This is a genomic window from Halosegnis sp. (assembly GCF_042216475.1).
In the GTDB taxonomy this organism is placed as follows: Archaea; Halobacteriota; Halobacteria; order Halobacteriales; family Haloarculaceae; genus Halosegnis.
In genome coordinates this window covers 52596-106507 of the sequence record NZ_JBDGTV010000007.1, presented here as the reverse complement: position 1 = coordinate 106507, position 53912 = coordinate 52596, and the positions used below count along the sequence as shown (strand labels likewise).

Sequence of the window (53912 nt, the reverse complement as noted above, 5' to 3'; positions counted from 1 at the left end):
GCCGGAACCTCTTGGCGACGGTCGGCGCGGGCGCGGTTGCGCTCGCCGGCTGTTCAACCGGGCTCGCGGACGACGAGTACGATGTGGGGATGACTGCGAACCAGTTCCAGCCCAGCGAAGTGACTGTTTCGGCCGGCGACCGACTCGTGTGGGGCAATCCAAGTTCTCGCGGCCACAGCGTCACCGGCTACCAAGCGTCGATTCCAGACGGGGCGGCCTACTTTGCGTCCGGCGGGTTCGACTCCGAGCAGGCTGCCCGCGACGGCTATCCAAACCGTGGAAACCTCGTACCTGGTGACACGTACGCACACACCTTCGAGGTGCCCGGAGAGTACCGCTATTTCTGCATCCCTCACGAGCGGGTGGGGATGGTCGGCACTGTCGTCGTGGAGTGAGGGCGCAGCCGCTGACGCCCGACGATTCGAAGAAGGCGAGCGGCGCTACTCGTCGTCGAGTTCGACGTCCTCCTCGTCGACGTTGACGGCGGCAGCCTCTTCCTCGGCGACTTCCTCGGGGCGTGCCTCGAGGGTGAGCTTCTGTATCTCCACACGCCGCAGCGGGTAGATGGTCTTGGCCTCGTTGTAGATGGCCGACGAGAGCCGCCCCTCGACGACACTGTCAACGACATCCGCGAATGTGTGCTCGCGGGCCGTCTCGCGCACAAGCCGGGACATCGCCTTGCGGATGGCTCGTTCCTGGCTGTGGTCAGCCTTCTTGGTCGTGAACGCGACCGGCTGAATCTGGATTCGGTAGTCGTCGCTTGTCAGTATCGTCTCGAAAGCCTCCACCTTCGAGGAGCCACGGCGGACGAGCGAGCGGAGATAATCGCGGGTAAGCTCGTGCTCGATGAACTCCGTATAAGCTGCGTCCGAGCCGATATCGGTAATCCGGAAGGTGAGCTTCGTGTTATTCTCGCTTGCCGTATCCTCCAGTTCACCGAGCGTCGTCTCGATGGTTCGGTCGTAGAGCTGTTCTGGTTCGTCCGCAGGGGTCTCACCGAGTTCGGCCCGGTCGAACTGTTCGGGGGCCATAACGGTGTACCACTGCTTCTCTTGCTTCTGTCGTGAGACGCTTCTGTCACTCATGATTAGTGTTGGTGTCGTCGGTATCTGCAATCACGCGTTGAGCAACCGCGAGGTTGCTCACGTAGTCGTCCGTCGTCGTCGCGAGGCCGCCGGTGGTTGGCCGCTCCACGGTCGTCACAACCGTCGACCCCTCGACGCGGGTTGTCATCTCCTCGGTGTTGTCTGGCGCGATAGCGGCGGCCACCCATTCGGGATAATCGTGAGTTGTGCGGATGCGCGCCTGGCGACGGTCGTTCATGTGAGTCGTCGCACCTCCGTCTCCAGTCGGTCGGTCTCAATCCCTGTAATCCGGCCGCTTGTCGCACGCGCGACGGCCTCGGCTGGCGTCGCGCGTGCAAGGTCGCGGGCAAGATCGGCAGCGTCCGTTCCGTACAGCGCAGCCGTCTTGCCGCCGACGGCAAGCGCGAGCGGTTCCGGCGAGCGGAATGCCCATGCGAGACGTGCGACGGTGCCGAGCGGCGCGTCGCCGCTGGTCCGCACGACAAACAGCCCGTCGTGGCGAGCCGTTGCCCCCTCGTGGAGAGCGGCATGGGCCGTCTGACCGTGGTCACGCCACGCGGTCAGCGCCTCCGTTGCGTGTGCGGAGTCGCCCTCTCCGCGGGCCGTCCCGACAGCGAGGGCAACGCCCAGTCCCGGTGCCGTCCGCGCGCAGGCGTCGAGCACGTCGGCGTAGCCACCGAGCGTGTGGAACGGACCGCCGGCGTATGGCCGGAGCGACCGCTCGATCTGTTCTGTCGCCCGCTTGGTCGCGTCGGCGGTCGCCGTCACAGCGACAAGCGAGGCGAGCTGTCTATGGGCCGTCTCGTCAAGCGACTCCGGGAGCGACAGCCGCGCGAGCGCGTCGCCCGTCGCGGCGGGGTCCCCAGAGAACCCCGCGTGGACCAGCGTCGAGTGGGCCAGTCCATCGACAGGGTCAGCAACCGGCGTCGCTACGCCGGGTCGACGGGTCAGCTGCGACTGCGCGGCCTCGTAGAACGGCATGTCACCACCGGGCGTGTGGCCGGCGGCAACGGCCCCGGCCATCGCAAGGAGCGGGTCCGGGTCGGCGCCAAGTGCGCGGGCTGCGTCGTACGCTGTCGCCGACAGTGGCCCGTCAGTCACGGCCACATCGCCGCCGTCGCTCCCGAACGCCACCGTCAGGTCGGCGTCTGTCGCGGGTGCCGCAGGGAACGGGGCGACCGAGGCGTGGAATGGGACGCCGGCCGCACGCAGCGCTGCACCCAACTGGCCAAGGGCCGCGAGGGCGTCGCCGTCGGCCGTCGCCGTCAGCCGGACGAGGCCGGCATTCCGACAGGCGACCGCGACGCTCTCGGCCGGGGCAGGCGCATCGGAGCGGCCGGCGGCGGACATCGTTACTCGGTGAGTTCGACGGCGACGTCGTACGAGTAGCTGAACTCCTCGTCGAGCTCGTCGCCGCGGTAGTAATCAATCAGTCGCCGGATTTTCGACTCGGTGTTCTGGAGCGCGCGCTTGTTCTGGTGGTCGGTTGGGTTCTCATCGATGTGGTCGCGGAGTCGCACCGCCCGAGCGAGCAGGTTGCGCAGGTCCTCGGGTACCTCCAGGGCAACGTCGTGTTCGTCAAGGATCTCGCCGATTTTCTTATCGGTCGCAGCCTTCACGTCGGGAATCGGCGTTCCTTGGACGCCCTCGTCGCGCAGCTTCATGCCGATTTGGGAAGGGTCATACCCCTGTTCGGCCAGCTCCACGACGCGCTCCTCGATGGCGTCGGTGTCTACGTCACTCCACTCTGGTGGGTCATCTGCCGCCGGGCGGTCCGATCCGGACGAGCCACGGCGACGGGTGTGCATTCGTGCCATTGGTCGGATTGAACGGCTACGAGCCGCTGGTGACGCTCGTGGTCGGGTGGCGACCGAGCACTCCCGCAATCCCAAGCCGTCAAAAGACGGCGAGTCGGACTTGCGGCCGTGCCGTTCCTACAAGAGGGTGGCCGCTCGTACACTTAGAGGTTGCTACTCGCCAGTCGAGTCCCGCGGCTTCGATGGGTTTATACTCGCCACCGGGGTACGAATTCACGTGTTCGTGGGCTCGTAGATCAGCGGTAGATCATCCCCCTGGCACGGGGAAGGCCCCGGGTTCAAATCCCGGCGAGTCCACTCGCCTTTTCACGCGTTTCGCACACACCCGCATAGAGGAGAGCAGAGCTTTCTTTGCCGATATGCTTGCGAGCTACTGCCGTGCGGTCTCAATCCAGCCTGCGGCCCGCGTCTCTGAGACATCAGCGGCTTCCGCGATTGTTGCGGGCGTTGCGGCTGCCAGCGCGCCTACCGACTCGATGCCGTGCTCGGCGAGTCGGCCGGCGTACGTCGGTCCGATGCCGTCGACCGTCTCGACAGGCTCCGCGTCGTCAGCGACCGTGGCTTCAGCGCTGCCGGGTGCCACAGAATCGGCAGTTGCCTCCGTCGAGTCAGGAATCGTTGCGAGTTCCTCAAGAAGCGCACTCGTCTGCACCTCCAGCATCTCGAGGTTGGCCGCCACCGTCTCAGCAAGAGCATTACGGCCGGCCGCAAACTCCTCGTCAATCGCGGCGAATTCGAGGTCTTCATCGAATGTGGGCTTGGCGCCGTCGACATCTAGCGCCGCCGCCAGCGTGTCGAAAGCGTCCTGCTGTGTTTGTTCGGCCGCATCAAACTGGTCGACCACGAGACGGCGGAGGTCGGTCAGCTCCTCGCCGCTGGAGACGGTCTCAAGCGCGTCGAGATACGCATCGGCGAACGCGCGAGCGTCTTCGTATCGCTGGTTGATTGCCGCCCGCGAGAGTGTCTGGCCTGCCTCAAGGCCGGCCACGAGGGTCGCTTGTGTCTGCTCGGCTGCGGTCTGCTGGAGGCGGACGAACGCATCTATTGGCGTCGAAGCTGTGGTCATCGTATCAGCACGTACGAACCGTCTACGGATATCATTGCCGGTTACCACCATCAGATGGCGTGATATGGAAGTATTCGGCACACTCTCGGTAGGACGGACCACCGAGATTATAACCGACCGGCCAGACTCCCCGACGGAATGCTAGTCGTTCACGCCGAATTTCCGGTCCAAGAGGAACGCCGCGAGGAAGCGTTAGAGTTGGTCGACACGCTCGTCGACGAGTCCAACGAGGAGCCGGGCGTGATTACCTACCGGGCCGCGACGGACGTACAAGATCCGAACGTGGTGCGATTCTTCGAGCAATACGAGGACGCCGACGCTTTCGCCGCCCACGCAGAGTCGGCCCACTTCCAGGAGTTTGAGGAGCAGTTGCCGAAGCTTTTGGCCGGCGAGCCGAGAGTCGTGCGCTTCGATGTGGATTCCGCGGCGGAGTTGGACCTTTGACATCCTCTCCGCCCTGAGAGGCGAAGATTCCCACGGTACCGCACCGTTGGGTTGGGCTGGTCACGGTTTGGAGCCGTCTTGGTGACTGTGACTGGCTGTGCCACCCAGCCGGTGCTCCCATCCCGGCATGGGGTCGGAAGTACGTCGTACTGCCTCCATCTCAATTCCGACACGGAAGCGGGTGGGTTCCGCGTGCAATCAGGGACTCCCGATAGTGGCCAATCGACAGGGCGGGCAGACCACCTCGGATAAATATCTGTACAGTATCAGGGAAAATATACCAGCCGTTCGGCACGTCGAACGTGGGTGCGTCGGGGTATCAGATGCAGCCCCGCCGTGAACGGCGAGGCGTTCTCCTCGCACCTCCGTGGACTACCCCACCATATTCACTCGCTACGCTCGCCCATTGAAATCGGAGGCTCCAGCTTGAATACCGCTGAGCGGGCTTAGCCGTCGGCTGTCGCGTCGCCGTCGGTGAACGACGGTGTCACGTCGTAGCGCGCCTCAATCTTGGGGGCAACCCGGGGGATGTCGGCCAGCGAGATATCCGCCGGCTCTGGCCGGTCAGCACCGACATGCACCTCGCCATCTGCTCCTTCGACGTAGACAGCGTCGGCGTAGCCTGGCTCCGCGTTGGGATAGGTTGGATTCCGTAGCTTTTCTGTCGTCCGCGGTGCCTCCGGCAACGGCTCCCCCCGGAATTCGCCAAGCGGGTCCGCCTGGGAGACGCCGTGCTCGTCAAGGAATTCGCGATGTCGCTCGAAGTGAGCCGGTAGCTCTCGGCCTGGGATTTCCATCAGCTCTGTCCAGCCGTGTTCGAAGAAGTCGGCGTTCGCCATCACGTGAATCGCCTCGCGTGCAGCCGCCTCTGGCTGGTCGGCGACCGCGGCTCGGTATGCATCAACCAGCCGATCGAACAGCGCTTGGAGGTGCTCGCGTCGCTCGGCGACCCGACTTGGCGGGGACAGATCCGTGAATACGTCAACGTGGAGACTGACGAGCCGTCGCTCGGCGACCTCGCGGATGCCGGGAGTAGTGAGTGCGCGTTTCGCAATCCAATGGTGTCGCGTCTGTGTAATCTTCATATAGTATCTACGTAGCCCGACCGTGTCAGTCCGGAGCCGAACCTGTTCGGATCCGGTCAACCGGCAACGAGTATCGAGACGAGCAACAGCGAGTTCCACAGCGCGTGAGTGCCGATCGGAACGAGCAGGTTGTCGGTGTACTCGTAGATAGCGCCGAAGACGAGGCTCGGCACGAACAGTACGACGACGGTGACGAGTCGCGAGCCGGAGCCGGGGACGAGCGCGACGTAGTGGACGGCGGCGAACAGTGCCGCAGTCAGTGGGATCGCGACGGTCGCGGGGAACGCCTCTCGGAGCCGGTTTTGGACAGTGCCACGGAACAGCGTCTCCTCGCAGGGCGCGACGACGAGAAACATCGCCGCGACCAGCAGCGGAATCAGTTCCGGCGACTGCTGGGCCTGCGTCGCCGCGCTGTTAGTCGCCGGTTCGAGGCCGAGCGCTCCCACGACGGCCGATGCGGCTGACGCCAGCACGAGGATACCGAACAGTCCTGCGACGACAACACCCAGTTCCCGGAGTGACGGGAGCCGGACGCCGAGGTAGCGGCGAATCGCGCGCGCGTCCATTCCCCGCGCCCGGAAGTAGACCAGTGGCAGCCCGAGAAAAGGAAGATACTGGCCAAGCACGAACACGAGCAGGAACCGTTGTGCGGTCGTCCCGGCGAGACCGACAGCGCCGGCGGCGAACAGGCCGACACCGGTCAGAACCAGCGCCAGCGCCGCCCCGCCGAGCCCAAGTCCGTACCCAGATAACAGTGCCCGGACGCCGCCGCGTGTCTCCATAACTTGGCTTCGAGCCGGAGTGAAATGACTCTTCCCGTCGTCGCGGGTCACGGCTTTGTATCATCCGCCCGTACGGCTCCATGATGACAGCAGCCGAGACACGTGCGCGCAGCGCAGAGCGACGCGATGAGGGGTTCCTGCTTGGAGGGGCGGTAGTCGCCGTCATTGGGTGCCTGCTCGCGACGGCCACACCGCTCGTCGCGGGCGCGCCTACAGCGTTTGTTGGCAGTATGGTCTCCAGCGGCCTGCTCGGGACGGTCTTTGCTGTCCAGAGCCTACGACTGTTCCGCCGAGACAGCGCCGTGGCGCTTGCGCCGGCGGTGCTCACGACGCTGTTTGGCGTCTGGTTCATGGCCGCGCCGCTACTGTACAATGTCGGATTTCTCGCAACAGCCGGCACACAGCTTGCAGGGCTGCTTACGTCGGTGTTTGCGACCTATATGGTCGTGGCCAGAATCGCTCCCGCTCGCTAACGCGCTACAGCGTATACTCGTCGTCTGGATCCGTGTCGGCGGCGGGGTCCATCTGGTCGTCGGTTGCCTGTGTGAACAGGTCTTCGCCGGGCTGTTGGGTAGGTTCGTCGTCAACGTCGAACGCCGTCAGCCCCAGCGTGAGCAGTTCCTCGACCGCCTCGTCGCGGTTAATGAACTCTCCCTGCTGAACGAACCGGTCGATTTCGCTGTCGATTCGGTCGGGAAGATCTATTTTCACGTCGGACATACACAGACATCCGCGCGTCTCCCTTTTCAATGTACGGCCATGGGCCACCAGACGGATACCCGCGGCGCCGGACTCCGCATGTGAACCGACGAACGCTTCTCCAGACGGCAGGCAGCATCACAGCGATGGCCGTCGTCGCTGGCTGCACGGGACTTGGCGGTGGCTCAACCAGCTCCTTCGAAACGCTAGTGAGCGACCAGCCGGGCGACATCGCTGACTTCGAGACGCTGGAACTGACGCTCACCGAGCTACGGCCGAAGCCGGTCAACGGCGAGGAACAGACCGTCGACATCGAGGACACGACGGTTGACCTAACGCAATTGGTCGGTGAGGGGGCGGAGTCACTGGGAACAACGGAACTCGAGACAGGCGATTACGAGTACCTGAAAGTGACTGTCGGCGCGGTTCCGACGGCGACGCTATCGGACGGTGGTGAGGCAGAAGTGACAACGCCAGGTGACGCGCCACTGAAGTTCAACGCTGGCTTCCCAGTCTGTGCGGACGGCGAAACGACGTTCACCGCCGATTTCACGCCGGTGAAACAGGGACAGACGAATCGGTACGTCCTCCAGCCAGTCGCCGACGAGGTGACCGTCGAATCGACCTGTTCGACCGCGACAGACACACAGGGCTGAGCCGGCCGCGGCATTTATTACCGACTCGTGCCTCAACCGTACAATGACCCTCGGGGAGCGTGCCCAGTCTGCCCCCCTCGGCGTCGCGCTGCTTCTAGGGCTGACTATCCTCGGGACGACGGCCGTCGTTGTCTTCGGGAGCGCAGCGCTGACGGATACCCAGGAACAGTCCGCGCTCGCCCGCGCCGAACAGACAATGACGTTGTTCGATTCGCAGGCCGCACAGGTCGCGCTGGGCGACTCGAGCGTCCAGACCGTTGATTTCGGCCACGGCGATGGCTCCTACCAAGTGGACGACACCGCCGGGAGCGTCTCGATCGTCCAGTTGGACTGTGACGACGACGGCGACAATGGCGCCGATTATGACTTCATCAACGACAATCTCGGCGAAGACGACGCGTACATCCTCTCGCCACGCTCGCTCGGCGCAGTCACCTACGAATCGACGAGCGGCGACACGATGGCCTATCAGGGTGGCGGCGTCTGGAAACGGACGAAGCGGGGCGGCGCGGTGATGGTGTCGCCCCCAGAGTTCCACTACCGGGGGGCGACGCTCACCCTGCCGCTCATCCTCACGCGCGGCAGCGGCGCAGGCAGCGGTGGCGTCAGCGCCTCAGTGACCGCGCCTACCGGCCCCACGCCGGTGTTTCCGGATTCCTCCGACTCGTTCCCCTCCAGCAGTCCGGACTGCGGCGGTGAACCTTACGAGAACCCCATCACCGACGGCACCGTCATCGTCCGCATCGAGAGCGAGTACGCCCGCGCGTGGGGCCGTTACTTCGAGACGCGTACCTCTGGTTCGATCAGTTACTTCGACGCGGACGGCGACGGCGAGGCCGACGACGTTGCCGCCATTGAGCTCGTGTCACTCGGTCAAATTGGCCAGTTCGGGATGCCCGGCGAAGGAAGTTCCGTGACTGTCTCCGGAGCCTCGGGCGGCCACTCGACAGAGGAGTTTACCATCACACTCGCGCCCGACGACAGCGACGCAGCCAATTTCAACAATCTCCAGTGGTCGATGTACGTCGACGAGGGCCAGTACCGGCTGGAGTTGCACGTGACCAAGGGAAGCGGCAGCGGCTGTTCGAGCGGGTCGACCGATTTCAAGACCGACGCCAACGTCTACTTTTCGGACGACGGCGGTGACACCTACCAGGCATGGCACAAAGACGACGCGTTCGGTGCCACCTGTGTCGACGCCGACGGCGATGGGAGCAAGGACGCGATACGGCTGAAGATGGACTTCGTCGACGACGGGGACAGCGACACCGACTATATTGACGAGGAGTCTGGCGACCCCGTTCTCGAGTACGTCGACGATAGTGCACTCGATGGGTTGGAGTACTACAACGTCAAGGGTGGCGACACGCTGACAGACCCGGTTACCTTCTCTGGGCACGGTGACTGGGAAAGTCAAGAGTACGCGACCAGTCCAAGCACCGGCCAAGACGGCGGCGAGACTATCGACCGGCTCATCAATCACTACTTCGCGGAGTTGCCCGAGGAGTTCGAGTTGACAGTTGACGACGCGAACGTCAACTCTGTCTCGGAGAGTTCCTCGGACGGCTCGCTCACCACAGGTGGCTCAGGCCGGTACGTCACCTACCTTCATGTCACGACCAACGAGATTCAGGTTGAGGTCCGGTAGTCACGACTCGATGGTAACGTCGACGCGGGTGGCCGACACGTAGAGCCGGTCGACGGTGAACGAACAGGTGACCGTGCCGCCGCTCGCAGAGCAGTAACTCGCGTCGCCGTATGCGTCGTCGAGTTCCGACTCAAGAAACGATTGCCACACCGGCGCCCGCTCGGTTGTCGTCGTCACCTCGAACTCGACGTCGTGCGGACCTGCGGCGGACAGATGTGACGCTAACAGCTCGGCGTTCGCCAACTCCGTCCGGACGAGTACTGTCGTCGTCCCGCCGGCTGCCGAGTTGTCGATGGCGCGAGTCTGAATCAGCGGGAACACAGCGCTCATAGTAGTGCCGGTGTCGCGGAAAAGGAACCTCGGCTCCTGCAGGAAGACAGCGCCACCCCGGTCAGTTCGTATGACGGCGCCGTTGACGTATCGGAGTGTTGTCCCTCCCTCGGTCGGCGTGTATATGATTGGCTCGGCATCGACGGAATACACTTTCGTCGGCGAGAAGCTGGTAACCCGGACAGTGAAGCTGGTCCGATCTCCGAGCGACAGCCCCGCGTCGTACAGCTTTAGTTCCGTTGCCCTGTTGGGAGCGTCATCGCTCCGGAGGTCTTCGATGTTGTCTGCGAGTACGTCCATCGCACGCTCTGCGTTCTCCAGTCGCTCGGCGTCGCGGGCGTCCTGCAGGCCGGTGAACCCAAGTGTGTAGACGACACCGATAGAGGAGATAACGAGCGCGAATATCAGCACGAAACCGATAACCTCGCTCACGCCGCGGCGGTCACACACGGGCGACCACCAGTTCGTTTGTCCCGGTATCGTGGGTCACGATGAGATCACCGCCGCTGACGGTAGCGTCCCGGACAGGCGTCTGCAGCTTGACATCCACAGTGACGGAGATATCAGGATCGGAGGTCGACAGCGTAATTCTGACGCGGTCGCCCGCGAGGTCCGCCACCTCAATGGTGTAGCTCGTGCCGGTGGTTCGGCTGGGGAGCGGACGGGTCCGTCGCACGTCCGTTGCGCCTCGACGCACCAGCCGATCAGCCGAGGAGAGGGTGGACGCCACCTGCTGGCCTGTCACCTCCAATTCTTCGCGGATAGTTCCCTGTCGCTGGTTTTCGACAAAGCCGCCCGCCGCGATGAGCAGCCCTGTGACGAGCAGTGAACTGATACCAAGCGTCAACACGAATCCAACCACCGTCGAGACGCCTCGATTTTTCACGCCGGACACCCCGTCTCATCGCTGTCCTCGGCGTGCGTCTGTGTTACCGTCCGAGTGTTCCCGCTGCCGTCCGAAAGGGTGAGTCGGAAGGTGTAGGGACCCTCGCCGTCGTCGACGATGACGGGTCCTTCGCTGATTGACTTCGTTGGATTGCTGTCGTCGTCGCCCTGCTCGGTGACCTCGGCGGTGACGGTGACTGAGTCACCATTCGGGTCGGTCACCGACCACGAGACATCAAACTCGTTGTCGTTAGCTGTCTCCGCGACCACAAAGCTCGTCGCGCGTGGCGTCTGCGGGCGCACCCGCTCGTGGGGGGCAATGCGCCACTCGTGGGCGGCCGTGGAGCGGGCGCTATCGTGGGTGGTCCGGATCCGTGATTCGTAGATGGCCCGAGTCACGCGGGGGTACGAGCCGCTTTGGCCGTTATAAGTGGCTTTGACGGTGCCATCGTTACCGCAGTGGTACGCATGGTTTGCGGCATCCACGGCGTGAGTAAACGGCCCCACCCCGTTGGCTCCGTCCGGCGTCACCCGGTCAACGACGAGTTTGTAGCTGCCTGTTACTGAGCCGGGATTGAGGTACCGAATCGTCACCGTATCGTCCAACGACTCAAGAACCGTCAGCGGCTCGCAGGGGTCGTTGTTCAGCTCTGCCTCCGAGAATGAAACCGTCGCGGTGGTCGTCCCGACGGTGCAGCTTACGGCATCGCTGCTGCCTACCTCGGAGACGAGTACCGTGATGCCGCTGTCGTCGTAAATCCCGACCCGGTATGCGGTCGTCCCATCGTCGAACTCGACGACAAACGGAGGAGTACTGAGGCTAGCTAAATCGTCGAGGTTAGGGGTAGAACTCAAGTCGACCAAGTTGGACTGCTGGACCCGCATGTCGTACGACCGGACGGTGGCACCTGTCGCGACGGTCCAGTCGTTTGTGTCCCCATAGGCAGGCATAAAGTCACTGCCGCCGGCGACCGTGTCCGCGACACGGACTCCCTCTGCATCGCTGCCAGCCACGTGTGTTACCGCGACGAGCCGGCCGTCTGTGGCGCCGTACCGGCCGACTGCTGCGTCAAGATCTCCAAGCGCGTCGATAAAGCCTGTCTGGACGGCCGAGTAGCCGCTCGGGCCGTTGACCCGGTTGGCGTGGTCGAGCGCGCGGCCGGCATTCAGACGGGCGTCGCGGGCGAAGGTAGCCGACGCCTCTTCGCCGTCCGACCGGCTAGCGAGATTATGAGTGTATATGGCCGAGTTGAGGATAAGCGCGACGGCGACGAAGCTGATGGCGAGCGCGAGCGCACCCACTAGCAGGAGCTGGCCGCGGTCGCGGCTCATTGGCGCCACACAACCACCTCCACTTCGACGACATTGTAGAGCCCGCTTGATGGATATGCGTCGTCGGCGTAGAAATCGCTCGTCCCAGAGAGGGTGGTGCCGGTCGGTCGTTCGTTGCTGTCGAGCAGCTCGTCGTCGTCGTAAAGCGCGATCGTCGCAGAGGTCGACACCGCGTTGTCTGACGGTGCACCATGGTAGACGACCCGCTGGGTGCGAATAGTCTCCGCGCCCGTCTCGTGGTGGACGTAGACATTGGCGACGATAGAGCGTGAGCCGAATGCGTGGTCGAGCAACGTTCCAAAGTCGGTCGGTATCGTCTGATCGATGTAGTAGCTCTCGTCGCCAGCGCCGTGGAACTCGACATTCGTCTCGTCCCAGTATCGGACGGCGATACTGAGCTCCTCGTCAGCGACCGCATTCGCGAGTACCCCCTCAGCGACCGCCTGCTGCTGGTTCTCGATGTGCTGGCTGGACGTCGAGGCGGATAGTGGCGTCACCGCCGTCGCCTGTAGGGCAAACACCAACCCGCCGATGAGCAGCAGGCTGGCGGTGATGGCCTCGAGTGTGAACGCCTGGCCGCGCTCGCTCACGTCACCACACCTCCACGACGAGCGCGGCGTCCCGGCGCCCGTCGGCGAATCCACCCTCGATGGCGACGTAGCGCCGCGAGAGCACTACCGAGGAGGTGCCCGAGGGCGGGTCGTTCGCCGTCTCGAGGGCGATATCGTGGTCGTTGTCATTATTGCTCATATCGCAATCGCCCGAACTGTAGGGGTCACTCGTCTCGACGATGGTGTCCGACCGCTCCGGCTTGTCCGTGTCGCCCGAACTGCCTGCGTCGATACACAGCAGGCCGGGCGTCCCGTCACCGTCGACATCAGCGACGAGCCGCACACTTACGTCAAGACTGCTTCCGTCGACGGCTAGCCGCTCGAAGACGCTCTGCCCCGTCGAGAACGGACACGCGCCGGCATCGTACAGGTCGGAGTTGGTGATGTCGTACAGTGTCGACCTGACGACAGCGTCGTTATCTGTGTATGCGTCTTGGTCGTTTCCGGGATCGCCGTCGGAGTTCTCCAGTGCGAAATAAGTGGCAACGCAGCCGCGATCGAGCACGTACGGCTCGGCGATATCGGCAACGAGCATCCCGGAGCCGAGTTGTTCGGCCAGCCGGTCAGCGGCGGCCGTCTCCTGCTGGGTTGAGGACTCGAACGGCTGTATTATTCCCGGCACGAACGTCAGCACGAACGCTACAACGACGAGGAAGACGCTGGCGCCAATAGCGAAGTCGAGGGCGGTCTGCGCGCGCTCGCTCATATGAGGATGAACACCAGGAGGGCAATCGTCGGGAGGATGACGACGAACTTCATTCCCGACAACAGGGAGACATCACGCATGTAGCCGCTGATGAATCCCGAGATGACCGCCTGGAGCGTCACCGCGTGGAAGAACAGCATCGTTAGTAGGTCGATGTCGACGCCACCGCCAAAGCTGCCGGCGCCGCCACCGCTCCCGCCGCCTGAAGCCTGCTGGGAAAGGCCCGCCATCACGTCGAGGAACTTCACCTTCAGGATGGCCATCACGCCCAGTAGAGTAATGTATGTCATAATGATGATTACCACCTGCATCCGAGTACGAGACTTGCGGTCCCGTTCGATATCATCCTGGTTTTCCGAGGCCTGTGCGGCCGTCGAAAGCACCTGCGTAATCTCCGAGGAGGCCTCCTGTGCCTTCGAGATGAGTTTGACCGTCCGAGCGACCCGCGGGATATGGTACTCGTTGTTGAACTCCCGCAAGGCCGTCTTCAGGCTTGTCCCGTAGTTCACCTTGGCGTGCATCTTCTCGAATTCCTCGGCAAGCTTTCCAGAGGAGGTGTCCGCAACGACCCGCAGCGACTCCAGCAGCGTCATTCCGGTGTCGTTGGCCGACGAGAGCTTCCGGAGGATGTCCGAGAGGTCTTTGGTGATACCGCTGCGCGAGCGGACATTCCACTCGTAGAAAATCGTGAGCGGCAGTCCGTTCAGATACAGCGGCAGGTAAAACCAGACGAATGTTCCCCGGACTGGCTCGCTTTTCATCCCCTCAAGACTAGTTGGTGCGACGCCCGCCAGTGCGAGGAAGCCGAGCAGAACGAGCGTCGGCGGCACGGTCACTGCGAGTATCGTCAGTGGGTGGTCACGGAAGAAGTGATGGGGGTTTTTCAGCAGCTGCTTCGTCTCGTAGGTCCCCTCGCGCGACCGGATGCGGTCGAACACTCCCCAGCGGCCCTTGTACCCCTCGATAGTGCCGAGATCGAACATCTCACCGGAGGACATCTCCGTCTCTGATTCGTCTTCCCCACGGAGGTAGCCGTCACCCACCTCGTCTTGGACGACCGTCGAGACCAACACGAGGAAGCCGGCGCCGATGAGCGGGATGAGTCCATACACCGTCCCGTACAGTAGCGAGGTCTGGGCTTCCCCCAGCATGGACATGATGACGAGGATAATGATGAGGAGTAGGGGGAACAGCGACAGCGTCATGAACATCTCACCGAACAGTTCCAGCGTCTCCAAAACGAGTTCCTCCTCCTGCTTGGAGGTGCGCATCTGCTTGTCCTTCTGATCCTCAAGGAATTTCTCCATATCACCGCCAGAATTGATGATGGAGAGCATGTCCGTGAGGAACTGGCTCAGCTCGTCGGAGGGGGTCTGCATCGCCTGATTGCGGATGGCCGTCCGGTAGTCTGTGTCGAAGTAGTCCGTCTCAAGGACAATCGACTGGAACTCCTTCGAGACCTCGCCGTACGTGTCGTCCGCCTTCGCAATCGCCTGGAGAATCTCGAGCTGATTGAGCCCGCCTACCGATAGCGCGTACATGAACGAGACAGAGTCCGAGAGGAGAACGTTGATTTCACGTTTGCGCCCGCCCGCCCGGAAATAAGGGACAGCCGCCAGCGAGCCGAAGCCGAGGGCAAAGCCGACCGAGCCGAACACCAACCCGGTAGTGATGATGAAGAGCGGGATTTTCAGCGCGTTGACGATAGGGATTAGCGGTTCCGGTAGCGGCAGCCCGAGTAATATCGGCGCATCTTTGATGAACAGTTCGACGATAAGCCAGCCGGTGGCGGTCCCCAGAATCCACAGCAGGACGCCCACAAATGTTCCGATGGCAAGCGCCCGGGAGAGGAATATCTCGACGGTCTGGGGCATCCGCGACTCCGCGAGCTTTGTCTCCATCGACCCGACAAAGTCAGAATTCTCGTCGAACAGCCACCGATAGAGCGGATAGAATGCGTCCGAGAGCGTATCTCCGTCGGTGGTGCCCCCGCCTCCGCGGGTCTGCAGGCTCACTTCTCGTCACCCGGCGGCTGGCCGCCGTCTCCGAGTGCCTCATCACCGTCCGAGAAGGACAGCGACTCGAAGTCGACGCCGACAGCCTCGTCATCCGTGCGGGCGTCGGCCGCGAGCGCGCTTGCGACACCGTCAGTCGTCTCGCCGCGGTAGTCATCCAGCAGGCTATCATTATCCGAGAGCACCTGCTCTGCTTCTGCGAGCATTTCCTCGGGCGGGTCTGGCCGAGGGACCATTTCCTCCTTCTCGGGATCGATATCAATCTGGACGGATTCCATCTCGCGGAGGTCCTCCAAGGACCGCTCCAGTTCGCCGCTGGCGATGAGCGAGAGGATGGTCTCCTCATCATTCATGAATGCCTGCAGTGTCGCGGCTACCTGGGTGTACGTGTTCAGTCCCTGCTGGATGAGGTACGCAAGCACGAGTTTCCGACGGGCCATCTCTTCATCCAGCTCTGCTGGTGTCCAGCCGCGATCGAACCGAATCTGTTCGACGGTGTTCGACTGGCCCAACTTCAGGTACTCGTCTGTCTCTGCCTGCCACTGGTAGATGTCCTGAACGTTGATTTCGTCGTTCTCTGGATCGTAGTGGTTGATTTCGGTGAGTGACTTGTTCCGGCGCACCTTTCGCCCTTGAACGCGGGTCTGCGTCTGGATAGAGACGAGGTCCAGCGCCGTGAACATCGTCTTCGAGACGTTGATTGGGTCGGTGGTGAACCGCTTGATGACCTCGCCGACCGAGTCGGCGTGGAACGTCGTCAGCGTGGTGTGGCCAGTCGACATCACCTGGAACAGCGTCCGTCCCTCCTCGCCACGAATCTCACCCATCACAATGTACTCCGGCCGTTGGCGCAGGGCAGCCTCCAGCAGGTCGAACTCGTCGACGTCACCTTTCCCATCGTCAGAGAAAGATGGTCGAGTAACACTCGCAATCCAGTTGCGCTGTGGCAGTTCCACCTCGCGGGTATCCTCGATGGAGACAATCTTCGCCTTCGACGGAATAAACAGCGAGACAGCGTTCAGCGAGGTGGTCTTCCCCGATGCCGTCCCACCGGCGAAAATGAGCGACTTATTGTTCTCAATACAGAGCCACAGGAACGCCATCTCGTCCATCGAAAACGTGTTCCAGTTGACGAGGTCGACCGGCGTGAACGGGACTTCCTTGAATTGCCGGATGGTGTAGTTGGTGCCATGGTCGGACACCTCCCGTCCGAGGGTGAGCTGTGAACGGGAGCCGTCCGGCAGCGTCGCGTCGACCTGCGGCGATCGTTTTGAGATGCCTTTTCCGGATCGTTGGGCGAGTTTCACCACAAAGTCGTCCAGCTCTTCCTCGCCATGGTAGATGTTGGTGATAATCTGCTCGTAGTCGCTGTGATAGACAAAGACCGGCATATGGTAGCCGTCGACGGAGATGTCCTCGACATTGATATCGTGTTTGATGCCGTCAATGCGCTCGAAGCCGACAAAGTCCCGCTTCAAGATGTAGAGCAACTTCTCGATCTGATACTCCGAGAGGGTCTCGGCGTCTTCTTCTAGCAGGACTGGCTCCGGGCGGATGGAGGCTCCCTGCAGAGAGGGATCGCTATCGAGGCCAGCGTCGCCCCCGAGACCGAGTTGTTGCTTCAGCCGGTCGACGAAGCCGCCGTCCTCGCCCGTCAGAACGGCCTCGTCCTCGTAGAGGTCGTACCGCTCGAGAAGTTCATGCGTTTCCCGCTCAATGACGCCGGCGCGGGCATCTTCGCTCCCCTCCACGACCACGTCATCTGAGGAGTACTTGATTGCGGTCCTCAGCTTTCGCGAAAGGAAGTCACGCAGGTCCGTCTCAATGGGCGTCAGGTACGGTTCAATGAGATAGTATTTCTTTTCGTTTTCTTTCTCAGAATGGAAGATAACGACGAAGGCGTACGGTTTGTTTACCCAGTAGCGTTCCACTTCTCGGAAGTGGCTTTTCTTCTCCTGTGGGACGGCCTTCTCAAGATCGTACCGGGAGACGACGGTCGGTGTGCCGTCGGGGTTGCGGAAGAAGGCGTCTTCGTCAAGATCCGGGTTCACACGGACGCTCCGATAGTCGAACAAGCCCTCTATGAGGTCGGCGGTGGCGGCAGCCTCGCCGAGCGTCTCGCGAGTATCCCCCTCGAAGGGGAGGTGTTCGGCCTCGTCGAACTCGCGGTCCTCGGGCGGGGTACCGTCGTCATCGTAGAAGTACTCCTGTTTGTAGTCTTCCCAGGTGTACTCACCGACGGCGACGGCCGTCGTCGAGTCGTCGACGGCGTCTTCGAGGTCGCCCGCGGACAGCAGGTCGTCCCTGTCGGACTCGCCCGAGTCCGCGTCGTCGATAGCCATTGGATAGCATTTCTAGTGCCGCGGAAAAAGGCTTGCCCCCAATAGTCACCTTACCGATACTTACGCAAGGAACCGTTCGATGCGGTTCATTGCGGTCCGCAGGTCCTCCAGCGAGGAGGCGTACGACATCCGCAGGTGCCCCTCGCCGCCCGCGCCAAACGCTGTTCCGGGGACGACGGCCACCTGTTGGTCCTCAAGCAGTGCCTCGGCGAACGCGTCGGCGTCGCCACCGGGTGCTTCTGGGAACACGTAGAATGCGCCCGTCGCCTCGAAGCAGTCGATACCCATCTCGTCAAGTCGCGATAGCACAAAGTTACGTCGTCGGTCGTACTGCGTACACATCTCGGCGACATCATCTTCGCAGTTGTCCAGCGCCTCAATGGCGGCGTACTGGGCCGTGGTCGGTGCCGACAGCATCGTGTACTGGTGGACGCGGTTCATCGCCTCGATGATGTCGGGCGGACCGAGTGCGTAGCCGAGCCGCAGGCCGGTCATCGCGTACGCCTTCGAGAAGCCGTTGAACACGACGGTCCGCTCGCGCATCCCCGGTAGCGATGCGATTGAGGTATGCTCGCCCTCGTAGGTGAGCGCGGCGTATATCTCGTCGGCCAACACGCCGAGATTATTATCACGGCAGAACGCGGCCACCTCAGCAAGTTCCTCGCGGTCCATCGTCGCGCCCGTTGGGTTGTTCGGATAACAGTAGACGAGCAGGTCCGCCTCGGCAGCGCCAGCGGCCGCGAGTCGCTCGCGAGTGAGGACAAACTCGTCGTCTGCGCGCGTGGGGACACGGAGCACCTCACCCCCCGCGAACTTCACCCCTGGCTCGTAGGAGACATACGACGGCTGAGCGACGGCGACGGTGTCGCCTGGATTCACAAGCGCGCGGAAGGCAGCATCGATGGCCTCGCTAGCGCCTGCCGTGACGAGTATCTCTGTCTCCGGATCATACGACAGGTCGTACCGCTCAATGTGAGCGGCGATACGCTCGCGCAGCGGCGACATTCCTCTGTTGGCGGTATAGGAGGTTTTGCCGCGCTGGAGCGAGTCGATGGCAGCCTCTCGCGCCCGGTACGGCGCCGCAAAGTCGGGTTCACCGACACCCAGCGAGACGACGTCGTCCATCTCAGCGGCGAGTTCGAAGAATCGGCGGATCCCCGATTCCGGAACGGCCGCGACCCGCTCGGAAGGTGTTAGGGGCGCCGGCCGACCGCGCTCGCGGCTCATGGCGAGTAGGCGAGTCGATCATCGGCCTCGCCGTCGCCGAAGCGGTGGCCCGCCTGCTTGTATGTGTCCATAATATAGTGGGTGACCGTCTGGGTTATCTCGGGGACGGGCGCCACCTTTTCGGAGACGAACCGCGAGACTTCTCCCATCGAGTCGGCTTCGACTTCCATCGCAAAGTCATAGTCGCCCGATACGAGCCGAAGCGACTCCACCTCTGGGAACCCCGCTAACCGGTCGGCGATGTCGTCATAGGACGTCTCTCGGTCGAGGGTGACGTTACACTCTACGTGCGCCTGCACCGGCTCGGGGTCGCGCTTCGCCGGGTCGACGACGGCTTGGTAGCCGGCAATAGTACCATCCGACTCAAGCGCCGCAATTGCCTCCTCAACGGCCTGCTCGCTGGTATCGGTCATCCGGGCGAGATCCGCAGTCGAGTAGCGGGCGTTTTCCCGCAGTAGGTCGAGGAGTTCGGCGCGCTCGTCCATACATGCGGGCGGGCTACCGGGCGGTTAACGCTTGCGCCGTCGACAGTAGTTTCACCTGTCGCGTGTGTTCCTGTGTCGTACCGTTGTGTATAACGATTCTACACGCCACATGTCGTGAACAGTTGTCATACTATGATATATTATCTCACGATATTCTTATTACACCACAGTATGTTGGGCCGGTATGCACAGGCATGCGCTGGAGACGGCGGTCGCCCTGTACGGCAGCGAGACATATACCGTCTCGATGGCCGCCCAGCAGGCGGGCATCGACGAGGCGCGCCTCGCGGACTGTCTCGCGCGCCGCGGCCTCGACACCGGCGAGTACCGTCCCGAGGATCTGAAAACCGCCGGTCCCGCCGCTGCCGACTGACCCCCGGCGTACGCAAACGCCTATTCCTCCCGCGAGTCTACCCCCTGTCGGTATGGTCCAGGCTGAATCCGAATCCGAACTGACGCGTGGCGATGCTGCCCCCGAATTCCAGCTCGACGGGACGGACGGCGCCACCTACTCACTTGACTCGTTCCGCGAGAATGACGCGCTGCTTGTCGTGTTCACCTGCAATCACTGTCCCTATGCAAAGGCGAAATTCGGTGCACTGAACGCCATCGCCGCCGACTACGACAACTGTGCCGTCGTCGGAATAAACCCAAATGACGCCGACGAGTACCCCGAGGACTCCTACGAGCGGATGTGCGAACTGGTCGATGAGGGGACGGTCGCATATGACGCATATCTCCGGGACGATGACGCGAGCGTTGCCCGGGCATACGGCGCGGTATGCACGCCGGATCCGTTCCTATTCGCCCGAGACGAGACGGCAGAAACCGGGTGGCAACTCGTCTATCACGGCCGACTGGACGACGCGCTCAATCCGGACGATGATCCGTCGGGCGAGCCCGGTTTCGAAGCGCGTCAGGCAATCGATGCGGTGCTCGCTGGGAATCCTGTCCCACTTGAGGACAATCCCTCGCGTGGCTGCTCCATCAAGTGGCCCGGTGAGTGAACCGAGGCTGACCCGGAGGCCGGAACGTATTTGCATCGCGTCCCGCTTCTTTCGACAACATGGACACCTGGGTCGAGGAGGTTGAGGAGTGGGAGACCCGCCCTTTTTCCGGCGGATACGCTGACCTCCACAAACTCGCCGACTCGTCGTTTTCTGGCGTCGTCTCGGTCGGCGAGACGTGGGCCGTATTCGTTAACGGGCGAGTCGTCTCCGTCACCCGCCGGCAACAGACGGCCGCTGGGACTGAGTTCACCGACGGCGACATCGAAGTGTTCGCTGACGGCGAGGGCACCATCCGCCGGGCACCTCACCCCGGCGTCGCGCTCCTGATTGCGATGCAACTGGCCGACGGCGAGCCTCGCGGGAAGTACTACACCGAAGACACACCTATCGAGGATGTCGACGAGACGCTCACTAAAGGCGGATTCACTGGCTATCTTGAGCTGTCTGAGAATGTGCTGTCCGGCGATTATTATACCGTCTACCAGGCGGGCCGGTCGATGGATGTCGCATTCGTCGGGAATGCCCGCCGGCTCCAGACCGATGAAGAGGCCCGCGAGTCAGCCCACGGCGAGGTAGGTATCTACGAGGTCGTCGCCGTCGACATCGATGTGACGCAGCTCCCAGAACCCGAGGACCGAGAGGAGCCAGAGCAGACGGGTACAGCCACCGATGCGACGTCCGATTCCGCGTCAGACGCAGAGCCGGCCCCGGAGCCGACGGCCGATTCGAATCCATCGGACCCGACAACGCGAGACGAGGTGACAGTCGACGCGGATTCGCCTGCGGACCCAGACACAGAGCCAGACCCGGAACCAGAGTCGAGCCAGGCCCAAGACCCGGAGGGGCCAGCAGTTGCGAACGGAGGCCCGGCGACCGCCGATGCTGAAGCCGCGTCCACGAGTGGACGGGCTGAGAGCGAATCTCCAAAGAACCCCCCGACTGGCGAGCCGACGACCGACAGGTCACGGACAGCGTCGACGTCAGCAGAACCGGTCACGGAGGACAGTAGCGCGTCGGCGGCGGCCGAGCAGCTCGCCTCGCGGTCGATACCATCGCTGGACCCAGAGCGGACTGCGTCGGACGGCGATCAGACGCAGCCGCCGGGTCGGCGGCGCGACCGACCCGGTGCGCACACAGACGAACCACCGGCGGCGAACGCGGCTGGCGCGAGCGTGGAGCAGTCCACGCCCGACACCGGCGGCGACAGCGCAGCGCTCGCGGAGCTCCGTGAGCGGCTTGAACAGGTCGAGGCAGAGCGCGACGATGTCCGCGAGGAACTCGCAGAGGCGCGTGCAACGCTTGAGTCGGTCCGCGAAGAGCGGGATGACCTCCGTGCGGAGGTCGAGCGGCTCCGTGAGCAAGTGTCAGAGCTCGAATCGACGCTGGGTCCGGCGGCGGCCGAGAGCGGGCCCGCGCTGTCGCCAGCAGAGGCAGCAGCTGGTACCGACCTATTTGTCCGGTACGACTCGAAGGGCGCTACCACTGTCGAAGATGCCTGCAATGGCGACGGCTCGCCGGAGGACCTGATTGCGAACGTGGGACTTGACCACCACACCCGTTTCGAAACGGACGGAGCCACCGTCGATGGCCAGCCGTTCGCCGAGTGGCTCCACGCGAGCCAGCGCTACCGATTCGCGGAGTGGGTCGTCTCCCGGCTTGTTTTCGAGATACGTGACACAGGGTCGGCGGGCCGGCTCACTGATCTCTACGAGGCACTACCGGCAGTCGATCGTGTCGAGTTCGATGGGACAGTGACGGGGGAGACAGACGGAGAAGCTCACGACGTGGAGTTCGACGTTGTGTTTCGGGACCGGATGGGCGAGCCACTGTTCGGCGCCGCGCTCCACGATGGGCGGGACCCAGTGTCAGATGCGGCGATGGCAGAACTCGTGCAGGACGGGACGGCGGTGTGTGAGTCAGCAGAGACATTTGCGGCAGCCTTCTACGTGACGTCAGCCTTCTACGACCCAGACGCCTTGGAGACGGCCAGCGACGCAACGAGCGGGAGCTTGCTCAGCCGTGACTCGCGGCTGAGCTTCGTGAAGCGGTCACGTAAGCGCGGCTTCCACCTCTGTTTAGTCGAGGCACGCGACGGCGGCGCGTTCAGCCTCTCTGTACCAGAGCTCTAAGACTCGATTTCGGGGACTTCGTCGATTTTCATCCCATCGAGCTTGTCGACGATCTCGTCAATCTTGCCGTCGAGATCGCCCACAAACTCAACGGTAGTCTCCGTGGTGATGGCACCCTGGCTGGACGGCTCAATAAGATTCTCCTCTTCAAGTACGCGCAGCGAGTAGCGAACCTTATGATGTGGGTAGCCGGTCTCGTTGGACATCTTCACGATACCGATGGGCTCGTTCTCGATAACCATCCGGAGAACCTGGAGATGGCGTTCCAGCATATCGACTTCCTTCTCAAGCCTGTCTATCATGGCACTTGTTAACTTGTATTGGCCGCTTTTAAAGGTTCCCCTAGCGACGGCGGGAACCACTGTACTGTTTAAACCTTCGGGCGCGTCGTTATAGCCCTTGTGACCGCGTGGCGTGGGAACAGGCCCTATCGAAACCGGTATACTCGTCGCTTCGGACGTTCCACCGTAATGACTGTCACTATCGTCGGCGCCCAACTCGGCGACGAGGGGAAGGGTTGCATCGTCGACGTCTATGGCGAGGCCGCCGATGTCGTCGTTCGCTACCAGGGCGGCGACAACGCCGGCCACACCGTTGTCCACGAGGGCGAAGAGTACAAACTCTCGCTCGTGCCCTCGGGCGCCGTTCGTGGGAAGGTCGGCCTTCTCGCCAACGGCTGTGTCGTCAACCCAGAGACGCTGTTCAACGAACTCGACGCACTCCGCGAGCGCGGGCTAGAGCCGGACGTCCGCGTGGCAGAACGGGCGCATGTCATTTTCCCGTACCATCGCACGCTCGACGGCATCGAGGAGGAGGCCAAGTCCGAGACGGACAGCGAGATCGGCACGACTGGCCGCGGCATTGGCCCTACCTACGAGGACAAGGCTGCCCGCCGTGGCATCCGTGTTGGCGATTTGCTCGCGCCCGAGACGCTCCGTGAAAAGCTCGAACGGGTCGTCCCTCAGAAGCGCGCACTTGTCGAGGAGGTGTACGGCCTTTCCATCGGGGAGTTAGAGTCGCCGGCCGCCTTCGATGTCGATACGCTGTTCGAGACGTATCGCGAATTCGGCCGCCGACTCGAGACTGCAGGCATGGTCGTTGACGCCGGGGGATACGTTACGGATGCGCTCGCGGCCGGTCAGAACGTCATGTTTGAGGGGGCACAGGGGACCGTCATCGACATTGACCACGGCAACTACCCGTACGTTACCTCCTCGAATCCGACGGCTGGTGGCGCGACTGTTGGCACTGGCGTCGCGCCAGGCGTTGTCGGTACGGGTGAGGTGATTGGCATCGTGAAAGCGTACCTTTCGCGGGTCGGTAGCGGTCCGATGCCGACGGAGTTGGGCGGCGTCGCGGGCGATACACCCGGCTACGATGAGCAGGGTGCTGGCGACGAGCAGGCTGAAGAGCTTGCAACGTACATCCGCGAGGAGGGTGGCGAGTATGGCACTGTCACCGGCCGGCCACGTCGCGTCGGCTGGCTTGACGTGCCCATGCTCCGGCACGCGGCCCGCATCAGCGGCTTCACTGGTCTCGCGGTCAACCATCTCGACGTCCTTGCCGGGCTTGACGAGGTCCGCGTCGCCCACTCGTATTCGCTCGACGGGGAAGAGGTCAAAACGCTCCCCGCGACTACCGAGGCATGGGCGCGCTGTGACCCGAACCTCCGGACGTTCGACGGCTGGCCCGCCTTCGATGCCGACACTGTCGCCGCAGAGGGATACGACCGGCTCCCGGAACAGGCCCGCGACTATCTGACGTACCTGAGCAACCAGCTCGACACACCAATCTACTGTGTCGGTGTCGGGCCAGACCGCGAGCAGACGGTTGTCCGCGAGGACGTCTGGTAGCCACCACCGCCTGGCCGAACAGCGCCGCGGAGCACATCAGTATCGCTCTGGGGTCCGGCATGCTTTTGCAGTGTCCGACCCAACCCGCATTCATGAAAGAGGACCTGATGGAGATCATCTGCTGTCCGCTCGACAAGTCGGAGCTGGAACTTGAGGCAATCCAGCGTGACGACGACGAGATACTCGAAGGACGGCTCGTCTGCACAGAGTGTGGCGAGGAGTACCCTATCGAGGACGGGATTCCAAACCTACTGCCGCCGGATATGCGCGAGGAGACTCCCGCTTAGCGAGGGGTTTTTGTCACGAGGGCGCGACCCGACGAGCGTGACCGACACCCTCGTCGCGGAAATAAACCGGGCCGGCCTCCACTCACTGGAGGTGCCCGAGCAGTTCGAGACGGACGGCTCGTTCGTCGTCGAACTCCGCAATCGCGGCGAGCCAACCCACGTTCACCTCCATCTTGACGACCCCCTTTCGACGGTTGGCCATATCGAGGCAAACAATCACTACGTCGCCGGCGGCGACAGCCGGCGCGTTCGCGTTGAGCTTGACGCCCCTCCAGGCACGAGCCGGCAGGGAAGCCTGAAGCTTGTCACCGCTCACGGTGCCCAGACACGGTACGTCACCATCGTCGTTGACGCCACCGACGAGGGGGTGACCGTTGATCCGGAGTTGGGGACGCCGAGCGACCCTGACTCGCCTGCGCCGCTGGCCGATGTCGACCCGCTGCACGCGGCGTCGCTGGGCATCGGCGGTGTCGGCGTCTTGCTGGCTGTCGCTGCTGTCCTCGCCGCCAACGGACTCACGGTCGCCTTCGGCGTGCTTGCAGTGCTCGCGGGCCTCATCGCGGTCGGGCTGGCGACGATGCGCTAATCCTTCTCGGTCGGAACTCCCCCGAGGTTGCCTTCCTCGTCGAACCGTTTGGCACGCAGGAACCGTGCCCGATAGCGATTCGCGCCGTCAGAGACGTCTGCCTCACGTATCTCGTCTGCCCGGCCGTCAGCAACCGCATCGATTATCCCCTCGATCTGTTCCTTCTCGCTCGGTGTGAGCGTGAACTCGTAGGTGCGCTCCTGTTCGGCCTCCAGTCGCGTCCACTTTCGAGCGGCTGCGATGACGAGCGAGCAGGGTTCTCGACACGGGAACACGCCGTCACCACCGTCTACATCCAGGGCCGTCTCGTCGTCGTACTGCCATTCGCGGCGCTTGAGACACTGCGAGTCGTCACAACAGGCCTCCGCGACCCAGTTGACATGCTCGTACCCCTCGCCGCGGTCCCATGTTTTGACGACACCGTAGATACCGCTCTGTCTGCTAACGGCGTCCCGCCAGTGGTCGATATCGAGTTCTCCCTGTCGCTCGAGATACCAGTTAGCGATGGTCGCCGGGTAGACGTACTCCACTGTCTCGGCACACTCCCGGCCTGTCAGGTCGACGAACACCCAGCCGTGCGGGAGCGATGGAGCCGTCTTCAGCGGCCGGTAACGGCCGTCGTCGTCTGTCTTCACCAGCGAGCGCGCCTCGAGCGGCTCGTCGTGAACAGCAAGTGTCTCGCGGTCTTGGTCTGTCTCCTCGACGTGTCGAATCTCGTACCGGCGCTCGCAGTCCACAAGTTCGACCTGCACGCTGAGTTGCCCCCATTCGCGGCGCATCCCGTCGGCCAGTCGGTCGTACCGCTCGGGGACCGCGAGTTCCCCAGCGCGTTCTGCCCACCTGAGGAACGCTCGGTCGGCCTCCCCTCGCTCGCGCGTCCAGTAGGCCCAGTTGGAGACGTACTCCGGGTGATCGTCGGCGAGTTGGCGGAGTTCTGCCGCCGAAAGCCCCGACTCGTGGATGTCGCGGTCGGCAATCGAGAGGGTGAAGGTCTCGCCGTCGGCCTCAACGACGAAGCCGTCACAGTCGACGCCCCCCTCGCGGGCCGCCTCAACGAGCCCGGTCCGTGTCGCGTTCATACCTCCTGTTGTCGGGGGATGCTCAAGTATCCATCCGAACAGGGTGCCGAGGGGTTAGAAGAGAACTGCCGCGGCGGCGTCGAATGCAACCCCGGAGAACAGGCCGAGCGCGGGCAGCAGAACGACCGTCGCGACCGCGGCAGCCATCACAGCTGCATACAGCGTCGACGGGTAAGAGGTGACCTCTACGCCGTCTGCTGGCTCCTCGATCCACATCGCCTTCACGACGCGGCTGTAGTAGAACAGTGACAGTGCACTGTTGACCGCGCCGACGAGCGCGAGCCACCAGACACCGGCGTTCACCGCGCCGGCGAACAGGTAGTATTTGGAGACGAAGCCGCCGCCGACGGGGAGTCCCGCCAGCGAGAACATGAACACCGTCATCGCGACACAGGCGACCGGGGCGCGGGTCGCCAGCCCGTTGTAGTCCTCGAACGTGCGGCCCACACCCCAGTGTTCCGCAAGCGCGATGAACAGGAACGCGCCCGTATTCATGAACCCATACACGAGCAGGTGAATCATCCCAGCGCCGAGCACCAACCCGCCGTCGCCAGTGCCAGTCAGCGCCGCCAGGCCAATAAGCACGTAGCCGGCGTGGCCCACCGACGAGTACGCCAACATCCGCTTGACGTTTTCCTGCGTGGCGGCGGCAAAGTTACCGAGCGTCATCGTGACGACGGCGAGCACCTGGACAGCGAGCACCCAGTCGATGGCGCCGACGACTCCCTCGATGGGGAACGCGACAGTCATGACGCGGAATGCGAGTGCGAAGCCAGCGGCCTTCGAGGCCGACGAGAGGAACGCCGAGATGGGCGCAGGCGCGCCCTCGTACGCCTCGGGCGCCCAGAAGTGGAACGGGACGCTCGCGGTCTTGAACGCGAAGCCACCCAGTACCATCAACACGCCGATGCCGAGTACACCCGGCAACGCCGTATCACGGACCGCGGTCGCGACGCTGTCGATGAGCAACGACCCAGAGACGGCGTACACAAGCGAGATGCCGTAGGCGAACACCGCAGACGAGAGCGCACCGATGAGGAAGTACTTCAGCCCCGCTTCGACGCTTCCGCGGTTGTCTTTGAGGAAGGCAACGAGCGCGTACGAGGGGAGCGAGGCAAGCTCCAGCGCAACGAATCCCACAGCGAGCGACCCCGCGGAGGCCATCAACGTCATCCCTGTCGCCGCCAGGGTCAGCAGGATATAGTACTCTGCTTGGTAGCGGAGATCCTCGAGGTAGTCATAGCTGGCCAGCGCCACCAGAGCGGTGACGCTCGTGAAGACGACCTGGAAGAACAGCGCCATCCCGTCGACGACGAGCTGGCCGCCGTACAGCGTCACTACGGGGTCGCCGACACCGACGAGCAGATAGGTGACAGAGACACCCATTGCTGCGAGTGCGCCGACGAACGCGATGCCTGCCAGCACGGGATTGTTGCTGGAGCCAGGGTCGATACTGTCGAACGCGAACAGCACGAGCGCGGTTACGCCGAGCACGAGCGTCGGGGCAGTCGCCGCCCAGTCGGGGGAGATCATGCTGACCCACCTCCGAAGGTCGCGGTGACCTCACCCGCAGTCGGCAATACTGGCTCCGTCGCCTCAAGGATGGCGTTGAACGCGAGATCGTACGGGAACGTCCCCAGCGCGATGATGAACACGACGAGCACCAGCAGTGGGACCACATCGTGGACGGCCGCCGGCGACACCTCGTAGTCAGTCGCCGAGCGGAACGGACCGAACAGTGACTGTTGCATGGACCACAGCAGGTAGCCGGCGACGACGACGATGCCGAACATCCCTACGGCGGTGAACAGCGGGGCGCCAGTGAAGGCTGCGCTGAACGTGCCGACGAACACGAAGAACTCGGCCGCAAAGCCGGCCATCAGTGGCAGCCCCATGTAAGCGAACGCACCGGCGACGAACGCACCGACAGTCACTGGCATCCGGTCTGCTAAGCCCGACATGTCGCCGACCATCCGGGTATGGGTGGTGTTGTAGATGACGCCCACGCAGGCGAACAGCAGCCCGGAGATCAGTCCGTGGCTCACCATCTGGAACGTGGCGCCGCCGGTGCCGTACAGCGTGTACGCGACCAGGCCGAGCGTCACGTAACCCATCGAGGAGACTGACGAGTAAGCGACGATGCGTTTCAGGTCGGACTGGGCGAGCGCGAGCAGCGCCCCATAGATAATAGAGATGACACCCAGCGCGGCGATGGGCACCGCGAGCGTCTGAGCGACGCCCGGCAGCATCGTGAAGTTGAATCGCAACAGCGCGTATGTTCCCATCTTCAGCAAGACCCCCGCCAGCATCACCGAGGCCGGCGTGGGTGCCTCCACGTGGGCGTCCGGCAGCCACGTGTGGAATGGGACGACGGGCACCTTCACCGCGAAGCCGATGAACATGGCGATAAACGCGAGCGTCGCGACCTGTGCAGGTGCGAGCAGGCCGAGTCCGCCGAGCTCGCCCGCGCGGAGCGCCTGTGCAATTGCCGGCAGATCCAGCGATGACACCGACTCACCGAGCCCGAAGACCAGCCCGAAGAAGCCGATGAACATCACGATGGAGGCGATATTGGTGTAGACGAAGAACTTGATCGCGGCGTACTTGCGGCGTGCACCACCCCAGATACCGATGAGGAAGTACATCGGGACGAGCACGGCCTCCCAGAAGACGAACCACAGCAGGAAGTCGAGTGCACCAAAGACACCGACCAACGACGCCTCCATGAACAGCATCAGCCCGTAGAACTGGCTCTGGCGCTCGTTGATGGGCGTCCACGAGGCCAGGATAGCCAGTGTCGTCAGCAGCGTCGCGAGCACGACCAGCGGCATCGAGATGCCGTCCAGCCCCATGTGCCAAGAGACATCATAGCGGCCGAGCGTCAGCCACGCGTACTGCGTCTCGAAGGCTGCGTCGCCACCCAGCAGGGCGTTGCCCGTTCCGTCAAAGACGGCGTACATGTACAGCGACAGCGCCAGCGGCACCAGCGAGAGGCCCAGCGCCGCCTGGGGCGCGTATGCCTCCGGAAGCACGAAGACGACGAACGCCCCGAACAGACAGATTCCCACAAGCAGTTCCATCATCATAGGAACCACCCCTGCATGATGCCGAAGGCGACGAGCAACAGCGTCAGCCCAAGCGTCAGCAGCGCCGCGTAGTTACTCACGATACCCGTCTGTATCCGGCGGAGCCGGTCGCCCGTGAAGAGGCTGAGACTGGAGACGAAGTTGACGAGGCCGTCGACGATATTCACATCGAAGCCGTCGGCCGCCCGGGCGACCCGCACGGTGAGTCCCTCTGCGAGCCACACCTGATACTCGTCCTGATAGTAGTTGTTGAAGAGCACGGTCTTGACTGCACCCAATTTCTCTGTGTGTTCGACCGGGTCGGGACCACGGTATAGCACGACGGCGAGCCCAGCCCCCGCGACCGCCAGCCCAAGCGAGACGGCCGCCGAGGCAAGCATCGTGACCGTCTCGCCCAGCGGGTACGCCTTGGTATAACCGGCAAACGTGTGGAGTAGTTCCTCGTAGTGTTTACCGGTGAGTCCCTCCGGCCCGTGGAACAGCCAGTCGTGGAGGAACTCAGGCACTGCGGGGACGAATGTATGGACTGGTACGAGGTTGATGCCACCGGCGACAGCGGCGAGTATCCCGAGTACGACCAGCGGGATCTTCACGTTCCAGCGGACCCCGTGGGGATCACGCGCGGTGTCCGAGCGCGGCTCTCCGTGGAACGTGAGCAGCACCATCCGGAACGTGTAGAAGCCGGTGAAGAAGACCGCGAGCAGCCCCATTGCGTACGCACCGAGCAGGAGCGGCGACGCTCCAAGTCCATGGACGAGCGTCTCGAACAGGACCTCGTCTTTCGACCAAAATCCAGAGAATGGGACGATTCCCGCGAGTGCAAGACTCCCGGACAGGAACGCGTAGTATGTGACGGGCATCTTGTCTTTCAGCCCGCCCATATCCCACATGTCCTCGTTGTGGTGCATCGCGATGATGACCGACCCAGCACCGAGGAACAGCAACGCCTTGAACACCGCGTGAGTTGTCAGGTGGAATACGCCGGCGACGTAACCACCGCCGCCCAGTGCGAGCATAATGTAGCCGTACTGTGAGATAGTCGAATACGCGAGCACCTGCTTTATTTCCCGCTTGACAACACCCATGGTTGCGGCGAACAGCGCGGTGAAACCGCCGACGAACGCGATGACTGCAAGCGCCGTCGGTGACAGGGCATAGAAGCCGTACATCCGGGCGACGAGGTAGACACCGGCGGCGACCATCGTCGCAGCGTGGATCAGCGCCGACACCGGCGTCGGACCTTCCATCGCGTCTGGCAGCCACGTGTGGAACGGGAACTGCGCGGACTTACCCATCACACCCCCGAGCACGAGCAGGCCGATGATTGTGAACCACGTCTGGGGTGCGAAGCCGAACGTATTGAGTGTCGCCTCACCGTTCAGCGCCTGTTCGGCGAGGTGAGGGAACGATTCCTCGACGCCGGGGCCGCCGAACGCGGCCGTCCCGAACGTCGCGAACACCGCGACAACACCCACGAGGAAAAAGTAGTCCCCGAACCGCGTGACGAGGAATGCTTTCTTGGCCGCCGACGGCGGGCCGGGCTCGCGGAACCAAAAGCCGATGAGCAGGTACGAGCAGAGCCCCACCAGTTCGAAGAACATGAACGCCATCAGCAGGTTGTCGGAGAAGACGAATGCGAGCATACTCGCCGTGAAGAGTCCAAGTTCGGCGTAGTAGCGCGGGAGCCCCGTCTCACCCTCGTCGTTCATGTAGCCCAGTGAGAATATGTGGACCAGCAGAGCGATGGTCGAGACGATGACCAGCATAAGCGTCGACAGCTGGTCGAGCAGGATGCCGAAGGTCAGCTCGTACGGGACTGCCTCGCCACCGACCCACGTGTAAAGAGTCGACTGGTAAGCGTGACCTGTGGCGACAGTGTACAGCATCGCCACCGAGAGTACAAGCGATCCACCCGTCGCGAGGATGCCGGCGATAGCTCCCTTTTTCGGGAGGTAGTCGCCAGCCAGCAGTGCGACGAGGAACGATACAAACGGGAGGACGGCGATTGCTGGTGCGAAAGCTGTGAGTTCTGCCATGTTACCACCTGAGTGTCGTCGCTTTCGTCACGTCCACGTCCGCGAAGTTGCGGTACAGGACGAGGATAATACCGATGCCGACGGCCACCTCGGCGGCGGCCAGCGCCATCGTGAACAGGCTGAACACCTGTCCAGTGAGGTTCCCGTGGAAGTACGAGAACGCGACGAAGTTGATATTCGCGGCGTTCAGCATCAGTTCGACCGACATCAGGAACAGCAGCGCATTGCGCCGCGTCAGGATGCCGAACAGGCCGACACAGAAAATGAACGCCGACAACACGAGATAATACTCGACGGCGACCGCCATTCAGCGGTCACCTCCATCGGCCATCGGGACCGCCTCTTCCTCCTCGGCAGTTTCGTCGTCGCGCGTGCCGAGCATGACCGCTGCGGCCAGCGCCGACAGCAGCACGACGTCGATTATTTCGAAGGCGATGAGAAACCCTTCGGAGGGGAGGGATCCGCCGTCGAGGTTGAACATCGCGTAGCCGATGCTCGCGGTGATGCCGGTCGCTCCGTCGAACGTCGCCGCGGTTCCGAAGTCAGCCGTCACGAAGACGGCCGCGAACACTGCGAACAGCACGAACGCGACCAGCCCAACAATCTGTCGCGTGTCCGTGTGGAGCCGGGGCCGGGATGTCATCCAGTCACCTCCAGACCTTGGTCGTCGCGCTCGCGGACGAGCATCACAGCGAACGTGATGAGGATGAGCACCCCGCCAACGTAGACGAGGATCTGCATTGCCGCGAGGAACTCCGCGCGCAACATTACGTAGTGGATCGCGACCGACACGAGCGCCGCCCCTAGCAGGAGCGCGCTGTGCCAGACGTCACGAACCAGTACGACGCCGAGGCTGCTGCCCGCTGTCACGAGCGCGAACAGCAGAAACGCCGCCAGTTCGACCGGTGCTGCAGCCATTACCCGACACTTTGCGGCCTTGTGTTTGAAGCTTTCTTTGTGCACCCGTACGCGGGAAACGTGATTGCGGGCCGACACAGCTGCTGACGAACGCAGCGGCCACGAGAGAAGCAGAACGCGGCTATTGGTAGTCGACCTCGCCTTCGCCCTCACCAATCCAGCCGCCCCGGTCCGGCTCCCGGGACGCCAACGGGTCGATGTCTTTGTACCACGGGACGTTCTTTAGTTGCTCCATATTATACGCGAGGTCGTCTTTCGTGTCGCCGGTGAATTCGAAGTTCTGCGTGAGCAGGATGGCGTCGACCGGGCACACCTCCTCGCAGAGCCGGCAGTAAATACACTGGCCGATATGGAGGTTATACTGCTCGCCGTTCCGCTGGTCGTCTGTCACGATCTGGATAGTGTCGTTCGGGCAGACGTTCTCACACTGGCGACACCAGATGCACCGCTCCTGTGAGAACTTGTGAACGCCGCGGAACCGCGGACTGACCTCCGGAGTGTCCTCCGGATACTCGACGGTGAAGGTGTTGCCGTCGAGGGCGTGTTTCATTGTCGTTGCCATCGATTTGAGTAGTCCAATCATTATGCGATCACTCCCACGATGACGGCCGTGAGCACGAGGTTGGCGAACGATAACACCAGCATTCCTTTCCAGCCAATCTCGATGAGCTGGTCAATGCGCACACGCGGGATGGCCGAGCGCATCCACTGGGTGAACAGGAAGACCGCCCAGATTTTGATGACGAACCAGAGGAAGCCAGGCAGGATCTCCACGCCCACGAACGGGCTCGTCGGCCCACCGAGGAACACCGTCGCGACGATGGCGCCCCCGAGGAAGATGTGGAGGAATTCGCCGAGGTACATCAGTACGAAGTAGACCGACGAGTACTCGGTCTGGTAGCCAGCGACGATTTCCGTGGGTGCCTCCGGCGTATCGAAGGGGTTGCGACCAACCTCAGCGAGGTTCGCTGCCATGAACAGCAGGAACGCGAATGGGTTGACGAACGCGTACCAGCTTTTCAATCCAGCGCCGAGCGGCTCAGTCTGTGCGGCGACGATTTCGCTCATCTGGAGCGAGCCGGCGAAGATGACTACCGACGCCGCCGTAATGACCAGCGGAATCTCGTACGCGAGGTTCTGTGCCACCGCGCGGAGCCCACCCAGCAGCGAGAACTTGTTGTTCGAGGCGTAGCCGGCCATCACCAGCCCGACAGAGGCAATTGAGGCGACGGCGAACACATACACTAACCCTACCTCAGGATCCGCGAGCTGGATGCCGTTGCCCATCGGGATGACCGCGAAGCCGAGCAGTGCCGAGGAGGCTAGCACGAACGGCGCAAGGTCCCAAGCCGGCCGGTCGACGCCGTCGGGGACGATGAGTTCCTTCGAGAGCAGCCGGACGGCGTCGGCGACGATGATGAGCAGACCGAATGGGCCAACTCGGTTGACAGCAATGCGGTCGGTAAATGCGGCCGTGATTTTCCGTTTCGCCCACGGGCCCGCAAGCGCCGTCATACTGAGCATCAGCGAGCCAACGAGAGCCGCGCCGACCAGCGAGCCGATGACATCGCCTGCGAGCGTCCCCTCCAGCCCGAGCAGCGACGCGACGGTGTCCGGAAGTGTCCCGGTCGCGGCCGACTCGTTACCGCCGGGTGTTGGTGTCGTCTCCTGCATCACCGGTCCACCTCACCGAGGACGATGTCGAGGCTGCCCAGCGACGCGATGAGGTCGGGGATATACTCACCCTGAGACATTTCTGGCAGCGTTTGCAGGTTCGAGAAGCAGGGCGAGCGAATCTTGAACCGCGCGGGCGTCTCCGTCCCGTCCGAGCGCATGTAGATCCCGAGTTCACCTTTCGCACCCTCGACAGCCCGGTAGATTTCAGTGTCGGGGTCCGGCTTCAGCGTTCGAGGGACGTTCGACTGGATAGTACGGTCCTCCTCTGGCCAGTCCTCGAGGAGATCCACACACTGGTCGATGATTTTCGCCGACTCCTCGACTTCTTGAAGCCGGACGAGCACGCGTGCGTAGTTGTCACAGCCGTCCTCAGTGACGACGTCCCAGTCCAACTGGTCGTAGTAGCCGTAGGGGTCGTCGCGCCGGAGGTCGTAATCGACGCCGGAGCCGCGGGCGACTGGCCCGGTTGCGCCGTACGTTTTGGCCACCTCTGGCTCCAGAACACCGGTGTTGACACACCGCATCTGGAAGATCTCGTTGGAGGTGACCAGGTCGTGGTACTCTTCGAGCTTCTCCGGTAGGTCCTCGAGGAAGTCGCGGATGGTCTCGAAGAACTCCTCACGGGGCTCAGGGAGGTCCCACGCGACGCCACCCAAGCGGAGGTAGTTGAACATCAGCCGCTGGCCGGTGAGGTCCTCGAGGATGTTCTGAACAACCTCGCGGTCCCGGGTTGCGTACATGAAGATAGCCGTGAAGTCGCCATAGACGTCGAGGGCAAACGTGCCGAGCGCGAGCATGTGACTCGCGATACGGCACAGCTCCGCGGACATCGTACGGATAACCTGGGCGTACTCTGGCACCTCAATGTCGGCCATGTCTTCAGCCGCGCGGGCGTACGCCCATTCATTGAGGATGCCAGCTGAGATGTAGTCCCACCGGTCGGGATACGGCATAATCTGGTGCCGGTAGGTACCGTTCTGACAGATCTGCTCCTCACACCGGTGGAGGTAGCCGATATCGCTCTCCACATCGGCAACCTGCTCGCCATCGAGCGTCGTTTTTAGATGGAGCACGCCGTGAGTCGCCGGGTGGTGCGGCCCGATGTTGAGGAACATCGTATCCGGGTCCGCCTCGGAGCGGTGATCCTCCTCAAGTGGGTTGGCGTGCTCGCGGAACGGCACAACCTGTGGCTTTTCCTGATCGTAGTCGAGCGAAAGCGGGTGTCCTTGCCACGTCTCGGGCAGAAGAATCCGCTCCAGATTTGGGTGATCCTCGTATTCGATGCCGACGAGGTCGTACGCCTCTCGCTCGTGCCAGTCGGCCGTACGATAAACAGAGGCGGCCGACTCAGAGACGGGGGCGTCCGTTGCCGTCGGGACCACGACACTCACCTCTTGGGTGGGGTCGTCGTACTTTTTCAGGTGATAGATGGACTCGTAACGGTCCTCGTACTCCTGGGCCGTGACACACGAACAGTGGTCAAAGCCCGCCTCGTCGCGCAGCAGCTCAAGTGCCGCCTGCACCTCGTCAGGCCGGACGATGAACGCCTCGGCGTTGACGTGGCTCTCGCGACCAATGACATGCTCACCAAGGAGCGCCTCGATTGCGTCGTAGTCCAACCCGTCTTCGGTCTCGCCGACCGGGAGCTCCGGTCGGGTGGGATCTTCGAGGCTCATCCTTCCACCGGGGACTCTGCCCAGTCATAGCGCATGACAAGATCTTCTTCGTCAATCTGGTCGGCGAGGTGTTGTACCAGTTCGTCGTCTTCGAGGTCGCTGAACTGCTCAAGCTCGTACGGCTTCACCGTCACAGGTGATGTCTCGCCGTTGGCGACCCGCTCTTGCAGCTTGGCGATGCCGTACACGAGCGCCTCCGGACGCGGCGGACAGCCGGGAACGTGGATATCGACGGGGATGACCTCTTCGGCGCCCTTGATGACGTTGTATCCTTCCTGGAACGGGCCGCCCGAGATAGTACATGAGCCCATGCCGACAACGAACTTCGGCTCAGGCATCTGGTCGTACACCCGCTTCATTCGGGGGGCGAACTTCGAGACGATGGTACCCGGCACGATGATGACGTCCGCCTGCCGCGGGGATGCGCGAGGCACCCCTGCGCCGAAGCGGTCAAGATCGTGTTTCACCGCGTACGTGTGCATCATCTCGATACTGCAGCAGGCGATACCGAACTGCAGCATGAACATTGAGGAACCGCGCACCCAGTTCATAAACTGGTCGAACTTGGTGAGGATGAACGGCGACGAGCCGAACGCCTCACGTAGCTTAGAGTTGAACCGGGCGTCGACTCCCTCTCCTATCCGGGCTTCCTGCGTCGATTGTGTGTTGTCGCTACTCATATTTACTTCGTACTGCCTGCGGTCTCGCGTGCCCGAGTGGACTTCACCCACCGGACCGCGCCATTGCGCCACGCCCACGCGAGTCCGACGACCAGCACTCCGATGAATACCAACATCGGCACCAACGCCTGCGTCATGCCGAACTGCTGGACTGCATCGCGGTAGATAACCGTCCACGGGAAGATGAGGACGGTCTCAATGTCGAAGATGACGAACAACAGCGCCACCATGTAGTACTGGATGTTGAACCGAATGCGCGTGTCGCCCGTCGGGACCTCGCCGGACTCGTAGACGGCGGTCTTTCCTTGCTCCGGCACGCTCGGGCGCAGTAGCGCCGACACCATCACCATCGACAGCGGGATGACGATGGACACCACCACGAGCGCCCCGATAGCGATCCACGGATTACCCATTTGTCTGTATCAACCACGGCTTAGGAGAGCGGATACATAAGGGTTCATTCTCACCCGTGTGCGCACGCACGCCGGCCCTGTCGGCTGTCCGAAGCCTACTCAGACCCGCCCCGACGGTCGCGGAACGCCTGTGTCCCCGTCTCATGGAGCTCCCGCGACACCTCGCCGACCCCCTGCTGGCGCCGCTCATGGAGTTCAATCAGCCGCTCCTCCAAATCTCCGTGCGTGCGCGCGAGGGTCTGGACGGCAGACAGCGCCGCATTATACGACTTCCCCGCATCAACGGCCGTGATCGGCGCGCCCGTTGGCATCCCGAGTACGCTGTCGACGGACTTCTCTTGGACGGGAACCCCCACGACGGGCAGTGGGTAGGCAATGCTGGCGGTCATGTTGGGCAGATCTGCCGACTTTCCGCCTGCGCCTGCAATGATAATGTCTAGCCCACGGTCGCGGGCCGTCTCTGCGTACGCATACATCAAATCAGGCGTGCGGTGGGCACTCACCACGTACGTTTCGAAGGTATACCGTGCCTCGGGCGGGTTGTCATAGTTGGTCAGTTCGGCGAACCCAAGATCAGTAAGCGCCTGATGGGCGCCGTACATCACGTCCAAGTCAGAATCTGACCCCATCACGATACCTACCTCAGGCCGCACCGCCTCGGGACGGTCGCGGTCGGCCTCTGCGTGTAAGTCCGCTATCAGTGAGTCGACTGCCTCAGCCATACCAGTTGGCCGTGGCCCGCCTCCTTCGCCGTTGCGGTCACGCGAACGTCACCTGATCAGGAAGGTGTCGGGCACGCGAGAGCAGCGCATCGGCCCCGTGGATATCAGTGGCATCTCCAGGCAGGGTCACGTGGCCCATCTTTCGAAGCGGCCGCACCTCACGTTTCCCGTACCAGTGGAGTGCTGCCCCCTGGACGGCGAGCAGGTCCTCAACGCCTGCCAACCGCGCTGGACGAACCTCACCCTTCCCCAGCAGGTTAACGCTCGCCGTCGGACAGCGACGATCAGTCGCGCCGAGCGGCCAGCCGAGCACCGCACGGACGTGCTGGCCGAACTGCGAGGTGGAACACCCCTCGATGGTCCAATGGCCGGAGTTGTGCGGCCGCGGCGCTACCTCGTTGACCAAGATGGTGTCTTCGGCACCGGACTGCTCAAACAGTTCGATGCCGAAGACACCACGCCCCTCTAGCGTGTCGAGTACATCCAGTGCCACCTCACGCGCCCGCTCGCGGGTTGCGCGGTCTGTGCGGGCAGGTGACACCGTCGCGCGGAGTATCTCTGCCTCGTGGACGGTCTCGGTGACGGGAAAGGCAGCCGTCTGGCCGTCGGCGCCGCGGCAACCGATGACAGCGAGTTCGCGGTCGAACGGGACCATCCGCTCGGCAAGCGCGCCGTCGTCGCCGGCCCCAACCTCGGCCAACGCCGCGGCCGCCTCCTCGGGTCCCTCGACAGGGACGTTACCACGGCCGTCGTAACCGCCAGTGCGTGCTTTGAGCATCACCGGCCAACCGAGGGCATCGCCGGCGGCCCGCAGGTCCGCAGCGTCATCCACTCGATGGTACTCCGGAAGGGGAATGCCTGCCTCGGCGAAGGCGTCATTCTGGACAAGTTTGTCCTGTATCGTCCGCAGCGTCTCTGGGTGGGGATGAACAGGGGTGCCCGTCTCTTCAGCGACGGCCGCCAGCGTGTCCGGGTCCGCCAGCTCAATCTCGTAAGTGAGCACATCCGATCGCTCTGCGACCGCACGAACTGTCTCGTGGTCGTCGAAGGCACCGACCACTTGCTCGTCGACGACGGGGCTGGCGGGACAGTTGGGCGTCGGGTCGGAGACGACCACCCGCACGCCAAGCGGCCCGGCCGCCTCGCCAAGCATCCGCCCGAGCTGTCCACCCCCCACCACGCCGAGCGTCGGTCCGTCGTCGGAGAGATGCATATCTCACACACCAAGCGGCAGCGCCTGAAGCTTGCGGTTAGCGGTCGGGGTCGACGTAGACGACGATACCGTCGAACCAGTTGCCGCCAGTCGTTCGGTGGAGGAAGGCGTATCGCTCGTAGCCGTCTGTCCGGTTAGCGAGCGTGTTAGGGCCCGCCAGCGCCGCCGGCTGGTCGCGGCAGTCGACGGTCCGCTCCAACGTACAGTCAGCCGGCGCGACAACCACTGCGGGGAGCCGGTCGGGCAGCTCCTCAGGCGCATTGCCGCACGCGACGCTCGCGTCCGCGGCCGTCAGATACCAGCCCAGTGGCAGCGTTCGGAACCAGCTGATACACGCGGGCCTGCGCGGAGCATCCGTGTCGCCATCAACGAACTCCTCGTTGCCGTCGCCGTAGACAAATACGTCTCCCCCGTCGGCAACAGCCGCGTCCATCGCCGCAACGGCCGGGCGCATCTCCTGACTCGGCTGGGCATACTGGACGAGTGCGTTGTCAGGCGACGTAGTGTTCGCGTACACACCCGTCGCGGCGCCGCCAGCAACGGTCCCAACGACCACAATCAGGAGCACAACGGCTGCGGCGATGCCCACGGTATCCTCGCTCACAACCGCATCGCGAACTGTCTCGACGAGTACGGCGAGCCCGACGGCCGCAGGCACCGCTAACGGGACGAGCGCGTTCGCTAGTATCCACGCATTGACAATGTCAGTGCCGAACGCATAGCCGGGCACAGAGACGAATCCCCAGTAGCTGCAGCCAAGGACAAACTGCCGGGGTGGATTGCCGGCGTACCGCTCGATGAAGAAGCCGACGACGGCAAGCGCGACAAGTGGCGCGGCGTAACCGCCAATGGCACGCACAGACCGTTCAAGCTGGTCACCGATAGCCGCAAGCGTCGTCTCGCTGGTTCCGCCAAACCAGTGACCGTAGCCGGTCGCTACCTGGTCGGCCGTCGTAGAGAGCATCTCCGGTGCCCGGGCTGGGTTCGCAAGCGTGTCATAGAGTCCAACCCACTCCCCGCCACGAGGGGCATACAGGAAGACGAACAGCACGACAAACACGAGGAGACTCGCGACGAGGTGGCCAAGCCACCGGCCGGCCCGCGGGTCAACACCACCTCCGTCGGCGAGGACCCGCCCACGGGCGAGTCCGCGCCACCGTCCCAGCCGTTTGAGTCCCGTCTCTGACCCTCCGAACAGCTTCGCGTCAACGACGAGCGCGCCCGCACCCAGCCAGCAGAGTACGTAGACGACGGCATTTTCTTTTGCGCCAAATCCCAGTGCTAGCGTCGCCGAGCCCAAATAGAGGTACCGTGGGCCGAAGCCGTCGTACACGCGGACGAACGCCGCGAACGCCACAGTGCAGAGTGCCGCGACCAGCACCGTCGAGCGCATGAACCGACCGTAGTAGAGCAACAGCGGGTTGACCGCGAGAAAGAAGGCGACACCAACCGTCTCGACATCAGAGAGTCGGTGGCGGAACCACAGCGCGACCAGCGGGAGCAGGCCACCGACGACAGCGACGGGGAGCCGGGCAGCGAAGTCCGTTGGTCCGAGCAGCGCGAACAACGGGCGGCCGACGTGCTGAACAAGCGGGCCATGGATGATGAATCGGTAATGGAACTCGCCGGTCTGGAGGTAATGGAGTGTCCAGTAGGCGACTCGCGCCTCGTCGAAGTGCGCGACCCGGGAGCCAAGGAAGACAAGCCGCGCGAGCAGCCCGACGACAGCCAGCGCGACGACGGCCTGGACCGTCCGACTCGGGCGCAGGTCGCTCATTACCGCCGTCGTCGGGCGACGCCGTAAGAAGGCTTCTGGTCTCCAGTCAGGGCCACGTGCCCGACTCGGCGTGTGCCGAGGTGACCCGCTTGATGGCGACGACGTACGCTGCCGTTCGGAAGTTGGGGACGCCGTACGACTCGTAGGCCTCAATCAGGCCGTCGAAGGCGTCACAGACCACCCGCTCGAGTTCTTCATTCACGCGCTCTTCCGTCCAGTAGAACCGTTGGCGGTTTTGAACCCACTCAAAATACGAGACGGTGACGCCGCCAGCGTTCGCGAGGATGTCGGGAAACACGTGGACATCCCGATCGGTAAGCACGTCGTCCGCCTCTGGAGTGAGCGGGCCGTTGGCCGCCTCTACCACCACGTCGGCAGACACAGCCTGCGCGAGTTCGGCGTCGATGGCGTTCTCTAGTGCCGCGGGAATCAGCAGGTCGACATCCAGCCCCAGCAGCTGTTCGTTCGTTATCTCCTCGTCCGCTCCCTCGAAGCCGCGGACAGAGCCGGTCTCCCGCTTGTGGTGTTTGACAGCGGCCGCGTCGAGACCACCTCTCGTGTAGACGCCGCCCGAGGAGTCCGAGACCGCAACGACGTTCGCACCTACTTCCGACTCAAGCAGGCGGGCAGCGACCGAGCCAGCGTTGCCGTACCCCTGGACCGCGACGGTGGCACCCTCGATACGCCTGCCAAGATAGTCGAACGCCTCGCGGGCCGTCAGCATCGTCGAGCGGCCCGTCGCCTCGACGCGGCCCTCCGAGCCACCCGAGTCGAGCGCCTTCCCCGTGACGACGCCCGGTGCCGTCGTGTTCTCGAGCGTCTCGTAGGTGTCCTTGAGCCAGTTCATCTCGCGCTGGCCGGTATTGACATCTGGCGCTGGAATGTCGCGGTTCTCGCCGATAAGCGGGCGCAGTTCCTCGGCGAACGCGCGGGTGAGCCGTTCAAGTTCTGCGGCCGACAGCTCGCGTGGGTCGACCGCGATGCCACCCTTTCCACCGCCGTACGGGATGTCGACGGTCGCGCACTTGTACACCATCCAGCCTGACAGCGCCTTCACCTCGTCGCGGGAGACGTCCGGATGATAGCGGATGCCCCCCTTGTACGGGCCGCGGTCGCCGTTGAACTGCGAGCGGTAGGCACGGAACGTCTCCAGATCGCCGTCGTCCATCCGAATCGTAAGATTCGTCTCCAGTACCCGCTCTGGCCGTTTCAGTCGCTTGAGCAGGCCGTCGTTAATATCAACGTATGCAGCCGCGTCGTCGATCTGCTCTTGCAGACTCTCGAACGGGTTGGCCTCGTCGCTCATGGCTCTCTCGTGGCACGTTCGCCGCAAAAGTGCATCGGGGCCATACCGGGGGAAACGCCGTACCCTCGAGTCAATCCGACCAGACGCCGGCTGCGCGGGCCCGTTCACGGACCCGTTCGGCCTGTGTGACCAGCGGCGCGTCGACCATCTCGCCATCGACGCGAACAACGCCACCCTCTCCGGCTGCATCGAGTACGCGTCGAGCCCACTCGATGCGCTCGCCGTCAGGTGTGAACGCCTCGTTGACCACCGCAACCTGAGCGGGGTGGATGCATATTTTCCCATTAAAGCCAAGTTCGATGCCGAACCGGGCCGCTTCGGCCAGTCCCTCGCTGTCCTCGATATCGGTGTGAAGCGTGTCGATAGCGTCGACACCGGCAGCGGCGGCTGCCAACACGATGTGTTCGCGCGCGTGAAGGACTTCTGTTCCTTCGGCAGTCCGGGTTGCACCGATGTCCGCAGCGAGGTCCTCGGCGCCGAACACAAGCGCGTCGACAGGGTCAGCTGCCGCAATGGCCTGCGCCTCGAGTACGCCTGCGGCCGACTCACACAGTGCGAACACCGGCAAGTCGTGGTCGTGGGCCGCGAGTATGTCGGCAAGGGTCTGTACGTCAGCAGGGCTGTCGGTTTTGGGCGCCATGACGGCGTCGACGCGGGCATCGCCGGCGAGGGCCGTCGCGACATCTGTTTTGGCTGTCTCGGGGCTGGGGTTGACCCGGACGACCACCTCGGCGTCGGGATCGAAGGCCATGTCAGTCACCACGTCGTTGACGGCCTCGCGTGCGGCAGCCTTCGCATCGGGCGCGACAGCGTCCTCAAGGTCGAAACAGACGACGTCTGCGCCTGTTTCGGCCGTCTTGTAGAGCAATTCCGGCTCGTCGCCCGGGGCAAACAGCAGCGAGCGTCGTGCCATGCCGGGGGGAAACACCCGTGCTACATCACTCCGGCGACGACGCGAGCAGCAGCGCCGCCGTCGCAAGTAGGATGAGCGCCAACGGCACCGGTACTGACTGCGTCGACGCCGACTCGCTCGCCGCGAGAACGACGCCTGTGAAAGAGGCGACGATTGCGCCGAGGAGTAGCGCTGCCGCTACCGAGACGATGAGTGTTATCATTGTGGGGGGTGTGGCCGGGTCGGCCCCGGTGATTCAAACATATCGACAGAACACGGGCTGAAAAAAGTCGGGTGGACACCACCACGCTATTGATTGCCGCGGCCGCGCTCCCAGCTATGACAGGCCGATACTACAAGGAGTTTACCATCGGCGACGAGATAGTCCACCCTCGACGGCGGACCGTCTCCGAGCGTGACAACCAGACGTTCTGTGATATGACGATGAATCAGCAGCCACTCCACTTGGACGCAGCGTTCGCTGCGGAGACGGAGTTCGGCGAACGACTCGTCAACGGGCTCTACACGATGTCGCTGGCCGTCGGAATGACCATCCCAGAGACAACGGACGGCACCATCGTCGCGAACCTCTCATACGATAGCGTTGAACACCCGAACCCGGTGTTCCTCGGCGACACCCTGTATGCGCGTACAACGGTAACAGACAAACGCGAGACTAGCGACGGTGAGCGGGGTGTCGTCGAGATGCACGTCGACGTCTACAAGGTGGACGAAGGTGGCGACGGGCCGGACGGCGACACACTCGTCTGTGAGTTCGACCGGACCGTGCTGTCGCTCAAGCAATCCGAGTAAGCCAATCGCTTTGAACGCCGGCGTCGTAGGCAGAGTATGCGCGAGTGGGGCCGGTCACTGCAGCGGCAGACGGCGGGATTCGCCGAGTGGGTCGAGACTGACGCCCCCCAGCCCGGCACCATCGCACGGTTCGCCCTTGGCGCGATGGTGCTATCAGCGGGAGTACATAAGCTACTGGCGCCAGCCGCCTGGACGATATACGTCGTTGATTGGCTGGAGCCGCTGCTTATCGTCTCGCCGACGGTGTTCATGCTCATAAACGGCTGGCTGGAGGTAGGCTTCGGACTCACGCTGCTTGTCGACCGGTACGCGGCACTCGCAGCGCTGGTCGCGGCCGTCTCACTGACGGCGACGTGTGCGTATCTGGCGGTGGTTGGGGCAGCAGGCGGAGGCTTCGGCGACGTGCTCGCGCGGGACGTCGGTCTCGCGGGACTGGCATGGGCGGTCTTCGTCGGCGAATTCCGCGCGCACTAATCGACCGAGGCGACTCAGAGAATCGTCCCGTGTTTCTTCGACGGACGGTCCTTCTCGACGTCTTCGTAGAAGGCGAAGCGGGCGGCCAGCTCTTCGCGGAGCTCTGAGGGCGGAATAATCTCGTCGATGACAACCTCGCTCGCCATCCTGTGGATATCGATGTCGCGGCGGTACTCCTCGCGAAGTCGCTGCTCCATCTCAGCACGTTCCTCGGGGTCGTCGACCGCGTCCAGCTTGTTTGCATAGACGGCGTTAATAGCGGCCTCAGGACCCATAATACCGATTTCGCCCGAGGGGAGACCGATGGTCGACTCCGGATCGTAAGCGGGGCCGGACATCGCGTAAATGCCGGCGCCGTAGGCTTTCCGGACGATGACACACTGCTTGGGGACAGTCGCTGCCGAGGTGGCGTATATCATCTTTTTCCCTTTCTCGAGGATTCCCTCCTTCTCGACGGCCGATCCGGCCATGAAGCCGGGGGTGTCACACAGATACAGCAGAGGGATGTTGTAGGCGTCGCATGTCCACACGAAGCCGGCAGCCTTGTCGGCGGCATCAGGGTAGATGGCGCCGGCTCGCTTGGCTGGCTGGTTGGCGACGACGCCGACCGGCCGGCCATCGACGCGGGCGAATCCGGTGAGTATCTCTTCGCCGTAGTCGGGCTTCAGCTCGAAGAAGCTGCCGTGGTCGACCAGTCGCTCGATGACCCGCTCCATCTGGTAGGGTTCGTTGGGCGCCTCCGGCACCACTGCGTCGATACCCTTCGGCGACTTCCGGGGTGGCGCCGGCTCTGCGCGGGGTGGACGTTCGTCGCTATTATCCGGCAGATAGGTGATTAGCTGGGCAACCAGTTCGCGGGCGTGCTTCTCATCACGGGCGATAAGGTCCGCCGACGCTGAGTGTTCAGCGTGAACCTGTGGGCCGCCCAGTTCCTCCATCTCGATGTCCTCGCCGGTGACCATTTTCACCATTCGCGGCGAGGCAATAGCCATCGCAGACATCCCCTCGACCATGACGGTGAAGTCGGCAAATACGGGAGTGTACGCGGCGCCGGCAATACAGGGGCCGTAGAGGACACATATCTGCGGGACGCGTCCGGAGAGTCGCGAATGGTTGAAATAGTATTTTCCGATACCCTCGCGGTTTGCGAAGAAGCCCGTCTGCTCGTCGATGCGGCCGCCTGAGGAGTCCATCAGATAGAGGACGGGTTGGCCGGTCTTGAGCGCGCGCTGCTGCATCCGGAGGAACTTCTCGACGCCACGGCCAGCCATCGACCCCGCTTTGACCGTGAAGTCGTTAGCCATGAAGTGGACATCCCGACCGTCGAACTCCGCTGCGCCGGTGAGGAGGCCGTCTGCAGGCACACGGTCGGACTCGTCGTACTCGTCAACGTCTGGCGAGTCAGGGTGCCACTCGTCGAAGGCGGCGAACTTCCCGTCCTCGAAGTGGATTGCGTCGCCGAACCATAGTTCGAGCCGGTCGCGGACAAATAACTTCCCCTGGTCAGCGAGTCGCTCCCGGTACTTCGGGGGACCACCCGCCTCGATATCGCGTATCTCCTCGCGGAGCTGCTCTTCGCGGTCGGTGGGACCGGGATCGTCCGCCTCCTCGACGGGAGCGGTCAGCTCGACCTCGCGGACAAGCAGCGGCTCGTCAGCGTCACCGACGAAAACACGTATCTCGTCGTCATCGGTATGTGCCGCCAGCGCGCTGGCGATAGCCGAGGCCTCCTCCTCGGTCGCGTCGCCGCCGATACGGACGTTCATGCCTCCGACTCCTGACGCCCGTGACTAAGCGCTTTTGCACGGGTAGATAGAAAGTGACAGGAGGGAGCCGCACAGATTGGCAATATGGTCGGACTCGGCACCACGGCGAAGAAGCTGCAGACGCTCGCTGACACGGCCGAGCGGCTGTTCGAGCGGCTGAACGACCTTCGGTCGCGCGTTGAGGAGATGCATGAGCGAATCGATGAGACCCACGACCGGGTGGCCGCGCTGGAGCGGGAGAACGCCGAACAGCGCGCGCTTCTCGAGGCGTTGGCCGAGGAGCGGGACATAGATATCGAGGCTGTACTGACAGAGGCTGCTATTGACGACGCTGAGAACTCTGACGAATAGCGGCCTTGGCGTGGGCTTTTGAGCCTCCCGGCCCTGCTGTACGGTATGAAACTTCGTCAGGCAGCTCTCGGTATTGTAGGGACGGTCAGCGCTGCAGCAGCGGTGAACAGCCAGCTGACGGCGGACGAATTCGAGCCGCCGTTAGGCCGCGAGCAGTCGACCTATCGGTGGCGTGGCTTTGATGTTGCGTACACAGAATTGGGCGACCCGGGCGACCCTGATCTGGTCTGTCTCCACGGCGTCAACGCCGCCGGCTCATCTCACGAGTTCCGCGAGGTAATCGAGGAACTCGCCGAGGACTATCACGTGCTCGCGCCAGATCTACCAGGCTTCGGCGGCTCTGACCGACCTCCGTTACTGTATTCGGCGTCGCTGTACGTCGCATTCGTGACCGACTTCCTGCGAGAGCTGAGCGACGAGCCAACGGTACTCGCTTCGTCGCTAACGGCCAGCTACGCTGTCCAAGCCGCCGCAGAGACGGACATCCGGGAGTTCGTGCTCGTCTGTCCGACCACGCGGGCGATGCCTGGACGACGGACGTGGCTCCGGTCGCTGTTGCGGGCGCCTGTCATTGGCGAGACGCTCTATAACGCACTCACCTCGAAGCCGGCTATCCGGTGGTTCCTTGCGGACCACGGCTTTGCTCGTGAGGAGTCGATTACCGACGAGTGGGTTGAGTACGACTGGCAGACCGCCCACCAGCCCGGAGCCCGTTACGCGCCAGCGTCGTTTATAAGCGGCTTCCTCAACCTCGATACAGAGCTGGAGGCCGACCTTGCGGCACTCGATATCCCAACGACGATAGTCTGGGGTGAAGAGGCCCGGATGCCAGAGCCATCCTATGGCCGCGAACTCGCCGAGCAGGTCGGCGCCGATTTCGTCTCTATCGCCGACACAGACCTGCTGCCCCACGCTGAGGCCCCAGCAGAGTTCCTCGGCGTCTTTCGGCGACGGAAGGCGGCGGCCTAACGGGAGCCAGTAGTCACGTTCGGCGACGCTACATCCCCATATCTTCGGCGGCGTCTGGCACCGGCAGGTCGTGGACGGAGACGCCGAGCAGTTCCGCAGCGTGGTCAAGCGCCATGTCGAACCCGTAATAGCGCTCCAGTTCGTCGCCGTTAGCGGTCGGCCGGACCTTCAACATCGCATACCCCTCAATATTCTGGGCAACAGCAGCCGTCGCACCGTCCCGCTCGTAAGTCAGGACCCGCTCTTCATCCGTCTCATAGTACTCGGCGGTGATGTCGCCCAACTCGGCAGTTTCGGTCATACGTGTTGTAGGTGGCCATGGTACGGGAACCTGGCGGTCGCGGCGGGACGCACGTCTTTTAACCGTGGGGACATCGTGGTGTGAGACAGATGAGCACGGAGATCCGACTGTCGACGGGCAATTCGGTTCTCGACCGGATGCTGGATGGCGGAATCCCCTCAAACCGGAGTGTTCTCGTTCGCGGCGGGCCAGGGACAGGTAAGACGACGTTCGGAATGCAGTTCCTGCAGGCCGGCCTCGATGACGGCGAACGTTGTCTGTTCGTCTCGACAGAGCAGACCCGTGAGGAGCTGCACGACTCCTTCAAAGAGTATGAGTTCGATCTGGAGCACGACCGACTCGCGGTCACAACGCTCCATCCATCGCCGCGGGACAGCGGCGAGCGCGCCCAGTTGACGCTGCGGACGCTCGACGGTGGCAGCGTCGTCGACGACAGACAGATTCCATTCACGATCCAAAACGTCGCCCGCTACTTTCAGAACGCCCGGAACTGCGACCGACTCGTGCTCGACTCGGTGTCAGCGCTGCGGGCGGTCACCGACAACTCCGAGCTGTTCCGTCGACAACTGCTGGAGCTCATCCGGGTGTTCTCCGACGGACTCGGGGCAACGACGCTGTTCACCGCTGAGGCCTCGGAAGGTCACGACCCACTGTCGTTTACCACACACGGTGTCATCGTGATGCGCCGCGAGGCAGTGAACGGCGATCCCCACCGCTTCCTCGAGATACAGAAGATGCGCGGCATCGACCACGATCGCCGCACCGTCGAGTACGAGTTGACGGCTGCGGGTATCGACGCCGGCCCGTCCCGGCGGTCACAGCCACCGGAACTGAAAACCCACAGACACGTCAGCGTCGGTATCGACGGGTTAGACTCGCTGTGCGGTGGCGGGTTGGCGACCGGGGCGGGCGTCCTGCTCGAGCACGACGGCCGCGCCAATTTGACGGCATTGTTCGGTGCCCTGCTCGCGCGGGCTGTCGAGCGGGACGTTCCCATCGTGCTCGTCCCGACCATCCGGATGCGTCCCTCTTCACTGGGAACCATCCTCGGGGGCCACGATGTCGCCGCCGAGGACTTGCTCGCGACTGACCAGCTATTTGTTGTCGATCTCATCGGTGCATGGGACAACGATCATGAGAACGTCTACGCACCCTGCAGCACTGCCGAGGAACTATCTGCTGTGTTCGAAGATATCAATGGCCGCACGGGCGACGGGCCACGGGCGACGCTCATCAATGCCAATGCGGTGGTGGACAGTCTGGGCGGCGAGGATGCCCGCCAGAGCCGCTATACGCTCGAGGCCGACTGGCTCCGGCCGGGCGACCTTCTGCTTCACATTCAGAACCCTACGGAGACAAGCGAGGAGATGCATGGGTTCTACACGAACGCCGCCGAGCAGGTACTCCAGACCTGGGTGACTGACAACGGCCTCCAGTACGTCAGCCTCCGGAAATCCCCCTGTGGCTTCGTCGGCACCACCTCGCTGGTCGAGTACACGACAGAACCGCCATACCTCGAAGTACAGGCACCACCCGAGGAGCGAGAGAATCCGTACGCGGAGTGAAACCATTTCGGAGCTGGGACACGAGCCGTCGGCATGGAGTGGCTCGCTAGCGGCCTTCGGCGTGATGTGTGCATCTTGTTATACGACGAGCAGTACCGGAAGCAGGAACTCAAAACAGCGCTCCAGCGGCGCTACGACCGTCGACTCCGGCCTGAGCAGTTCGACGGCGCGATAACAGCGCTCGTTGATGGTGGTCATATCGAGCGCGAGGTAGAGGGCATCGCGGATGTGCTCTCGCTTACCGACGCTGGCCGCTCCCGGGTCGATGCGCAGTTCGCATGGTTTCGTGAGCAGGTGGAATAGCTACTCGAGCAGCTGCTTTGCGATGGTGTTACGGAGCACCTCGCTGGTCCCCTCGTAGATCTCGTTGAGCTTGGCATCCCGGTAGTAGCGCTCGGCCGGGAAGTCCTTCGTGTAGCCGTAGCCACCGTGAATCTGGATGCCCTCGTTCGCCACCTCACGAGACACCTCGCTGGCGTACAGCTTCGCCTGTGCGGCTTCCTTCGCGAATTCTTCACCGCGCATCTTCTTGTCTGCGGCGTCGTGCATCAGCAGCCGAGCTGCCCGCGTCTTCGTGTCCATATCCGCGATTTTGTGCTGGATGGCCTGGAACTCGGAGATAGGCTGATCGAACTGCTCGCGATCGGCTGCGTACTCGCTAGCGGCGTCGAGGGCCGCCTGCGCGATGCCAACCGACCGGGCTGCGATGGTGATACGCCCGCCGTTGAGTGTCTTCAGCGCGTGGACGAAGCCGCGACCCTCGTCGCCGAGCAACCGGTCTTGCGGGAGATACATGTCGTCAAACCGGAGTTCTGCGGTGGGACACCCCTTATCGCCGAGCTTGTCCTCTGTCCCCTCGACGATGAACCCGTCGTCCTCCTCGGGCCGGACGATGAACGAGGAGATGCCCTTGTTGCCAGCCTCGGGATCGGTTTTGGCGAACAGCGTCACCGTATCCGCGACAGAGCCGTTCGAAATCCACAGTTTGTTTCCGTTGACACGGTAGCCGTCGCCGTCCCGCTCGGCGGTCGTCTCCATCGCCGGCACATCTGATCCCGCCTGCGGCTCCGAGAGCGCGAAGGCGCCTATCTCCTCGCCACGGGCGAGCGGCGTCAAGTACTCCGTCTTTTGCTCATCGCTACCGAACGCGTACACCATGTTGCCCGCCAGCGAGATGTGGGCTGCGACGATAGTCCCGAGTCCGCCCGAGCCGCGAGAGATCTCCTCTAGCGCCATCGGATACGCATGATAGTCGAGCCCGGCGCCGCCATACTCCCCTGGAAAAGGCATTCCCATCAGCCCGAGGTCGGCGAGTTCCTCGATGAGATCGGTCGGGAACTCGTCACTCTTGTCGATGTCTGCTGCGCGGGGCACCACCTCCTCGTCGACGAACTCCGCGACCATCTCCTTGATTTGTTTCTGTTCGGGCGTGAGACTCAGGTCCATACTCACCCGTACGACGCCGCTCACTTGGCCCTTTCGCGGTCGGTCAGTCGTACTCGTAGAAGCCGCGGCCGGTCTTCTTACCAAGGTCGCCTGCCTCCACCTTCCGGCGGAGCAGATACGCCGGTGCGTAGCGGTCGCCCAACTCTTGATGGAGTGTCTCAGTAGCGTCCAGACAGACATCCAGCCCAATGTGGTCGGCGAGTTCGAGCGGCCCCATCGGCACATTTGTCCCCAGTCGCATCCCGCGGTCGATGTCCTCCTTCGTGGCGACGCCCTCGTCAAACGCCCGGATTCCCTCATTTATCCATGGCATCAAGATCCGGTTAGAGACAAAGCCGGGCTTGTCATCGGCCTCCCACGTCTCCTTATCGAGCGTCTCGGCGAACGCGTGGGCAAGCGCCGTCGTCTCGTCGGCGGTCCGTTCGCCAACCACCACCTCGACGCCGTCCATCACCGGAACAGGATTCATGAAATGGAGCCCGACCACCCGGGCCGCTCGGTCTGTCGCCGCCGCAATGCTCGTTACCGACAGGGTCGACGTGTTCGTCGCCAGCACGACATCGTCGTCGGTGACTTCCGCAAGATCGGCGAACACGTCTCGCTTGATAGCCATCTTCTCAACGACGGCCTCAACGACGATATCTGCGTCTGCCAGGTCCGCGAGCTCGGTCGTACCGATTATCCGTCCGAGGGTCGCCGCTCGCTCATCGGCGCTCATCTCTCCTTTGTCGACAAACCGATCGAGCGACGACTCGATAGCCGCGAGTCCGTCGTCGACGAACTCCTGCTCAACGTCCCGCATCACGACATCGTAGCCGTGAGTCGCCGCGACCTGTGTGATGCCGTGACCCATCGTGCCAGCGCCGACGACGCCAACAGTCTGTATCTCATCGATATCGTGCATACGCGGCCGGTTGGCGCCGGGCGGCTAAAGCCCCCGGGTCGGCGTCACTGCCGATCGTGAAACGCAGCGACCCGGTCAAACAGCACCTCGCGGCGCCGCTCCAGCGCGAGGAAGTGTGAGCCACCGGCTATCTCGGTATATTCACGATCATCGGCGCCAAGCGCGTCATAGAGGCCAAGCCCGTCTGGGCGGGTCGCAGTGCGGTCGAGGGATCCGCGGACGACTAGCGTCGGCACGGTCACCGCCGCGGCGTCGTATGGCGGGGTTCCCTCGGCGGCGGCAGTCAGGTCTGCGAGGGTCCCGTTAGGCGCTTCGACCATCGGCTCGTCGGCCGGCACGCCTTGGCCGTCGTGGAGCGTCTCCCAAAAGGCATTGAATGCCGCATCCGTGCGGTGACGCTCAGGTTTCGGAAGCTGCTGGTCCCAACGGTCGCGTACCTCTACTCGGGTGGCAGTTCGGGTCGGGGCGGGCGCATCAGGGAGTTCGAACTCGCTCACGCGCTCGGGCGCCGGTTGGTAGACGGGGGCGTACAGTGTCACCGACGCGATATCAGCGCCTCGCTCGCAGGCGCGGCCGGCTATCATCGACCCCCATGAGTAGCCGACAAGGTGGAGTCGTTCGTGGCGCTCGCGGGCAAATGCGAGCGCGGCTAGGAGATCCTCAACGGCTGTCTCGGCCCGGACTGGCACCTCGCCGCCAGGGTCGGCGTCCAGTGCGGCTGGCCGCTCGCTGTCACCGTAGCCCCGCACGTCGACGGCGTAGGCGGCCCGGCCGCGGTCGGCACAGGCGGCCAGCCATGAGTGACCTGGGGCCGCAAACGCCGGCCGCGATCCGAACGTCGCGCCGTGGACAAACACCACGGCCTCCTCTGTCTCCGCTCTGCCGTCGGACACGTGCAGCGCCAATTGCGTTCCGTCGTCACTCTCGACAGTTCGCGTCTTCGCCATGGGAGGGCCTCGAAGCCGGTCGTGAAGTAGCCACGGCCCGGAGTGGTACTCACCTCTGAGTTAACCCCTTTATCAGTAGGTTCTTTGGCGGTGTGCTCGGACACACGGATATGCGACCGTTCGATGACTCCCCGCTCGCCCGGGACGGCAAGGTGCTCATCCTCGCGTACGACCACGGCCTCGAACACGGGCCCGTTGACTTCGACGGCTTGGCGGGCAGCGAGGACCCCGCTCGGACGTTCGAGGCGGCGACCCATCCGGCGGTGACATCCGTCGCCGTCCAGAAAGGAATCGCAGAAGCGTACTACCCCTCCTACGAGGAGAGCGTTGACCTGCTGGTGAAATTGAACGGCACGTCGAACCTCTGGATGGGCGAACCGGACTCGGCGGTGAACTGCTCTGTCGAGTACGCTGCTGAACTCGGCGCATCGTCGGTTGGTTTCACGCTGTATGGCGGCTCCAACCACGAGATAGAGATGGCCGAGGAGTTCCGTGAGGCACAGGAAGCCGCCCGCGCACACGATCTGCCTGTTGTGATGTGGTCGTACCCGCGCGGTCAGGGGCTGAAGAACGACACCGCCCCGGAGACCATCGCCTACGCGGCCCGGCAGGCGCTCGAACTTGGCGCGGATGTCGCGAAGGTAAAGTATCCCGGGTCGCAGGCAGCGATGGAGCGCGCAGTCGCAATGGCCGGCCGCACCCGTGTCGTCATGTCTGGTGGCTCGAAGACGACTGACCGCAAGTTCCTCGAGTCGGTGAAGGCAGTCATCGACGCGGGCGGAGTGGGCCTCGCCGTCGGCCGCAACGTCTGGCAGCGGGAAGATCCCACCCGCATTCTTGATGCGCTCGAGGCAGTTATTTTCGACGAGACGGGCGTCGACGAGGCGCTCGCGCGCGCCGAATGAACGAGATACTCGAGACAGTGGCGGCGGCCGCTCCGGAGATTCGGGCTGGGCTTCCCGACCGTCGGCGGTACGCGGACGCCGAGAACCCCTCTGGTGAGCGCCAGCTGGCGGCCGACGAGTACGCCGACAAACTGTTAGGCGATCGGCTGACAGCCCTCGGGTCGGTGGCGAGTTACGCCAGCGAGGAACGGACTGATGTCATCGAGAGCGAGGGCCGCTACCACGTCGCCGTCGATCCGCTAGACGGCTCCTCGAATCTGCGGTCGAACAATGCGATGGGGACAATCGTCGGTGTTTACGATGAACCACTTCCCGCCCCTGGTCGGAGCCTCGTTGCAAGTGGATTCGTCCTGTTTGGCCCCATTACAACGATGGTCGCGGCCGAAGCGGGGACCGTGACAGAGTATGTCCTCGAGGACGGAAACCCAACAATCGCAACAGAGTCGGTGACACTGCCGGCGGAGCCGACGGTATACGGCTTCGGTGGGCGTGTCCCCGATTGGCCGGCGGCGTTCGCCGACTACGCGGAGTCGATTGAGCAGGAACTGAAGCTTCGCTACGGCGGCGCGATGATAGCTGATGTGAGCCAGGTACTCACCTACGGCGGCATCTTCGCGTATCCAGCCCTCAAGTCAGCACCCGACGGGAAGCTCCGCCTCCAGTTCGAGGGCAACCCCATTGCACACATTGTGGAGACGGCCGGCGGCGCGTCCTCGGACGGCGCCCGGTCGCTGCGTGAGGTTGAGCCATCCGATCTCCACGAACGCGTTCCGGTCCATGTCGGCAATGAGTCGCTTGTAGACCGGCTTGAGGCCGCCCTCGGCGAGTCTCGGCACGCTTAAGCGCGCGCCGGCCGGCCCGCCCGTATGGACGAGGTCCGTGCTGCACCGACCGTCGGCATTGTCGCCTGTCTGCT

General features: G+C 63.3%; 61 protein-coding genes and 1 tRNA gene (2 of these 62 cut by a window edge). 21 read left to right on the top strand and 41 right to left on the bottom strand.

Going from position 1 to position 53912, the window contains the following annotated elements; translation table 11 throughout:
• Positions 1–395, top strand: partial view of a plastocyanin/azurin family copper-binding protein gene (locus tag ABEJ63_RS03935; protein ID WP_375795049.1) — the 3' portion only. The gene continues 7 nt to the left of window position 1, outside the view; only the last 395 of its 402 coding nucleotides appear in the window; its start codon lies beyond the left edge, outside the window; its stop codon occupies positions 393–395.
• 45 nt (positions 396–440) lie between these two features.
• Here ABEJ63_RS03935 and ABEJ63_RS03930 read toward each other — a convergent pair whose 3' ends face one another.
• The 4 genes from ABEJ63_RS03930 to ABEJ63_RS03915 are packed head-to-tail and all read right to left on the bottom strand — an operon-like array spanning position 441 to position 2902.
• The gene (locus tag ABEJ63_RS03930) at positions 441–1085 is read right to left on the bottom strand and encodes a 30S ribosomal protein S3ae (RefSeq protein ID WP_375795048.1); all 645 of its coding nucleotides are present in this window, start codon (positions 1083–1085) and stop codon (positions 441–443) included.
• Positions 1078–1323 carry a KEOPS complex subunit Pcc1 gene (locus ABEJ63_RS03925; RefSeq protein ID WP_375795047.1) on the bottom strand — a complete coding sequence of 82 codons (246 nt, stop codon included), beginning with the start codon at positions 1321–1323 and terminating at the stop codon, positions 1078–1080. The genes ABEJ63_RS03930 and ABEJ63_RS03925 overlap by 8 nt, the downstream gene beginning before the upstream one ends.
• Entirely contained in the window at positions 1320–2435 is a 1116-nt protein-coding gene (locus ABEJ63_RS03920) for a hypothetical protein (protein WP_375795046.1), read from the bottom strand. Before ABEJ63_RS03920 ends, ABEJ63_RS03925 begins: the two co-directional genes overlap by 4 nt.
• A 2-nt stretch (positions 2436–2437) precedes the next feature.
• Complete coding sequence (locus ABEJ63_RS03915) at positions 2438–2902, bottom strand: 30S ribosomal protein S15 (RefSeq protein ID WP_375795045.1); 465 nt, start codon at positions 2900–2902, stop codon at positions 2438–2440.
• 225 nt (positions 2903–3127) lie between these two features.
• Between ABEJ63_RS03915 and ABEJ63_RS03910 the strand changes: the two genes are divergently transcribed.
• Positions 3128–3199: transfer RNA gene (locus tag ABEJ63_RS03910), tRNA-Ala, on the top strand.
• Positions 3200–3272: 73 nt separating this feature from the next.
• On the opposite strand, the gene ABEJ63_RS03905 is transcribed toward ABEJ63_RS03910, so the two are convergent.
• Positions 3273–3968 carry a helix-hairpin-helix domain-containing protein gene (locus ABEJ63_RS03905; protein ID WP_375795044.1) on the bottom strand — a complete coding sequence of 232 codons (696 nt, stop codon included), beginning with the start codon at positions 3966–3968 and terminating at the stop codon, positions 3273–3275.
• 138 nt (positions 3969–4106) lie between these two features.
• Between ABEJ63_RS03905 and ABEJ63_RS03900 the strand changes: the two genes are divergently transcribed.
• Positions 4107–4412, top strand: a complete 306-nt coding sequence (locus tag ABEJ63_RS03900) for a putative quinol monooxygenase (RefSeq protein WP_375795043.1) — start codon at positions 4107–4109, stop codon at positions 4410–4412.
• Positions 4413–4858: 446 nt separating this feature from the next.
• Here ABEJ63_RS03900 and ABEJ63_RS03895 read toward each other — a convergent pair whose 3' ends face one another.
• Together ABEJ63_RS03895 and ABEJ63_RS03890 are read right to left on the bottom strand one after the other, a co-directional pair.
• Entirely contained in the window at positions 4859–5497 is a 639-nt protein-coding gene (locus tag ABEJ63_RS03895) for a DUF6149 family protein (protein WP_375795042.1), read from the bottom strand.
• Positions 5498–5553: 56 nt separating this feature from the next.
• Positions 5554–6279 carry a lysostaphin resistance A-like protein gene (locus tag ABEJ63_RS03890; protein ID WP_375795041.1) on the bottom strand — a complete coding sequence of 242 codons (726 nt, stop codon included), beginning with the start codon at positions 6277–6279 and terminating at the stop codon, positions 5554–5556.
• Between the two features lie 83 nt (positions 6280–6362).
• Here ABEJ63_RS03890 and ABEJ63_RS03885 point away from each other — a divergent pair, with 83 nt between their 5' ends.
• Positions 6363–6752, top strand: a complete 390-nt coding sequence (locus ABEJ63_RS03885) for a hypothetical protein (protein WP_375795040.1) — start codon at positions 6363–6365, stop codon at positions 6750–6752.
• A gap of 4 nt (positions 6753–6756) precedes the next feature.
• On the opposite strand, the gene ABEJ63_RS03880 is transcribed toward ABEJ63_RS03885, so the two are convergent.
• On the bottom strand, positions 6757–6999 hold the full coding sequence (locus ABEJ63_RS03880; RefSeq protein WP_375795039.1) for a CopG family transcriptional regulator: 243 nt from the start codon (positions 6997–6999) through the stop codon (positions 6757–6759).
• 80 nt (positions 7000–7079) lie between these two features.
• Here ABEJ63_RS03880 and ABEJ63_RS03875 point away from each other — a divergent pair, with 80 nt between their 5' ends.
• A complete protein-coding gene (locus tag ABEJ63_RS03875) occupies positions 7080–7634 on the top strand; it encodes a DUF4382 domain-containing protein (RefSeq protein WP_375795038.1) in 555 nt (184 codons plus the stop codon).
• 43 nt (positions 7635–7677) lie between these two features.
• A complete protein-coding gene (locus tag ABEJ63_RS03870; protein WP_375795037.1) occupies positions 7678–9282 on the top strand; it encodes a hypothetical protein in 1605 nt (534 codons plus the stop codon).
• On the opposite strand, the gene ABEJ63_RS03865 is transcribed toward ABEJ63_RS03870, so the two are convergent.
• From ABEJ63_RS03865 to ABEJ63_RS03825, 9 genes are read right to left on the bottom strand one after another with little or no spacing between them, the layout of a single operon-like run.
• A complete protein-coding gene (locus ABEJ63_RS03865; RefSeq protein WP_375795036.1) occupies positions 9283–10044 on the bottom strand; it encodes a hypothetical protein in 762 nt (253 codons plus the stop codon). It abuts the gene before it with no gap.
• Between the two features lie 10 nt (positions 10045–10054).
• Positions 10055–10474 carry a hypothetical protein gene (locus ABEJ63_RS03860; protein WP_375795035.1) on the bottom strand — a complete coding sequence of 140 codons (420 nt, stop codon included), beginning with the start codon at positions 10472–10474 and terminating at the stop codon, positions 10055–10057.
• A gap of 20 nt (positions 10475–10494) precedes the next feature.
• Positions 10495–11829, bottom strand: a complete 1335-nt coding sequence (locus ABEJ63_RS03855; RefSeq protein WP_375795034.1) for a hypothetical protein — start codon at positions 11827–11829, stop codon at positions 10495–10497.
• Positions 11826–12419, bottom strand: coding sequence for a hypothetical protein (locus ABEJ63_RS03850; protein WP_375795033.1), 594 nt, complete (start codon positions 12417–12419; stop codon positions 11826–11828). Before ABEJ63_RS03850 ends, ABEJ63_RS03855 begins: the two co-directional genes overlap by 4 nt.
• Before the next feature lies 1 nt (position 12420).
• Positions 12421–13146, bottom strand: a complete 726-nt coding sequence (locus ABEJ63_RS03845; protein WP_375795032.1) for a hypothetical protein — start codon at positions 13144–13146, stop codon at positions 12421–12423.
• Positions 13143–15161 (bottom strand): type II secretion system F family protein, encoded by a 2019-nt coding sequence (locus tag ABEJ63_RS03840; protein ID WP_375795031.1) that lies wholly within the window; start codon positions 15159–15161, stop codon positions 13143–13145. The genes ABEJ63_RS03845 and ABEJ63_RS03840 overlap by 4 nt, the downstream gene beginning before the upstream one ends.
• The gene (locus tag ABEJ63_RS03835) at positions 15158–17503 is read right to left on the bottom strand and encodes a type II/IV secretion system ATPase subunit (protein ID WP_375795030.1); all 2346 of its coding nucleotides are present in this window, start codon (positions 17501–17503) and stop codon (positions 15158–15160) included. Before ABEJ63_RS03835 ends, ABEJ63_RS03840 begins: the two co-directional genes overlap by 4 nt.
• Positions 17504–17563: 60 nt before the next feature.
• Positions 17564–18730, bottom strand: coding sequence for a pyridoxal phosphate-dependent aminotransferase (locus ABEJ63_RS03830; RefSeq protein WP_375795029.1), 1167 nt, complete (start codon positions 18728–18730; stop codon positions 17564–17566).
• Positions 18727–19215 carry an Lrp/AsnC family transcriptional regulator gene (locus tag ABEJ63_RS03825; protein WP_375795028.1) on the bottom strand — a complete coding sequence of 163 codons (489 nt, stop codon included), beginning with the start codon at positions 19213–19215 and terminating at the stop codon, positions 18727–18729. The genes ABEJ63_RS03830 and ABEJ63_RS03825 overlap by 4 nt, the downstream gene beginning before the upstream one ends.
• A 184-nt stretch (positions 19216–19399) precedes the next feature.
• Here ABEJ63_RS03825 and ABEJ63_RS03820 point away from each other — a divergent pair, with 184 nt between their 5' ends.
• From ABEJ63_RS03820 to ABEJ63_RS03810, 3 genes are read left to right on the top strand one after another with little or no spacing between them, the layout of a single operon-like run.
• Positions 19400–19588: a hypothetical protein gene (locus ABEJ63_RS03820; RefSeq protein WP_375795027.1), complete on the top strand. Its 189-nt coding sequence runs from the start codon at positions 19400–19402 to the stop codon at positions 19586–19588.
• Positions 19589–19640: 52 nt separating this feature from the next.
• A complete protein-coding gene (locus ABEJ63_RS03815) occupies positions 19641–20222 on the top strand; it encodes a thioredoxin family protein (RefSeq protein ID WP_375795026.1) in 582 nt (193 codons plus the stop codon).
• A gap of 59 nt (positions 20223–20281) precedes the next feature.
• Positions 20282–22354: a hypothetical protein gene (locus tag ABEJ63_RS03810; protein WP_375795025.1), complete on the top strand. Its 2073-nt coding sequence runs from the start codon at positions 20282–20284 to the stop codon at positions 22352–22354.
• On the opposite strand, the gene ABEJ63_RS03805 is transcribed toward ABEJ63_RS03810, so the two are convergent.
• Positions 22351–22656, bottom strand: a complete 306-nt coding sequence (locus ABEJ63_RS03805) for a hypothetical protein (RefSeq protein WP_375795024.1) — start codon at positions 22654–22656, stop codon at positions 22351–22353. The genes ABEJ63_RS03810 and ABEJ63_RS03805 overlap by 4 nt on opposite strands.
• Positions 22657–22824: 168 nt before the next feature.
• Between ABEJ63_RS03805 and ABEJ63_RS03800 the strand changes: the two genes are divergently transcribed.
• The 3 genes from ABEJ63_RS03800 to ABEJ63_RS03790 all read left to right on the top strand — a co-directional run bounded on the left by ABEJ63_RS03800 (position 22825) and on the right by ABEJ63_RS03790 (position 25080).
• Complete coding sequence (locus ABEJ63_RS03800; RefSeq protein ID WP_375795023.1) at positions 22825–24207, top strand: adenylosuccinate synthase; 1383 nt, start codon at positions 22825–22827, stop codon at positions 24205–24207.
• Between the two features lie 92 nt (positions 24208–24299).
• Complete coding sequence (locus ABEJ63_RS03795) at positions 24300–24494, top strand: methytransferase partner Trm112 (RefSeq protein ID WP_375795022.1); 195 nt, start codon at positions 24300–24302, stop codon at positions 24492–24494.
• A gap of 37 nt (positions 24495–24531) precedes the next feature.
• On the top strand, positions 24532–25080 hold the full coding sequence (locus ABEJ63_RS03790; RefSeq protein ID WP_375795021.1) for a hypothetical protein: 549 nt from the start codon (positions 24532–24534) through the stop codon (positions 25078–25080).
• Here ABEJ63_RS03790 and ABEJ63_RS03785 read toward each other — a convergent pair.
• From ABEJ63_RS03785 to ABEJ63_RS03700, 18 genes are all read right to left on the bottom strand, one after another.
• On the bottom strand, positions 25077–26159 hold the full coding sequence (locus ABEJ63_RS03785) for a DR2241 family protein (RefSeq protein ID WP_375795020.1): 1083 nt from the start codon (positions 26157–26159) through the stop codon (positions 25077–25079). The genes ABEJ63_RS03790 and ABEJ63_RS03785 overlap by 4 nt on opposite strands.
• Positions 26160–26213: 54 nt before the next feature.
• Positions 26214–27692, bottom strand: a complete 1479-nt coding sequence (locus tag ABEJ63_RS03780) for an NADH-quinone oxidoreductase subunit N (RefSeq protein WP_375795019.1) — start codon at positions 27690–27692, stop codon at positions 26214–26216.
• Positions 27689–29245: a NuoM family protein gene (locus ABEJ63_RS03775; RefSeq protein WP_375795018.1), complete on the bottom strand. Its 1557-nt coding sequence runs from the start codon at positions 29243–29245 to the stop codon at positions 27689–27691. Before ABEJ63_RS03775 ends, ABEJ63_RS03780 begins: the two co-directional genes overlap by 4 nt.
• Complete coding sequence (gene nuoL / locus ABEJ63_RS03770) at positions 29242–31281, bottom strand: NADH-quinone oxidoreductase subunit L (protein WP_375795017.1); 2040 nt, start codon at positions 31279–31281, stop codon at positions 29242–29244. Before nuoL ends, ABEJ63_RS03775 begins: the two co-directional genes overlap by 4 nt.
• A gap of 1 nt (position 31282) precedes the next feature.
• Entirely contained in the window at positions 31283–31588 is a 306-nt protein-coding gene (nuoK, locus tag ABEJ63_RS03765; protein WP_375795016.1) for an NADH-quinone oxidoreductase subunit NuoK, read from the bottom strand.
• Positions 31589–31924 (bottom strand): hypothetical protein, encoded by a 336-nt coding sequence (locus ABEJ63_RS03760; protein ID WP_375795015.1) that lies wholly within the window; start codon positions 31922–31924, stop codon positions 31589–31591.
• Complete coding sequence (locus tag ABEJ63_RS03755; protein ID WP_375795014.1) at positions 31921–32199, bottom strand: NADH-quinone oxidoreductase subunit J; 279 nt, start codon at positions 32197–32199, stop codon at positions 31921–31923. Before ABEJ63_RS03755 ends, ABEJ63_RS03760 begins: the two co-directional genes overlap by 4 nt.
• 121 nt (positions 32200–32320) lie before the next feature.
• Complete coding sequence (locus tag ABEJ63_RS03750) at positions 32321–32782, bottom strand: NuoI/complex I 23 kDa subunit family protein (RefSeq protein WP_375795013.1); 462 nt, start codon at positions 32780–32782, stop codon at positions 32321–32323.
• Positions 32782–33873, bottom strand: coding sequence for an NADH-quinone oxidoreductase subunit H (locus ABEJ63_RS03745; protein ID WP_375795012.1), 1092 nt, complete (start codon positions 33871–33873; stop codon positions 32782–32784). The genes ABEJ63_RS03750 and ABEJ63_RS03745 overlap by 1 nt, the downstream gene beginning before the upstream one ends.
• Positions 33873–35552, bottom strand: a complete 1680-nt coding sequence (locus tag ABEJ63_RS03740) for an NADH-quinone oxidoreductase subunit D (protein ID WP_375795011.1) — start codon at positions 35550–35552, stop codon at positions 33873–33875. Before ABEJ63_RS03740 ends, ABEJ63_RS03745 begins: the two co-directional genes overlap by 1 nt.
• Positions 35549–36232 carry an NADH-quinone oxidoreductase subunit B gene (locus tag ABEJ63_RS03735; protein WP_375795010.1) on the bottom strand — a complete coding sequence of 228 codons (684 nt, stop codon included), beginning with the start codon at positions 36230–36232 and terminating at the stop codon, positions 35549–35551. The genes ABEJ63_RS03740 and ABEJ63_RS03735 overlap by 4 nt, the downstream gene beginning before the upstream one ends.
• Before the next feature lie 2 nt (positions 36233–36234).
• Positions 36235–36645: an NADH-quinone oxidoreductase subunit A gene (locus ABEJ63_RS03730; protein WP_375795009.1), complete on the bottom strand. Its 411-nt coding sequence runs from the start codon at positions 36643–36645 to the stop codon at positions 36235–36237.
• Between the two features lie 95 nt (positions 36646–36740).
• A complete protein-coding gene (purE, locus tag ABEJ63_RS03725; protein WP_375795008.1) occupies positions 36741–37367 on the bottom strand; it encodes a 5-(carboxyamino)imidazole ribonucleotide mutase in 627 nt (208 codons plus the stop codon).
• A 37-nt stretch (positions 37368–37404) separates the two neighbouring features.
• Complete coding sequence (locus tag ABEJ63_RS03720) at positions 37405–38580, bottom strand: 5-(carboxyamino)imidazole ribonucleotide synthase (protein WP_375795007.1); 1176 nt, start codon at positions 38578–38580, stop codon at positions 37405–37407.
• Positions 38581–38617: 37 nt separating this feature from the next.
• Positions 38618–40357, bottom strand: coding sequence for a flippase activity-associated protein Agl23 (locus tag ABEJ63_RS03715; protein ID WP_375795006.1), 1740 nt, complete (start codon positions 40355–40357; stop codon positions 38618–38620).
• A 46-nt stretch (positions 40358–40403) separates the two neighbouring features.
• Positions 40404–41663 (bottom strand): Glu/Leu/Phe/Val dehydrogenase, encoded by a 1260-nt coding sequence (locus tag ABEJ63_RS03710; protein ID WP_375795005.1) that lies wholly within the window; start codon positions 41661–41663, stop codon positions 40404–40406.
• Positions 41664–41733: 70 nt separating this feature from the next.
• A complete protein-coding gene (locus ABEJ63_RS03705) occupies positions 41734–42576 on the bottom strand; it encodes an HpcH/HpaI aldolase/citrate lyase family protein (RefSeq protein WP_375795004.1) in 843 nt (280 codons plus the stop codon).
• Between the two features lie 25 nt (positions 42577–42601).
• A complete protein-coding gene (locus ABEJ63_RS03700; protein ID WP_375795003.1) occupies positions 42602–42778 on the bottom strand; it encodes a hypothetical protein in 177 nt (58 codons plus the stop codon).
• A 116-nt stretch (positions 42779–42894) separates the two neighbouring features.
• Between ABEJ63_RS03700 and ABEJ63_RS03695 the strand changes: the two genes are divergently transcribed.
• Positions 42895–43368, top strand: a complete 474-nt coding sequence (locus tag ABEJ63_RS03695; protein WP_375795002.1) for a MaoC family dehydratase — start codon at positions 42895–42897, stop codon at positions 43366–43368.
• A gap of 36 nt (positions 43369–43404) precedes the next feature.
• Positions 43405–43842 carry a DoxX family membrane protein gene (locus ABEJ63_RS03690; RefSeq protein ID WP_375795001.1) on the top strand — a complete coding sequence of 146 codons (438 nt, stop codon included), beginning with the start codon at positions 43405–43407 and terminating at the stop codon, positions 43840–43842.
• Between the two features lie 14 nt (positions 43843–43856).
• Here the strand turns inward: ABEJ63_RS03690 and ABEJ63_RS03685 are convergent, their stop codons facing one another.
• Positions 43857–45608 carry an acyl-CoA carboxylase subunit beta gene (locus tag ABEJ63_RS03685; RefSeq protein WP_375795000.1) on the bottom strand — a complete coding sequence of 584 codons (1752 nt, stop codon included), beginning with the start codon at positions 45606–45608 and terminating at the stop codon, positions 43857–43859.
• An 84-nt stretch (positions 45609–45692) separates the two neighbouring features.
• Between ABEJ63_RS03685 and ABEJ63_RS03680 the strand changes: the two genes are divergently transcribed.
• The gene (locus ABEJ63_RS03680) at positions 45693–45959 is read left to right on the top strand and encodes a DUF5798 family protein (RefSeq protein WP_375794999.1); all 267 of its coding nucleotides are present in this window, start codon (positions 45693–45695) and stop codon (positions 45957–45959) included.
• 45 nt (positions 45960–46004) lie between these two features.
• Positions 46005–46928 carry an alpha/beta fold hydrolase gene (locus ABEJ63_RS03675; protein ID WP_375794998.1) on the top strand — a complete coding sequence of 308 codons (924 nt, stop codon included), beginning with the start codon at positions 46005–46007 and terminating at the stop codon, positions 46926–46928.
• A 28-nt stretch (positions 46929–46956) separates the two neighbouring features.
• On the opposite strand, the gene ABEJ63_RS03670 is transcribed toward ABEJ63_RS03675, so the two are convergent.
• Positions 46957–47229, bottom strand: a complete 273-nt coding sequence (locus ABEJ63_RS03670; RefSeq protein ID WP_375794997.1) for a hypothetical protein — start codon at positions 47227–47229, stop codon at positions 46957–46959.
• A gap of 89 nt (positions 47230–47318) precedes the next feature.
• On the opposite strand from ABEJ63_RS03670, the gene ABEJ63_RS03665 reads away from it, so the two are divergent.
• Positions 47319–48794, top strand: a complete 1476-nt coding sequence (locus ABEJ63_RS03665; protein WP_375794996.1) for an ATPase domain-containing protein — start codon at positions 47319–47321, stop codon at positions 48792–48794.
• A gap of 33 nt (positions 48795–48827) precedes the next feature.
• Entirely contained in the window at positions 48828–49097 is a 270-nt protein-coding gene (locus ABEJ63_RS03660; RefSeq protein WP_375794995.1) for a PadR family transcriptional regulator, read from the top strand.
• Here the strand turns inward: ABEJ63_RS03660 and ABEJ63_RS03655 are convergent, their stop codons facing one another.
• The 3 genes from ABEJ63_RS03655 to ABEJ63_RS03645 are packed head-to-tail and all read right to left on the bottom strand — an operon-like array spanning position 49098 to position 52091.
• The gene (locus ABEJ63_RS03655) at positions 49098–50240 is read right to left on the bottom strand and encodes an acyl-CoA dehydrogenase (protein WP_375794994.1); all 1143 of its coding nucleotides are present in this window, start codon (positions 50238–50240) and stop codon (positions 49098–49100) included.
• Between the two features lie 43 nt (positions 50241–50283).
• The gene (locus tag ABEJ63_RS03650) at positions 50284–51144 is read right to left on the bottom strand and encodes a 3-hydroxyacyl-CoA dehydrogenase family protein (protein ID WP_375794993.1); all 861 of its coding nucleotides are present in this window, start codon (positions 51142–51144) and stop codon (positions 50284–50286) included.
• Between the two features lie 44 nt (positions 51145–51188).
• Complete coding sequence (locus tag ABEJ63_RS03645) at positions 51189–52091, bottom strand: alpha/beta hydrolase (protein ID WP_375794992.1); 903 nt, start codon at positions 52089–52091, stop codon at positions 51189–51191.
• A 110-nt stretch (positions 52092–52201) separates the two neighbouring features.
• Here ABEJ63_RS03645 and ABEJ63_RS03640 point away from each other — a divergent pair, with 110 nt between their 5' ends.
• The 3 genes in view from ABEJ63_RS03640 to ABEJ63_RS03630 are tightly spaced (at most 24 nt apart) and all read left to right on the top strand, a layout consistent with a single transcriptional unit that may run on beyond the window.
• Positions 52202–52996 carry a class I fructose-bisphosphate aldolase gene (locus ABEJ63_RS03640; RefSeq protein WP_375794991.1) on the top strand — a complete coding sequence of 265 codons (795 nt, stop codon included), beginning with the start codon at positions 52202–52204 and terminating at the stop codon, positions 52994–52996.
• Positions 52993–53838, top strand: a complete 846-nt coding sequence (locus tag ABEJ63_RS03635; RefSeq protein WP_375794990.1) for a class 1 fructose-bisphosphatase — start codon at positions 52993–52995, stop codon at positions 53836–53838. The genes ABEJ63_RS03640 and ABEJ63_RS03635 overlap by 4 nt, the downstream gene beginning before the upstream one ends.
• A gap of 24 nt (positions 53839–53862) precedes the next feature.
• Positions 53863–53912 carry the 5' end (the start) of a hypothetical protein gene (locus tag ABEJ63_RS03630; protein WP_375794989.1) on the top strand. It continues 373 nt past the right edge of the window, so only the first 50 of its 423 coding nucleotides appear in the window; the start codon lies at positions 53863–53865; its stop codon lies off the right edge, out of view.

What these genes read in the sequence shown, in the direction of transcription:
- ABEJ63_RS03700 (WP_375795003.1), bottom strand. Translation starts at nt 42,778, where the DNA reads ATGATAACACTCATCGTCTCGGTAGCGGCAGCGCTACTCCTCGGCGCA.
- ABEJ63_RS03810 (WP_375795025.1), top strand. Translation starts at nt 20,282, where the DNA reads ATGGACACCTGGGTCGAGGAGGTTGAGGAGTGGGAGACCCGCCCTTTT.
- ABEJ63_RS03750 (WP_375795013.1), bottom strand. Translation starts at nt 32,782, where the DNA reads ATGATTGGACTACTCAAATCGATGGCAACGACAATGAAACACGCCCTC.
- purE (WP_375795008.1), bottom strand. Translation starts at nt 37,367, where the DNA reads ATGGCTGAGGCAGTCGACTCACTGATAGCGGACTTACACGCAGAGGCC.
- ABEJ63_RS03815 (WP_375795026.1), top strand. Translation starts at nt 19,641, where the DNA reads ATGGTCCAGGCTGAATCCGAATCCGAACTGACGCGTGGCGATGCTGCC.
- ABEJ63_RS03650 (WP_375794993.1), bottom strand. Translation starts at nt 51,144, where the DNA reads ATGCACGATATCGATGAGATACAGACTGTTGGCGTCGTCGGCGCTGGC.
- ABEJ63_RS03755 (WP_375795014.1), bottom strand. Translation starts at nt 32,199, where the DNA reads ATGGCTGCAGCACCGGTCGAACTGGCGGCGTTTCTGCTGTTCGCGCTC.
- ABEJ63_RS03640 (WP_375794991.1), top strand. Translation starts at nt 52,202, where the DNA reads ATGCGACCGTTCGATGACTCCCCGCTCGCCCGGGACGGCAAGGTGCTC.
- ABEJ63_RS03835 (WP_375795030.1), bottom strand. Translation starts at nt 17,503, where the DNA reads ATGGCTATCGACGACGCGGACTCGGGCGAGTCCGACAGGGACGACCTG.
- ABEJ63_RS03825 (WP_375795028.1), bottom strand. Translation starts at nt 19,215, where the DNA reads ATGGACGAGCGCGCCGAACTCCTCGACCTACTGCGGGAAAACGCCCGC.
- ABEJ63_RS03715 (WP_375795006.1), bottom strand. Translation starts at nt 40,357, where the DNA reads ATGAGCGACCTGCGCCCGAGTCGGACGGTCCAGGCCGTCGTCGCGCTG.
- ABEJ63_RS03775 (WP_375795018.1), bottom strand. Translation starts at nt 29,245, where the DNA reads ATGATGATGGAACTGCTTGTGGGAATCTGTCTGTTCGGGGCGTTCGTC.
- ABEJ63_RS03885 (WP_375795040.1), top strand. Translation starts at nt 6,363, where the DNA reads ATGACAGCAGCCGAGACACGTGCGCGCAGCGCAGAGCGACGCGATGAG.
- ABEJ63_RS03925 (WP_375795047.1), bottom strand. Translation starts at nt 1,323, where the DNA reads ATGAACGACCGTCGCCAGGCGCGCATCCGCACAACTCACGATTATCCC.
- nuoL (WP_375795017.1), bottom strand. Translation starts at nt 31,281, where the DNA reads ATGGCAGAACTCACAGCTTTCGCACCAGCAATCGCCGTCCTCCCGTTT.
- ABEJ63_RS03905 (WP_375795044.1), bottom strand. Translation starts at nt 3,968, where the DNA reads ATGACCACAGCTTCGACGCCAATAGATGCGTTCGTCCGCCTCCAGCAG.
- ABEJ63_RS03795 (WP_375795022.1), top strand. Translation starts at nt 24,300, where the DNA reads ATGAAAGAGGACCTGATGGAGATCATCTGCTGTCCGCTCGACAAGTCG.
- ABEJ63_RS03855 (WP_375795034.1), bottom strand. Translation starts at nt 11,829, where the DNA reads ATGAGCCGCGACCGCGGCCAGCTCCTGCTAGTGGGTGCGCTCGCGCTC.
- ABEJ63_RS03895 (WP_375795042.1), bottom strand. Translation starts at nt 5,497, where the DNA reads ATGAAGATTACACAGACGCGACACCATTGGATTGCGAAACGCGCACTC.
- ABEJ63_RS03690 (WP_375795001.1), top strand. Translation starts at nt 43,405, where the DNA reads ATGCGCGAGTGGGGCCGGTCACTGCAGCGGCAGACGGCGGGATTCGCC.
- ABEJ63_RS03830 (WP_375795029.1), bottom strand. Translation starts at nt 18,730, where the DNA reads ATGAGCCGCGAGCGCGGTCGGCCGGCGCCCCTAACACCTTCCGAGCGG.
- ABEJ63_RS03660 (WP_375794995.1), top strand. Translation starts at nt 48,828, where the DNA reads ATGGAGTGGCTCGCTAGCGGCCTTCGGCGTGATGTGTGCATCTTGTTA.
- ABEJ63_RS03685 (WP_375795000.1), bottom strand. Translation starts at nt 45,608, where the DNA reads ATGAACGTCCGTATCGGCGGCGACGCGACCGAGGAGGAGGCCTCGGCT.
- ABEJ63_RS03670 (WP_375794997.1), bottom strand. Translation starts at nt 47,229, where the DNA reads ATGACCGAAACTGCCGAGTTGGGCGACATCACCGCCGAGTACTATGAG.
- ABEJ63_RS03740 (WP_375795011.1), bottom strand. Translation starts at nt 35,552, where the DNA reads ATGAGCCTCGAAGATCCCACCCGACCGGAGCTCCCGGTCGGCGAGACC.
- ABEJ63_RS03900 (WP_375795043.1), top strand. Translation starts at nt 4,107, where the DNA reads ATGCTAGTCGTTCACGCCGAATTTCCGGTCCAAGAGGAACGCCGCGAG.
- ABEJ63_RS03735 (WP_375795010.1), bottom strand. Translation starts at nt 36,232, where the DNA reads ATGAGTAGCGACAACACACAATCGACGCAGGAAGCCCGGATAGGAGAG.
- ABEJ63_RS03655 (WP_375794994.1), bottom strand. Translation starts at nt 50,240, where the DNA reads ATGGACCTGAGTCTCACGCCCGAACAGAAACAAATCAAGGAGATGGTC.
- ABEJ63_RS03645 (WP_375794992.1), bottom strand. Translation starts at nt 52,091, where the DNA reads ATGGCGAAGACGCGAACTGTCGAGAGTGACGACGGAACGCAATTGGCG.
- nuoK (WP_375795016.1), bottom strand. Translation starts at nt 31,588, where the DNA reads ATGGCGGTCGCCGTCGAGTATTATCTCGTGTTGTCGGCGTTCATTTTC.
- ABEJ63_RS03880 (WP_375795039.1), bottom strand. Translation starts at nt 6,999, where the DNA reads ATGTCCGACGTGAAAATAGATCTTCCCGACCGAATCGACAGCGAAATC.
- ABEJ63_RS03805 (WP_375795024.1), bottom strand. Translation starts at nt 22,656, where the DNA reads ATGATAGACAGGCTTGAGAAGGAAGTCGATATGCTGGAACGCCATCTC.
- ABEJ63_RS03915 (WP_375795045.1), bottom strand. Translation starts at nt 2,902, where the DNA reads ATGGCACGAATGCACACCCGTCGCCGTGGCTCGTCCGGATCGGACCGC.
- ABEJ63_RS03785 (WP_375795020.1), bottom strand. Translation starts at nt 26,159, where the DNA reads ATGAACGCGACACGGACCGGGCTCGTTGAGGCGGCCCGCGAGGGGGGC.
- ABEJ63_RS03870 (WP_375795037.1), top strand. Translation starts at nt 7,678, where the DNA reads ATGACCCTCGGGGAGCGTGCCCAGTCTGCCCCCCTCGGCGTCGCGCTG.
- ABEJ63_RS03730 (WP_375795009.1), bottom strand. Translation starts at nt 36,645, where the DNA reads ATGGGTAATCCGTGGATCGCTATCGGGGCGCTCGTGGTGGTGTCCATC.
- ABEJ63_RS03800 (WP_375795023.1), top strand. Translation starts at nt 22,825, where the DNA reads ATGACTGTCACTATCGTCGGCGCCCAACTCGGCGACGAGGGGAAGGGT.
- ABEJ63_RS03635 (WP_375794990.1), top strand. Translation starts at nt 52,993, where the DNA reads ATGAACGAGATACTCGAGACAGTGGCGGCGGCCGCTCCGGAGATTCGG.
- ABEJ63_RS03890 (WP_375795041.1), bottom strand. Translation starts at nt 6,279, where the DNA reads ATGGAGACACGCGGCGGCGTCCGGGCACTGTTATCTGGGTACGGACTT.
- ABEJ63_RS03820 (WP_375795027.1), top strand. Translation starts at nt 19,400, where the DNA reads ATGCACAGGCATGCGCTGGAGACGGCGGTCGCCCTGTACGGCAGCGAG.
- ABEJ63_RS03930 (WP_375795048.1), bottom strand. Translation starts at nt 1,085, where the DNA reads ATGAGTGACAGAAGCGTCTCACGACAGAAGCAAGAGAAGCAGTGGTAC.
- ABEJ63_RS03675 (WP_375794998.1), top strand. Translation starts at nt 46,005, where the DNA reads ATGAAACTTCGTCAGGCAGCTCTCGGTATTGTAGGGACGGTCAGCGCT.
- ABEJ63_RS03745 (WP_375795012.1), bottom strand. Translation starts at nt 33,873, where the DNA reads ATGCAGGAGACGACACCAACACCCGGCGGTAACGAGTCGGCCGCGACC.
- ABEJ63_RS03695 (WP_375795002.1), top strand. Translation starts at nt 42,895, where the DNA reads ATGACAGGCCGATACTACAAGGAGTTTACCATCGGCGACGAGATAGTC.
- ABEJ63_RS03780 (WP_375795019.1), bottom strand. Translation starts at nt 27,692, where the DNA reads ATGATCTCCCCCGACTGGGCGGCGACTGCCCCGACGCTCGTGCTCGGC.
- ABEJ63_RS03665 (WP_375794996.1), top strand. Translation starts at nt 47,319, where the DNA reads ATGAGCACGGAGATCCGACTGTCGACGGGCAATTCGGTTCTCGACCGG.
- ABEJ63_RS03710 (WP_375795005.1), bottom strand. Translation starts at nt 41,663, where the DNA reads ATGAGCGACGAGGCCAACCCGTTCGAGAGTCTGCAAGAGCAGATCGAC.
- ABEJ63_RS03760 (WP_375795015.1), bottom strand. Translation starts at nt 31,924, where the DNA reads ATGACATCCCGGCCCCGGCTCCACACGGACACGCGACAGATTGTTGGG.
- ABEJ63_RS03920 (WP_375795046.1), bottom strand. Translation starts at nt 2,435, where the DNA reads ATGTCCGCCGCCGGCCGCTCCGATGCGCCTGCCCCGGCCGAGAGCGTC.
- ABEJ63_RS03845 (WP_375795032.1), bottom strand. Translation starts at nt 13,146, where the DNA reads ATGAGCGAGCGCGCGCAGACCGCCCTCGACTTCGCTATTGGCGCCAGC.
- ABEJ63_RS03705 (WP_375795004.1), bottom strand. Translation starts at nt 42,576, where the DNA reads ATGGCACGACGCTCGCTGCTGTTTGCCCCGGGCGACGAGCCGGAATTG.
- ABEJ63_RS03720 (WP_375795007.1), bottom strand. Translation starts at nt 38,580, where the DNA reads ATGCATCTCTCCGACGACGGACCGACGCTCGGCGTGGTGGGGGGTGGA.
- ABEJ63_RS03680 (WP_375794999.1), top strand. Translation starts at nt 45,693, where the DNA reads ATGGTCGGACTCGGCACCACGGCGAAGAAGCTGCAGACGCTCGCTGAC.